Annotated in this window: 46 protein-coding genes, 1 tRNA gene and 1 riboswitch (1 of these 48 running past the window's edge); of the genes, 8 read left to right on the plus strand and 39 right to left on the minus strand. The window is 47.3% G+C overall.

What is annotated here, in order from left to right:
- The coding region (locus NE619_RS13795; RefSeq protein WP_256133019.1) for a hypothetical protein at positions 1 to 213 on the plus strand (213 nt) is incomplete at its 5' end.
- 44 nt (positions 214 to 257) lie between these two features.
- On the opposite strand, the gene NE619_RS13800 is transcribed toward NE619_RS13795, so the two are convergent.
- The 7 genes from NE619_RS13800 to NE619_RS13830 all read right to left on the minus strand — a co-directional run bounded on the left by NE619_RS13800 (position 258) and on the right by NE619_RS13830 (position 8079).
- A complete protein-coding gene (locus NE619_RS13800) occupies positions 258 to 1184 on the minus strand; it encodes an ABC transporter permease (protein ID WP_256133020.1) in 927 nt (308 codons plus the stop codon).
- A 2-nt stretch (positions 1185 to 1186) separates the two neighbouring features.
- On the minus strand, positions 1187 to 2260 hold the full coding sequence (locus NE619_RS13805) for an ABC transporter permease (RefSeq protein WP_256133021.1): 1074 nt from the start codon (positions 2258 to 2260) through the stop codon (positions 1187 to 1189).
- The gene (locus tag NE619_RS13810; RefSeq protein ID WP_330640773.1) at positions 2260 to 3780 is read right to left on the minus strand and encodes an ABC transporter ATP-binding protein; all 1521 of its coding nucleotides are present in this window, start codon (positions 3778 to 3780) and stop codon (positions 2260 to 2262) included. The genes NE619_RS13805 and NE619_RS13810 overlap by 1 nt, the downstream gene beginning before the upstream one ends.
- 117 nt (positions 3781 to 3897) lie before the next feature.
- Entirely contained in the window at positions 3898 to 5013 is a 1116-nt protein-coding gene (locus tag NE619_RS13815; protein WP_256133022.1) for a BMP family ABC transporter substrate-binding protein, read from the minus strand.
- Between the two features lie 214 nt (positions 5014 to 5227).
- Positions 5228 to 5800, minus strand: a complete 573-nt coding sequence (locus NE619_RS13820; protein ID WP_256133023.1) for a xanthine phosphoribosyltransferase — start codon at positions 5798 to 5800, stop codon at positions 5228 to 5230.
- Between the two features lie 10 nt (positions 5801 to 5810).
- Positions 5811 to 6461: a signal peptidase I gene (lepB, locus tag NE619_RS13825; protein WP_256133024.1), complete on the minus strand. Its 651-nt coding sequence runs from the start codon at positions 6459 to 6461 to the stop codon at positions 5811 to 5813.
- Entirely contained in the window at positions 6454 to 8079 is a 1626-nt protein-coding gene (locus NE619_RS13830; RefSeq protein WP_256133025.1) for a hypothetical protein, read from the minus strand. Before NE619_RS13830 ends, lepB begins: the two co-directional genes overlap by 8 nt.
- A 238-nt stretch (positions 8080 to 8317) precedes the next feature.
- Here NE619_RS13830 and NE619_RS13835 point away from each other — a divergent pair, with 238 nt between their 5' ends.
- Together NE619_RS13835 and NE619_RS13840 are read left to right on the plus strand one after the other, a co-directional pair.
- The gene (locus NE619_RS13835) at positions 8318 to 8809 is read left to right on the plus strand and encodes a hypothetical protein (protein ID WP_256133026.1); all 492 of its coding nucleotides are present in this window, start codon (positions 8318 to 8320) and stop codon (positions 8807 to 8809) included.
- 220 nt (positions 8810 to 9029) lie between these two features.
- A tRNA-Ala gene (locus NE619_RS13840) sits at positions 9030 to 9105 on the plus strand.
- Between the two features lie 586 nt (positions 9106 to 9691).
- Here NE619_RS13840 and NE619_RS13845 read toward each other — a convergent pair.
- The 8 genes from NE619_RS13845 to NE619_RS13880 all read right to left on the minus strand — a co-directional run bounded on the left by NE619_RS13845 (position 9692) and on the right by NE619_RS13880 (position 20300).
- Positions 9692 to 9958: a type II toxin-antitoxin system RelE family toxin gene (locus tag NE619_RS13845; RefSeq protein WP_305146643.1), complete on the minus strand. Its 267-nt coding sequence runs from the start codon at positions 9956 to 9958 to the stop codon at positions 9692 to 9694.
- On the minus strand, positions 9958 to 10179 hold the full coding sequence (gene relB / locus NE619_RS13850; protein ID WP_256133027.1) for a type II toxin-antitoxin system RelB family antitoxin: 222 nt from the start codon (positions 10177 to 10179) through the stop codon (positions 9958 to 9960). The genes NE619_RS13845 and relB overlap by 1 nt, the downstream gene beginning before the upstream one ends.
- 42 nt (positions 10180 to 10221) lie before the next feature.
- A complete protein-coding gene (locus NE619_RS13855; RefSeq protein WP_256133028.1) occupies positions 10222 to 10494 on the minus strand; it encodes a DUF2321 domain-containing protein in 273 nt (90 codons plus the stop codon).
- On the minus strand, positions 10494 to 10688 hold the full coding sequence (locus NE619_RS13860; protein WP_256133029.1) for a DVU_1557 family redox protein: 195 nt from the start codon (positions 10686 to 10688) through the stop codon (positions 10494 to 10496). The genes NE619_RS13855 and NE619_RS13860 overlap by 1 nt, the downstream gene beginning before the upstream one ends.
- Entirely contained in the window at positions 10660 to 12996 is a 2337-nt protein-coding gene (locus NE619_RS13865) for a pyridine nucleotide-disulfide oxidoreductase/dicluster-binding protein (protein ID WP_256133030.1), read from the minus strand. The genes NE619_RS13860 and NE619_RS13865 overlap by 29 nt, the downstream gene beginning before the upstream one ends.
- Before the next feature lie 102 nt (positions 12997 to 13098).
- Positions 13099 to 16038, minus strand: coding sequence for a molybdopterin-dependent oxidoreductase (locus tag NE619_RS13870; protein ID WP_256133031.1), 2940 nt, complete (start codon positions 16036 to 16038; stop codon positions 13099 to 13101).
- Between the two features lie 216 nt (positions 16039 to 16254).
- A riboswitch (molybdenum cofactor riboswitch) is annotated at positions 16255 to 16377 on the minus strand.
- Positions 16378 to 17328: 951 nt separating this feature from the next.
- Positions 17329 to 18549: a saccharopine dehydrogenase family protein gene (locus NE619_RS13875; RefSeq protein ID WP_256133032.1), complete on the minus strand. Its 1221-nt coding sequence runs from the start codon at positions 18547 to 18549 to the stop codon at positions 17329 to 17331.
- A 53-nt stretch (positions 18550 to 18602) separates the two neighbouring features.
- Positions 18603 to 20300, minus strand: coding sequence for an amidohydrolase (locus NE619_RS13880; RefSeq protein WP_256133033.1), 1698 nt, complete (start codon positions 20298 to 20300; stop codon positions 18603 to 18605).
- A 144-nt stretch (positions 20301 to 20444) separates the two neighbouring features.
- Here NE619_RS13880 and NE619_RS13885 point away from each other — a divergent pair, with 144 nt between their 5' ends.
- Positions 20445 to 21419, plus strand: a complete 975-nt coding sequence (locus NE619_RS13885; RefSeq protein ID WP_256133034.1) for an AraC family transcriptional regulator — start codon at positions 20445 to 20447, stop codon at positions 21417 to 21419.
- Positions 21420 to 21430: 11 nt separating this feature from the next.
- Here the strand turns inward: NE619_RS13885 and NE619_RS13890 are convergent, their stop codons facing one another.
- The 7 genes from NE619_RS13890 to NE619_RS13920 all read right to left on the minus strand — a co-directional run bounded on the left by NE619_RS13890 (position 21431) and on the right by NE619_RS13920 (position 31312).
- Positions 21431 to 22606 (minus strand): NAD(P)-dependent malic enzyme, encoded by a 1176-nt coding sequence (locus NE619_RS13890; RefSeq protein ID WP_256133035.1) that lies wholly within the window; start codon positions 22604 to 22606, stop codon positions 21431 to 21433.
- Between the two features lie 66 nt (positions 22607 to 22672).
- On the minus strand, positions 22673 to 23923 hold the full coding sequence (gene larA, locus NE619_RS13895) for a nickel-dependent lactate racemase (RefSeq protein WP_256133036.1): 1251 nt from the start codon (positions 23921 to 23923) through the stop codon (positions 22673 to 22675).
- Between the two features lie 37 nt (positions 23924 to 23960).
- Entirely contained in the window at positions 23961 to 25193 is a 1233-nt protein-coding gene (locus tag NE619_RS13900) for a phosphoglycerate kinase (RefSeq protein WP_256133037.1), read from the minus strand.
- Entirely contained in the window at positions 25190 to 26221 is a 1032-nt protein-coding gene (locus NE619_RS13905) for a type II glyceraldehyde-3-phosphate dehydrogenase (RefSeq protein WP_256133038.1), read from the minus strand. The genes NE619_RS13900 and NE619_RS13905 overlap by 4 nt, the downstream gene beginning before the upstream one ends.
- 10 nt (positions 26222 to 26231) lie before the next feature.
- Positions 26232 to 27539 (minus strand): aspartate aminotransferase family protein, encoded by a 1308-nt coding sequence (locus tag NE619_RS13910; protein WP_256133039.1) that lies wholly within the window; start codon positions 27537 to 27539, stop codon positions 26232 to 26234.
- Between the two features lie 17 nt (positions 27540 to 27556).
- Complete coding sequence (locus tag NE619_RS13915) at positions 27557 to 29527, minus strand: hydantoinase/oxoprolinase family protein (RefSeq protein WP_256133040.1); 1971 nt, start codon at positions 29525 to 29527, stop codon at positions 27557 to 27559.
- Positions 29528 to 29548: 21 nt separating this feature from the next.
- On the minus strand, positions 29549 to 31312 hold the full coding sequence (locus NE619_RS13920) for a cobalamin B12-binding domain-containing protein (RefSeq protein WP_256133041.1): 1764 nt from the start codon (positions 31310 to 31312) through the stop codon (positions 29549 to 29551).
- A 297-nt stretch (positions 31313 to 31609) separates the two neighbouring features.
- Between NE619_RS13920 and NE619_RS13925 the strand changes: the two genes are divergently transcribed.
- On the plus strand, positions 31610 to 33736 hold the full coding sequence (locus tag NE619_RS13925; protein ID WP_256133042.1) for a sigma 54-interacting transcriptional regulator: 2127 nt from the start codon (positions 31610 to 31612) through the stop codon (positions 33734 to 33736).
- 29 nt (positions 33737 to 33765) lie between these two features.
- Here the strand turns inward: NE619_RS13925 and NE619_RS13930 are convergent, their stop codons facing one another.
- From NE619_RS13930 to NE619_RS13965, 8 genes are all read right to left on the minus strand, one after another.
- Entirely contained in the window at positions 33766 to 35094 is a 1329-nt protein-coding gene (locus NE619_RS13930; protein WP_256133043.1) for an aspartate aminotransferase family protein, read from the minus strand.
- Between the two features lie 115 nt (positions 35095 to 35209).
- Positions 35210 to 36805 (minus strand): sodium:solute symporter family protein, encoded by a 1596-nt coding sequence (locus NE619_RS13935; protein ID WP_256133044.1) that lies wholly within the window; start codon positions 36803 to 36805, stop codon positions 35210 to 35212.
- 173 nt (positions 36806 to 36978) lie between these two features.
- Positions 36979 to 38733 (minus strand): cobalamin B12-binding domain-containing protein, encoded by a 1755-nt coding sequence (locus tag NE619_RS13940; RefSeq protein ID WP_256133045.1) that lies wholly within the window; start codon positions 38731 to 38733, stop codon positions 36979 to 36981.
- Between the two features lie 27 nt (positions 38734 to 38760).
- Positions 38761 to 40158, minus strand: a complete 1398-nt coding sequence (locus tag NE619_RS13945) for an aldehyde dehydrogenase family protein (protein ID WP_256133046.1) — start codon at positions 40156 to 40158, stop codon at positions 38761 to 38763.
- Positions 40159 to 40209: 51 nt separating this feature from the next.
- The gene (locus NE619_RS13950; RefSeq protein ID WP_256133047.1) at positions 40210 to 41931 is read right to left on the minus strand and encodes an acetolactate synthase catalytic subunit; all 1722 of its coding nucleotides are present in this window, start codon (positions 41929 to 41931) and stop codon (positions 40210 to 40212) included.
- A 353-nt stretch (positions 41932 to 42284) separates the two neighbouring features.
- Positions 42285 to 42833, minus strand: a complete 549-nt coding sequence (locus NE619_RS13955) for a flavodoxin family protein (protein ID WP_256133048.1) — start codon at positions 42831 to 42833, stop codon at positions 42285 to 42287.
- Positions 42834 to 42849: 16 nt separating this feature from the next.
- On the minus strand, positions 42850 to 44235 hold the full coding sequence (locus tag NE619_RS13960) for an MATE family efflux transporter (protein WP_330640776.1): 1386 nt from the start codon (positions 44233 to 44235) through the stop codon (positions 42850 to 42852).
- A 67-nt stretch (positions 44236 to 44302) separates the two neighbouring features.
- Positions 44303 to 45568 (minus strand): metallophosphoesterase, encoded by a 1266-nt coding sequence (locus tag NE619_RS13965; protein ID WP_256133049.1) that lies wholly within the window; start codon positions 45566 to 45568, stop codon positions 44303 to 44305.
- Between the two features lie 650 nt (positions 45569 to 46218).
- Between NE619_RS13965 and NE619_RS13970 the strand changes: the two genes are divergently transcribed.
- Positions 46219 to 47400, plus strand: a complete 1182-nt coding sequence (locus tag NE619_RS13970) for a DUF1002 domain-containing protein (protein ID WP_256133050.1) — start codon at positions 46219 to 46221, stop codon at positions 47398 to 47400.
- 174 nt (positions 47401 to 47574) lie between these two features.
- Here the strand turns inward: NE619_RS13970 and NE619_RS13975 are convergent, their stop codons facing one another.
- On the minus strand, positions 47575 to 48936 hold the full coding sequence (locus NE619_RS13975) for a YjiH family protein (protein ID WP_256133051.1): 1362 nt from the start codon (positions 48934 to 48936) through the stop codon (positions 47575 to 47577).
- Between the two features lie 393 nt (positions 48937 to 49329).
- Positions 49330 to 49653 carry a hypothetical protein gene (locus NE619_RS13980; protein WP_256133052.1) on the minus strand — a complete coding sequence of 108 codons (324 nt, stop codon included), beginning with the start codon at positions 49651 to 49653 and terminating at the stop codon, positions 49330 to 49332.
- Between the two features lie 109 nt (positions 49654 to 49762).
- Here NE619_RS13980 and NE619_RS13985 point away from each other — a divergent pair, with 109 nt between their 5' ends.
- Positions 49763 to 49999, plus strand: a complete 237-nt coding sequence (locus tag NE619_RS13985) for a helix-turn-helix domain-containing protein (RefSeq protein ID WP_256133053.1) — start codon at positions 49763 to 49765, stop codon at positions 49997 to 49999.
- A gap of 91 nt (positions 50000 to 50090) precedes the next feature.
- Here the strand turns inward: NE619_RS13985 and NE619_RS13990 are convergent, their stop codons facing one another.
- The 7 genes from NE619_RS13990 to NE619_RS14020 form a co-directional block, all read right to left on the minus strand.
- A complete protein-coding gene (locus tag NE619_RS13990; RefSeq protein WP_256133054.1) occupies positions 50091 to 51206 on the minus strand; it encodes an aldo/keto reductase in 1116 nt (371 codons plus the stop codon).
- 236 nt (positions 51207 to 51442) lie between these two features.
- Complete coding sequence (locus NE619_RS13995) at positions 51443 to 51799, minus strand: hypothetical protein (protein WP_256133055.1); 357 nt, start codon at positions 51797 to 51799, stop codon at positions 51443 to 51445.
- Positions 51800 to 51830: 31 nt separating this feature from the next.
- Entirely contained in the window at positions 51831 to 53522 is a 1692-nt protein-coding gene (locus NE619_RS14000) for an AAA family ATPase (RefSeq protein ID WP_256133056.1), read from the minus strand.
- A gap of 193 nt (positions 53523 to 53715) precedes the next feature.
- The gene (locus NE619_RS14005; protein WP_256133057.1) at positions 53716 to 54687 is read right to left on the minus strand and encodes an aldo/keto reductase family protein; all 972 of its coding nucleotides are present in this window, start codon (positions 54685 to 54687) and stop codon (positions 53716 to 53718) included.
- A gap of 20 nt (positions 54688 to 54707) precedes the next feature.
- Positions 54708 to 55238: a flavodoxin family protein gene (locus NE619_RS14010; protein WP_256133058.1), complete on the minus strand. Its 531-nt coding sequence runs from the start codon at positions 55236 to 55238 to the stop codon at positions 54708 to 54710.
- Positions 55239 to 55258: 20 nt separating this feature from the next.
- Positions 55259 to 56215 carry an alpha/beta hydrolase gene (locus NE619_RS14015; protein WP_256133059.1) on the minus strand — a complete coding sequence of 319 codons (957 nt, stop codon included), beginning with the start codon at positions 56213 to 56215 and terminating at the stop codon, positions 55259 to 55261.
- Positions 56216 to 56233: 18 nt separating this feature from the next.
- A complete protein-coding gene (locus tag NE619_RS14020; protein WP_256133060.1) occupies positions 56234 to 56674 on the minus strand; it encodes a hypothetical protein in 441 nt (146 codons plus the stop codon).
- 377 nt (positions 56675 to 57051) lie between these two features.
- Here NE619_RS14020 and NE619_RS14025 point away from each other — a divergent pair, with 377 nt between their 5' ends.
- Positions 57052 to 57671: the 5' portion of a LysR family transcriptional regulator gene (locus tag NE619_RS14025; RefSeq protein ID WP_256133061.1), read on the plus strand. 265 nt of this gene lie beyond the right edge of the window; only the first 620 of its 885 coding nucleotides appear in the window; it begins with the start codon at positions 57052 to 57054; its stop codon lies beyond the right edge, outside the window.

Raw genomic sequence — 57671 nt, forward strand, 5'->3', positions numbered from 1 at the left:
CAAAAAAACGTTTCGCGCAGGCAAACTCCGCAGGATGCGTATCGCGCAAGCGATAAAACGCACTCCGAGGACCTTACCGTAGCGAAACCACCTCTTCCCCTCACACCAATCCGCGTGCCCGCACTGGGCACGCCACCTCTTTCCTTCTTCCCACAAGCAAAAAAACGTTTCGCGCAGGCAAACTCCACAGGATGCGTATCGCGCAAGCGATAAAACGCACTCCGAGGACCTTGCCGTAGCGAAACGTTTTTTTGCCCCTACCGCTCCTCTCGGAAATAATTGTTTCCCAAATCTCCGGGAGGCTGGCTCTCTTTTCTCTTTTTATGTGTACTGATAATAACGATCAGAATTGTAGCGATATACGGAATCATATCCACCAGGTACTGAGATATCCCCAGGCCCATAGCCTGGAATTTCAGGCCCAGTATGGAAAGTCCTCCGAACAGCAGTCCGCCGAAAAATCCTTTAATCGGGTTCCAGGCGACAAAAATTACCAATGCCACGGCGATCCATCCTCTGCCGTTGACCACGTCTTCCTGCCAGATGGGGATGCGCACCAGGGAAAGATAAGCGCCACCCAAACCGCAGAGCGCACCGCCGATCAGAATATGCACGTACTTATAAAGGGTGATGTTGATACCGGAAGCATCTGCAGCAGCCGTATTCTCCCCCAGGGCTTTCAGATTCATACCCATACGGGTTTTGTACATATATACGGCAGCGACCGCGCACACCACGTAGCTCAGATATACGAACGCGTCCTGCTGGAAAAAGATCGGCCCGATGAAAGGAATCTGTCCCAGAACCGGAATCGTCACTTTGCTGAAAAAGGCTGTAATCGTCGATGGGGCCATGGAGCCCAGCAGCGGTTCACCTACAAATTGGGCAAAGCCGGTGCCGAAAATGGTCAGTGTCAGGCCTGTAACAACTTGGTTGGCTTTCAGGGTTACCGTTACAAAAGCGTAAATCAACGCGCCGCCGGCGCCGGCCAGAGCTGCCGAAAGAATCGCCGCTCCGGGATTTCCCGTATTCAGCCCGGTGTAAAAGCCCATTACCGCTCCCATGAGCATCATACCTTCCACACCAAGATTCATATTTCCCGTCTTTTCTGTAATCAGTTCTCCCACTGTCGCAAATATCAGAGGTGTTCCTGCCACTACACAGGCAGCCAGAAATTCGATCATGATTAAGCCACCTCCTTCGACTGTTTTCCAAACTGAACTCTATAGCGCATGAAGAATTCACTTCCCAGAACAAAGAACAGCACCAGGCCCTGTACGATATCCGATACGGCGCTGGGGATGCCTAAAGCGATCTGAATATATTCTCCGCCCTGAATCAGCATGGCAAACACCACGCATACTATCAGAGCATATCCCGCATGGAGCTTGGAAAGCCAGGCAGTGATAATAGCTGTAAATCCGTAATTGTTGGCGATTGCCGCAACCAGCGTTTTTTCGATTGCAGAGGCCTGCACCATGCCGACGATTCCGCAGAGGCCGCCGGACACCAGCATAGCGACTACAATGACCTTGCTGATGTTCATACCCGCATAACGGGCCGTTTCCACGCTTTCTCCCACGACTGTGATCTCATATCCCACCTTTGTATGATTGATAAAGAAGTATACAAAAGCAGTCGCAATCAGCGCGAAGATCCAGCCAATGTGCACGCCGCCCAAGGACGGCAGCACTGCGTTTTCGGAGAAAGTGGCGATCTTGGGGAATCCGTTGGCCGCCGGGTCCATCCAGGGACCGTACTGCAGATATGTAACAAATTTGATCGCTACATAGTTCATCATCAGGGTAAAGATCGTTTCATTGGTCCCAAGCTTTGCCTTGAAAATGGCCGGAATGAAAGCCCATATTCCGCCGCAGAGAGCAGCGGCTATGACCATAAGCAGGATCATCAGCGGCTGAGGCACGCCGTCTCCCAGATTCAGAGCCACCCAGCTGGCGCCCAGCGCGCCCATGGTGATTTGCCCTTCTCCTCCAATGTTCCAGAATTTCATTTTAAAGGCAACGATAATTCCCATGGAAGCGATAATCAGCGGAATCGCCTTAATGATCGTCTGCTTGATTCTCAGCGAAGTTCCCACCGAACCCAATATAATTTCTTTAAAAATATTCAGCGGATTGAGTCCGAAAATAATTAAAATGATGCCCGCAAAGACAATCGACAATACGACCGCCAGGGCAGTGATGACGATCTCCTTCTTTCTTGGCAGGTCATCACGTTTTGTCACTCTTATAAAATCCATTACGCCAAAGCCTCCCCTTCTTGTTTCCCGGTCATCAAAAGTCCGATATCTTCTTTCGTCACTTCCGACGGTCTGACGATGCCCGTAATTTCTCCGTGGCACAGAACGATTACCCTGTCGCACAGATCCATGAGCACATCCAGGTCTTCGCCGACAAAGAGAACACCTACGCCCCGTTCCTTCTGTTCGTTGAGCAAGTCATAGATTTTATAGGACGCTCCGATATCCAGCCCTCTTACCGCATATGCTGTAATAAGAACCTTCGGCGCCGAGTCGATCTCCCGTCCAAGCAAAACCTTCTGCACGTTTCCGCCGGAAAGTTTTTTAACCGGTGTATAAATGTTAGGAGTCTGAATATCCAGTTCTTTAACGATTTTTTTCGCTTTTTTTACGCAAGGTCCCCGCTGCAGAAGAATGCCCGGCTGATTCTGGTAGTCCTTGAGGATCATATTGTGGACGATATCCATGGAACCTACAAGCCCCATTCCCAGGCGGTCTTCCGGGATAAAGCCCATGCGGATTCCCAGGCGGATGATGTCTCTGGGTGTCTTGCCTACCAGATTATCGCCCTCAAAATAAATCCTGCCCTTTTCTGCTCTGGCAAGTCCTGCGATCACCTCGCACAATTCCTTTTGTCCGCTGTTGGCTACGCCTGCCACTCCCACGATCTCATGGGAGTTCAGGGTAAAGCTGACGTCGGAAAGGGCGTTTTTCCCTTCGCTGTCTAAAACGGTAACCTCGTCCATTTTCAGCAGAGGACGTTTTTTGTCAAAGGTCTTCTTCTCAATGGACAGGTCAACTTTTTTGCCTACCATCATTTCGATGAGATTGGCAATTTCAACCTCTTTGGTTATTACCGTCTCAATAGACTGTCCCTTTCGCAGCACCGTAACCCGGTCTGAAATTTCCATTACCTCGTTGAGCTTATGGGTGATGATGACAATGGAACACCCCTGCTCTTTCATGTTGCGGATTACGCGGAAAAGTTTTTTGATCTCCTGAGGCGTCAGGACAGCAGTAGGCTCGTCCATAATGAGGATCTTCGCGCCCCTGTATAAGACCTTAATGATCTCCAATGTCTGTTTTTCTCCTACGGACATGTCATATACTTTCTTATCCGGATCGATATCCAGTCCGTATTGGTCGGAAAGCTCCTTTACTTTTTTGGACAGGGCTTTTCCATGGAGAAAGAAATTGGTCGGCTGTCCGATGATAATGTTTTCTTTAGCAGTCATAACATCGACCAGTTTAAAATGCTGATGGATCATGCCGATTCCCATGCGGATGGACTCTTTGGGCGAGGCGAAATGCACTTCCTGTCCATTGATCCTGATTGTTCCCGTATCCGGAGTATAGATACCCGACAGCATATTCATCAGGGTCGACTTACCTGCGCCGTTTTCTCCCAGCAAAGCGTGGACCTCCCCTGCGCGCACTGACAGATTGATATTGTCGTTGGCTTTGAGAGCTCCGAAGGATTTGCTGATGTTTTTCATTTCGATTGCCAATTCTTGCTGCACTGTATTCCTCCAAAAGAATAGTATAAATAGTGAATTTTTTCGTTATGGTGAAAAAATTATAAGGGGGACCTGACGGTTCCCCTCAATAATAATCGTTTCTTTTACGTTACTTATATTTTATTTTTTGTTAGAAGTAGCTTTTACGCCTTCAATCTCTCCCTGGATTCCCCAAACTTCTTCATCTGTCAAAGTCTGGCCCTTCTTGCACAAAGTCTTTCCGTTGTTGTATTTGATCTCGCCGGAGAACACTTTGAATTCGCCTTTTGCCATCTTATCTTTTACTTCATTGATCTTCTTCTGCGCGTCTTCCGGTACCGCAGGACCCAGATCGTCCAGACAAATCAGTCCGCTCTGGATGGAGCCATAGCTGCTGAACGGTTTTGTTCCGGTCGGCTTGAAGGTTCCTTCTTTGATCGCTTTGAAGGTCGGTGTGAAGTATGCTGCCATATCCCAGTAAGGAGCTGTCAGATATTTGTCCCCTGCCTGATTGTTGTTATAGTTCCAGCCAGTGGTGTAGATGCCAGCCTCTTTTGCCGCTAACTGAGTGGCTGTGGAGTCCGCATGATAGGTCAGCACGTCGCAGCCTGCGCTGATCAGCTGTTCTGCCGCTGCCTTTTCGATCTCTGCGTCGCCCCAGGTGTTGATGTAAACAACTTTTACTTCAACATCCGGATTTACTGCCTGTGCGCCCAGTGTAAAGGCGTTGATGCCGATCTGTACTTCTGTGTAAGGATGAGCCGCTACATAGCCCAGAACGTTCTTTTTGCTGGCTGACGCCGCTGCCATACCGGACAGGTATCTGGCTTCTTCCATGGAACCGAAGAAGTTTTCCATGTTCTTATCATTCTGGTGAGGGCCTGAGAAGTGGAGGAATGTCACGTCATCATAGTCTCCGGAGTTTGCCAGCTCATTGAGCGCGTCTCCGTATCCGAAGGAACATCCTACGATGATCTTACATCCCTGGTCGATCAGGTTAGTTGCAGTGTCTTTTGCTCCCTGTGTATCACTGTCGCTTACGTTTTCTTTTTTAACCAGCGTCATGCCGTTTTCCTTGGCTGATTTTTCCAGCCCCTCGTTCATGCACTGGGTAAAGCCGCCATCATTGATGGATCCGATAAAGATACATCCGACTTTTACTGCGTCTTTGTCCGCTTCATCGCTGCTGCCGCCGCCGCATGCCGCGAAGCTGAAGACCATAACAAGCGCCAGTAATACTGCTAGTACTTTTTTCATGTTCTCTTTCTCTCCTTTGCGTAAATATAAGTAAATAAAATAAGATACACTCCATTATAGCCATTTAGCAATTCGCTTGTAAAGTTCTTTTGTTCAGAAAATCACAATTTTTTATAATATAGGAAATATCGGATGCGTGGCATTTCCTATATTTCAAAAAATCTACAATATGAAAGTGAGCGCCTCGCGCGAATCGCTCACCGAAGGTGATTTTTTAGGCGAAAGTAATTTCTCCGTCATTTATCGCTTCGATAACTGCCAGAGATTCCAGCCGGAATCCTGCGTCCCGCAATTTCTGACCGCCGCCCTGAAAGCCCTTTTCGATAACCGCGCCGATTCCCATAACCTGCGCCTCCGCTTGTTTTACCAGCTCCGTCATAGCCATGGCAGCCTCTCCGTGGGCGAGAAAATCGTCCAGAATCAGCACCCGGTCCCCTTTGCTCAGATATTTCCTGGCTACCCGGATGATGGAAACCGTTCCCTTTGTAAAGGACTTGGCTTCCGCGCCGAAAAATTCTTCCGTCATGGTGCTGGGAGTAGTTTTTTTTGCGAAAACCACCGGAGGATAGTCAAAATACGGAGCTGTCATACATGCGATGCCGATACCGCTGGCCTCTACAGTGAGGATTTTGTCCACTTCGATGTCGGAAAACCGCCTGCGAAACTCTCTGCCAATCTCATTCATGAATTTTACGTCGATTTGATGGTTGAGAAACCCGTCTACTTTTACAATCCCTGTACCGACAGTCTGCCCTTCTCTGATAATTTTTTGCTTTAATGCTTCCATGTTAAATCTTTTAAACTCCTTTGATATCAAGTACAACTCGTCCCACTATATCTTTTTTCTCCACCAGTCCGATCTCTTTGCTTCTGGAATCTTTGGAATTGGTTCGATTGTCTCCAAGCACGAAGTAACAGTCATCTCTGACTGTTACCGGATACTGCATCGCTTCATCGGTGATGCCCGTAGAGGTATAGATATAGTCCTCTTCCACCTTTTCACCATTGATGTAAAGTCCATCCTCTTTGCCGATATCTACCGTTTCGCCCCCCGTAGCCACCACTCGCTTAATGAGTTTTTCGCCCTTTGCCGTTTTGAAAACAATGATATCGCCCTTTTCAAAGGTTCTGGCCAGACGAAATACCACGATGCGGTCGCCGCTGCAGAAATTGGGTTTCATGGAATCGCCCGATATTTTGGGGACCCCTATGACAAAATTAAAAACAAGCAAAACTGCGAGGAGCGCTGCGCCTGCTTCAATGGCCAGCCACTTCCAGTTTCGCTTGAAAATGTTTTCTTTGGACTCTTTTTTTTCCGGTTCTTGGGGACTTTCATCTTTGAAAGCTGCGTCGAGAGCTTCCTTGAGCCATTTGGCCGAGGCAGCTCTCTCCTCCATTTCCCTGTCGATGTCGTTGTTTTGCTGTAAATCTTTTTTCAGATCAATCATCCGACTCTACCAAATCCCGTATGTCCTCATTGCGATTCGTATCGGCATAGCTTTTGGTAATTTCATCCTTATCCTGGAAGTACAGCTTGCTTCTGATTCCCTCCAGCGCTTCCGTTACGCTGCCGATATCGGATTTGACTTTGCCGAATTCACCTTCGATTGTTTCAATATATGTACTGTATTTATATTTCTGCTGCTGCAGTTTCTTTTCTTCCAGTTCCAGATTTCTCCGTTCCTGTTCCATTCTGTTTTCCAGCGTTTTCTTCTGTTCTTCCATTTCAGCCTTCATGCGGTTGATTTCAGCACGGGCCATGGATTTTTCATTCTGCATCTCGATTTCCAGATTAGCACGCATGCTCTGCACTTCTGAATTGAAGTTTTCTCTTGCCTGCTGTACGTTTTTCGCCAGACTTTCCTGAACGGCTTTGACCTCCGCCTGGCTCTTGGCGCGGGCTTCCTGCACTTCCTTGCGGACGGCTTGCTGCTCCGCTTCCAGTTCTGCCTTGACTCTCTGCTGTTTTCTTTCCAGTTCGTGGTTGACGCGCTCCTGCTTTGCCTTCAGTTCGGCATTGGCCTTATTCTGTTCGGCAGCGATCTCTTCGCGAACCCGGTTCTTTTCTTCCGCCAGTTCTTCGCGGGTCTTTTTCTTTTCAGCTTCCAGCTCTTCGCGAACTCTCTTCTGGTCTGCTTCCAGCTGGGCATTGACCTTGTTCTGCTTTGTTTCCAGATCTTCGTTGATCTTCTTTTCCTTTGCCTCCAGCTCAGCCTGAACCTTCTGCTGTCTGGCCTCCAGCTGTTCGGTAATGCGCTTCTGTTCGGATTCCAGCTGAACGCGGATGCGCTTTTGTTCGGATTCCAGCTCTGCGTTGACCTGCGCCCGCTTTTCGTTAATCTGCTTTTCCGCCTCTGCCCACGCAGCCTCAATCTGCATCTGCGACTTGGCTTTCGCCAGCTGAATATCTTCTTCAGCCTGTTCTCTCTGGGCTTTAATCAGAATTTCGCTCTCGGCTTTGTCAGCCTCTATTTTTTCACGGAGCGCCTTCATTTCCATTTCGAAACGGCTTCTGGACGCCTGTGTCTCTTTTTCAAATTCTTCCCGTTCCTGCTGCAGCTCTGTCTGAGTCCGTACCTTTTCCGCCTGCAGCTGCAAACGTTCTTCTTCCTGTTTTTTCTCTTCTTCGGCCAGCTGCTGTCTGCCTTCTTCCAGCATCTGAGTCACTTCGGCTCTTGCTCTGGAAACGATTTCGTTGCTGTTCTTTTTCGCTTCCATCATCATATTGATATAAACGTCATTGTTGGCTTCGTATTTCTGAAGTCTCTGTTGAATTTCTTTCGTCTTGATTTCGGCTTCCTGCGCCGCCTCGCGTTTGACTTCGGCGATCCGCTGCTCCATCACGGTTTTCTCAGCCTGCAGCTGCTTTTGCAGCACCTGTATCTCAGAATTAAAGTTCTGTTCCAGCTGAGCGATGTTCGCTTCATATAAGTTGCAGAGGTCCTGCATGTTGGCATAGACCGCATCCTTCTCGAATCCGCCGCCCGCATCTTTTTTTATGTTCATATTCTGAAGTAACTTGATGACTTCTTCTTTTCTCTTACTTGCAATTTCGTTTCTATCCATACCTAGCCTCTTTCTGATTTTCAGTTATAGATTTCCTCTTTGGTTTCCACTCAGGCCCAGCCTGTCCTGAAAATGGTTCAGTCGCATTTATTATAACATTATATTTTCTATTTGTCTCTATATAATTTTTATCAGCTTTAATTCGCCCGTCCGCACAAATAAATTTCCGCTATCTGCGGGCTGTTTTTGTTACAATAGAGAAAACCCGCTATATCTTTATACAGGAGGTGAGATATACGTGGAAACATTTAAAGTATTGTGTGATGAAAATTATATCGGAAGTGATGGAAAAGCTGAGCAATTCCCGGGTCGAGGTTTCCTATACACAAAAGAGGACCTTCCCCTGGAACGGGAAACTCCTGAAAAAGCCGATAAGGCCTATGAAAACAAGTGCGCCGCAGTGGACAAAGAGTATGGGGAGAAGGCAAGAAGCGAGCTGAATATCAGCCTGGACGAATTGCAGGATCGGGTTGTCTCCCAATGGACTGAGACGGCATGGGAGAAAGATTATAAGAACATGGAAAAAGCTTGTCTGGCCACAACCGACCCCAAAGAGGCAGATCAGCTTTATGCGAAACTGGAAGCCCGGTACAGCACAGCCACTGCCAGGGAGAAGCAGCTGTACAGGGAATGGCAGGACGGTCTGGAAGCCTGCTGGAACAGCATCGACTGGAATTCGCCGGTAAACCGCGACGATCTGGCTTCTGTACTTAGGACGTTTAACCTGTAACAGTCCAGAATTTACCGCTGTCAATTGAAAGAAACCCATGTTATAATCACATCGTAAAAAGGATTTGATGAAGGTCCATCCTTTTAGAATATTAACGGTGAAAAGACGCCCTTTGCGGCGTCTTTTTGCTGTTAAAAAGAGGGATAACTTTTTTCTGTTTTATCCGTATTTTTCTATTGACTTTCAAAATTCTCCATAGTAAAATAATTCTTGACAGTTTGGGGGATTAGCGCAGCTGGGAGCGCGTTTGACTGGCAGTCAAGAGGTCACGGGTTCGAGCCCCGTATTCTCCACCAAAAACTATCCAAAAGCCACTGAAATCTCAGTGGCTTTTAGCATTTTCAGCCCTTTTTGAGGCGCAAAACAGATTACGTCGACCGCAAATAAAAAGAGATTTGCCCTTTAGGAAACACCGCCCAAAGGGCAAATTGCTATTTTCATCAACATGCAGCGAAAAAGCAGGTACTTGTTGACCTTTTTTCAAGGCTACAGAGTACGAGAGCACAGAAATTCGATCAATATGTGACTTTAAACAGTCCTAGAGGCCGCAAACCTTGGAAATACCTCAACAACAAAGCCGAAATGAATCCGGTGTTGAACCAATCTATATATTGCTTAAAAAGCCGCGGCTCCCCGCTCTTCAAAAGCAAATTCGGTAACTTTCTCTAATTTTTTCAGAAAGTTACGCGTTTTTCAACGATCCCGCGGCCTCCGAAACCCCCGATAGCACGAGTTTTCATTTCTTGCGGTTTCGAGCACCCGAAAACCCAGAACTTTGCGTAACTTTGCATCAATTTTGAGAAAAGTTACCGCAATCCTCACAGGGCAAAGCTCAAAGCTCTTAATATATAATAGAGACAGGCGCAGGGCTTGTCTCTAAAATTATTTTTTATAAATTTCTTTTCGATGACCAACATTCAACACAAGGATTGTTATTTCTCCATCTGAGATTTCAGCTATAATCCTGTAAGTTCCGGCCTTATATCTCCATTGGCCCTGGTGATTTCCTGTCAGAGATTTCCCATGCTGCCTTGGATCTGTACAGCCTTCTAAGTTTTTTCTTATCCATGCGAGAATAAAACGTACATTGCTTTTATCTAATTTCTTCAAGCTTTTTATTGCTTTGTCCGTTAATATGACTCTGAACATTATTTAAGCCCCAGCTCTTTCTCTGCCTCATCCAACGTGTAAGTTTTTGGATTTCTCTCAAAGTCCTCCTTCGCTTCCTGGTATAATCTTAAGTCAATTTCATCTTCAATCTTTTCCAGCACGGATTGACGTATCAGTTCGGAAACGGATATTCCATGAGCTTCCGCATAACTTTTGATTAACTCGGTTTCCATCTCATTTAATCTTATAGATATTGCCATTCCCATCACCTCTTCTCGTAATACATTGTATTACGTTTATGGCTATTTGTCAATAACAGCGCCTTCCTCTGCTTCCTGAGCCCAGGAAAATTTCGCTCCGCAAGCTCCGCAGGAGTCCGGCCGCTCAAACTTTAAATTTTTCGGGGTCAAATACACCATGCCGTAATAGTGCCACTGCTTGATGAGGTTGCCGCACTGCGGGCAGGAATCGATCAAGGGTGCGCCGCACTGCGGACAACGCTCATCTCCCTTGACTCTGCGATAGGTTATATTCACATGGCCGTTATCACATATTCTCGCATAAAAATTACTCATTACTTATCCTCCATCATGGATTCCACTTCGCTCATTCTTCCGGCAACCAGATCTTCGGAAAGGCATACCTGTCCGCACTGAGGGCATCTGCTGACTTTATGGCGAAAGCTTTTTCCCAGATATGAAAACTGGACTTCCAATTCCTCCAGCGCTACTTTGCATTTATCACAGATGAGTTTCTGTTTTTCTTCCATTCCAGACAGCCTCCAATTCTATTTTCATTCTATGGGTATACAGATTGTGGATCTCATAGCCCTGCTCCAAAGGCGCGTATTCCACCCAGCAGGTAATATGGCCGATCTCTTTATATGCCTTGTAGTGCCCTGTATTGGGATCAAAAGTTTTCCTGCCTGTCCTTTCGGCATTGTCAATGACTGCGCAGATATCTTCTTCAAGAATTTTTTGTTTGTTTACCTTTTCCCTCACTCCATCCGCCATAGTGAGCGGATATTTATTTTCATATGCTTTCATTTGCGGTTCTTCTTTCCAGATTTCTTTGAGCAGCTGCTCTTTTAACGCCACACGGTTGCGTCTCCGGCGAGTCGGATCCGGCTGGGATTTTACTCCGTCAGGATCAATGCCAAAGAGGATGTCCAGTACATGAACGGCCTTTTTTCCCCTGTCACAGAAAATATCTTTACAATTTGAACAGTATACGATATATGGGTTCTCGCTGAGCTCCATTCTCTGCCGGGCGACATATTCCGCGAATTCAGGCGCGGCAACACTTCCCATACCGCCAAATCCGCAGCAGCCGTGCTGATCGCCCTTGGGCAGTTCACCGGCGCTGACGCCTGAGCCGGAAATCAGTTTTCTTACTGCAGACTGCACGCCTTCTTCATTGCGGGCGGAACACGGGTCAAAGATAGCATACATCATTTCTTGGTCCGCTTCCGTTGTTTCGCCAGGTTCAAAGCCCCACTGGTCCAGTACCTCATATAAGGATACCGTTTGGATCTCCGGAAGATATTCCCGAATATGCTTCTGGCAGGACATACAGGCCATAATTAACGTAGGCTTTCCCAGGTCCACCCAGTCCTGTCTGAGAGCTTCAATTTCTTCCTGGTGTTTCCCGCTGTTTCCGTCCCAGTCCACAGGCACACTGCAGCACCTGAGCAAAATAGAGGTATCCGGCTGTTTGGAAAGCAGCCATTTGTACGGCTTTAAAACATACTGGGGATCCAACGCGCCCAGATTACACCCCGGGAAAAACGCGTATTTGCCTTTGTTTCCCATGGTTCTTTTAAGGGCTGCGTATTCTCCATTTGCAAAAGCCATATCCCGCACAAAATACTGCCTGTAGGCTGCCGGAACTTTGTCAGCGTCGTGCATTTTATGTCTTGCATATTTGACCATTCCGCACAGGTCGATATGTTCGGGGCATCCTTCTGTCATCAAGCCGCACATCGTACAGGCAGCCACATATTTTCGCGCCGGGGATTTATGGACAAGAGAGCCCGCCGGTTTGCAGGAGAGGAAAATCTCATCCCGCATTTTGACCGGCATCTTGTCAAAATAAGCCACAAGGTCGCACTGAGCGGCACAGGCGTCACATTGACAGCGGATACAGCGTTCCGCTTCCGCGACACATTCCTCTTCGCTGAAAACCTTCCCATCCTTTGGAGCTACTGGCGGAATGTGTGTCAGCTTGTCTTCATCGGGTACACAGCCTGTCGGCTCTGACTGCTTTGGATAATCCAGCTTTTTTGCTTTCAAAAACCCTTCCGCAGATGAGGCAATATTGATTCCCTCGGCCAGGGCATGCATCAAATCTCTGCCGCATAGTTCGCCGCCGACAAACACAGCCGTGTCGCCCACCGTCATATAACCGCCGGTCTCGCCTGTCTCTGTCTTTTGGTCCGGCAGAGGCACGCCAAAGGTATCTCCACCCTTTCCCGTGGCTATATAAATCACGTCGAAGGTTTCCTTATCGTCCGAAGCATCATCCGGGGTTTTACACAGCCTGCGCAGATCCTGAATTTCTGTATTGAACTTGAGTTCGTACTTTTCATTGGCAAATTGCAGATCGAACTCCGCCAGGTATGCCGATTCCTCCATCAGCTCTATGAGACGCCCGCCGATCCTGTCGTTTTTTTCAAAAATGGTCACCGGATATTTTTTCGAAGCCATACGACAAGCAAAGCCCATGCCGGAAAGCCCCGCACCAATGACCGCCACCGTTTTTTTCTTTGCCGGAAGGTTGTACTTATTGGACGTTTTGCGCGTTGCGCTTGCAACCACTGATTTTTCCATGCGCCTTATCTGCACCGGCGCGTCAATGCTTTTCCGTACACATACATTTTCACAATAGGCAGGACAGAGTTCCGATACGATCCCCGGAAAAACAACACAATCCCGTATTGTTTTATAGGCTGCGTTGAAACGTCCCTTTGCGATTCTCTCCTGGACGGTAAGAATATCCATTTTAAAGGGACACGCATCGGCACACGCAGGAATATCCCGCTCTCTGCACGTATCAAATTGTTTATAATAATTCTGCATTTTCTCTCCTCAAAGGCTGTCGGGGTTTCATAAACGATAGAACGGAGCGTGCAAGTTCCCGCACGCTCCGCAGCTATATATTCTTTCCCATTTACCGTAATTTTATTTCCACTGAACGCCTTCCTTACCCAGGGAACCGAATTCCAGATTTTCAGGTTTTGAAGGAGTAAGCGGATTGTTTTTGATTTCCTCGATGGCATCGTAGAGATCCGATCCCAGGAAGTAGGGCTCCGGTGCGTTGGGGTTAGTTTCTCCCTTGGCAAGAGCATCCATGCCTGCTTTGATCTTTTCCGGTGTTGCCGGGATCTCGTGAATCCTTACGCCTACCGCATTGTTGATGGCATTGATAACTGCCATGTGGTCGGATGACTGGAATGCTTCCGATGCTCCGGACGAACCGAACGGACCTCTTGGGTCAGCGCCGCCCACATCAACGGATACCAGCTTATCCGGAACATCCTTAATATAAGGCACGCCTGCGCCGAACATGTTGGAATGTTTCTTGAGATCATCATAATTTTCGCTGAGAGCGAATCCAATAGCGTGGGAAATACCGCCGTTAATCTGGCCTTCAACAGCCTGAATGTTGCCAGGTTTACCGATCCAGTAAACGCAAGTCATGCCGGTACAGGTTGTCTTTCCTGTCGCAGCTTCTACATCAACCTCTGCCAGGAACAGCGCATAGGTGTATGTGTAAGTCGGGTTACCGCTTCCATCATTCGGGTCAAGATCGTAGAAATAGTCGTATTCGTCAACGGTAGCCCAGTCCCCGTTGTACCTGGTCGGAATTCCTTCGGCAACCATTTCATCGTAAGTTCTGTAGGTGCCGTCCGGCTTTCTCATTGCGTCCGCGATATTCTTTGCGGCTACGATACTTGCTTTACCGTTGGCATAGTGCGATCTGGAACCTGCTGATTCACCGGTGTTAGGACAGTATTTGCTGTCGGTCTGGATCAGCTTGATATCATCCGGCGTAACGTCCGGGAAGTAAGGCTTGAGTGCTTCCAGCGTACAGATGAGGGAACCCTGGTCGCCGCCCTGGCCCTGATCCTGCCATGTATCATATTTTCTGAACTTCGGTCTGTCTCCAGGCATCAGTTCAATGGCAACGTGAGCTTCGTCAACCGCGCCCAGGCCTACGTTATATCCACCCCAGGCGATACCTACGCCCTTCTTGATTTCGTCTGTTGATTCCGCTTTGGCTTTGGCAACAGCTTCGTCATAATGCGGCTTCAATTTGTTCATCATTTCTTCCATCGGATAATGGAGGAACGGATACTGGTTCAGGTTGTCCTGTCCCGGCCTTGCAATATTCTTATAGCGGATTTCAAACGGATCGATTCCCGCTTTTTCCGCCAGCATGTCTACCAGCGCTTCGGAGCATGTGAAGGCCTGCGGAGCACCATATCCTCTGTAAGCTGTACCAAAGGAATGGTTTGTAGCGGCTACTCTGGAGAGACCTACCACATTTGGCATGTAATACGGGTAGAACATGAATCTTGAAATCTTCGTCAGTTTGTCGTCACCCAGTTCTAAGAAGGGACCGTGGTCAAGTCCCGCGTCGAATTCGCCGGCAACGAACATACCGTCCTTATCGCAGGCAAGCTTAGCGTTGAAGTAAGCAGGGGAGCGTTTGCCGGATACGGCCATGAACTGTCCATAATCCATTGACAGTGAGCAAGGCATGCCGGTAACCTTAGTAGCCATGCCGACCATGGAGTAAGTATGTGCGCTCATCGCCCATCCGAAAGAACCGCCCGTCGGGTTTTCAATGACTCTCAGTTTTTCAACCGGAACGCCGATGGCTTCTGCGATTTCGTCTCTGTCAAAGTATAAGGTCATGGTCTTGCAGTGGATGCAGAGGTTGTCATCCTCGTCATAATATGCCTGCATAACATCGCCTTCAATGGACATGTGCGGCTCTCTGGAGGAATAGAAGGAGCCTTCTACAGAATATGCCGCATCCTCGATGATTTCCGGAACCTTCTCATGGTCTCCCTTGAGTACAGGAAGCTCGGAGTAGATGTTGGCGCCGTATGTATCCGGCATCCAGTCGTGGATCTTCTCAGCATCGGGAGTAACGGCTTCCAGGTAATTCATATATTCAGGCAGCGGTTCCAGCTCAACCTTTACTGCGTCTGCCGCAGCTTTTGCGTGGGCTCTGGTGTCCGCGCATACCAGTGCGACTACATCGCCGTAGTAAAGGATTCTGTCTTCTGCCAGAACGTGGTGCGCCTGCTGCATTTCAACTGTTCTTTCTGAGAAAGCATAGGTCATCAGTCTGTTTGCGCCTTCTACGTCTTTGGCTGTAACAATCTTCACTACGCCAGGCATCTTTTCCGCTTCGCTGCAGTCGATGTTGATGATCTTCGCATGACTGTATTTTCTTGGCTGAACCAGCTCTACTTTGAGGGTTTCTTCCGGCATGTGCAGTTCTACATCATCACCGTAGTCGCATACACCGCAGGCCTTAGGCATAGCATTGGGTCTGATAAGCGGTTTGCCGTAGAAATCGCCCACATCCTTTGACCAGTCATATGTAATGTCTTCAAAGGTCTTTTCTCCGCGCATAATTGCCGCCGCTTCCATAACAGCGTCTACAATCTGCTTGTAACCGGTACATCTGCAGACGTTTCTGTGCTTCTGGAACCAGTCGCGGACTTCTTCTCTTGTCGGGTCCGGGTTTTCCAGCAGCAGCTGATAAGCGGATACGATAAAGCCAGGTACGCAGAATCCGCACTGTACGGCTCCCAGGTGTACCCACGCATACTGCAATGGATGAGGGTTCAGTACGGTACCGATTCCTTCGATCGTCATAACGGAACTGTATTCTTTAACGTTCTTGATCTTTCTGGTGCAGGAACGGATTACTTTTCCGTCCAGAATAACAGAACATGCACCGCACACGCCGGTGCCGCAGCCCACTTTCGTTCCGGTCAGGCCCAGACGACGCAGTACGGATGCCAGCGTGTCCTTTTCCGGATCGCAGATGAACATACGGTCCGCACCGTTAATGTTCAGGGTCATTTTCTTCAAATTCATAATAGCTTGCCTCCGATTTTTCACTAAAACTTGCTTTAACTTTGGGTAACAATCCAAAAAACAATAAAGACCCTTCCGCGTATCGTGCGGAAAGGTCTGAGTGTGATCTGCTCCTCAAAACATGTATACTGGACAGCAAAAGATCCCAAAACCCACGCTTAACACAGCAATTGCGTTATTTTTGCGCATCGCTGATTAAAGCCGGTCATACGGGCTGGCTGCCAGGTCATTCATCCTTTCCAAACACGGGAGGCTTACGCGTTTCCGCAGTAAACCCATTGGTCTCAGTTCCATGCCCTGTGCGGCGAAGGACTCCGAGACTCGGATCTCTATTTATTTAGCTGTTACATTGTCAACATTTTATCAGGTGATTCCTCTGCCTGTCAACAAAAGAAAGTGCATTTTTTGTACTATTTTGCGATTTTGTTGCAAATCAATTTGCTAATTTTGAAATATTTGAGATTTTATCTCATTTTCTGTAAATAAAATATATGGTTTGAGAAAGTCGCAACTTAGGAGCGGGCCGGCAAGAAGATGGCCGCTGCCAGGCTTGGTCTGCTCTGCTCTGGTCTGGCCCGGTTTGTTCTGGTCTAGCCTGGTCTGGTCTGGCCTCTGGCGCTTTTTGCTTTGAAATGGGGTCAGAGCGGACAAAACATATGGGTTTGCGGGTTTTATAGCTTTATTTTTTTGAAATTTTCGCTTAGGATTGACCGGCAAGGGCAAGAAACGTTGAAAAAAGATCCGCTTTTACCTCTCTTTTTTGATGAAAGATCCGGAAACAGTTTAGTGCATTACAATGCGAAATTAGATAAACGTTTCTTCTCTGACCGAAAGCGGTTCCGATGCGGCAGAGAGCACAGCATGGCTTTGGGTTTGGATTTGCGACCAAATTCCAATTTTGCCGGCAAATCCCGCGACCATTGCCCGCAAAAAAGCTTCGTGGTCGCAGCTTCCCATTCTCCTCCAAAAACGATCCCGGTAACTTTTTCTAATTTTTACGAAAAGTTACGCATTTTGTAGTGATCCTGCGGTCTCCGAAACGGCCGGCAGCACAAATTTTCACTTCTTACGATTTCGAGCACCTGCAAACCCACAACTTTGCGTAACTTTGCATCATTTTTTTACGAAAAGTTACCGCAGCTCACAAACCATACCATTCTCACCACAAAAACCGCTAAAAAAAGAAGCCCTAAAACAGGCTGAAGTGACCTCCAATTATTAGATTCTTTTATCTAACTTTTGGAGGTCGATTCAGATATCCGGGCTTCTTCTTTCTATATAAATTATGTTTTAAAGAGGTTTCACTTCTGTTTCCAGATTGATATCCAGTTTGGCCGCGTACTCCAGATACTTGTCGCACTCTTCATAGGTCAGCATATCGGAAGAGATCAGGCCGGTCTGGGTGTATTCGTCGTTTACGAACATCTTCGTAAAGAGGGAGCCGCACTGCCCGGTCAGATACATTTCTCCGGTGATCCCTGCCCGCTCAAAGGATTCCACACATCCCGGCGCGTAAAGATACGTCTCTACCAGCACCTTCTTGCCGTCCTTGGTTCCGGTGGCTTCCACAACGAAGGCGCCCTCGTCTTTTACCAGGCCTTCATCCAGAATTTCCTTGATCTCATCGCGGTACTTTGGAGCCGGCGGCAGGTGGGACACGATCACATCGAAAGGTACGAAGGTATGGCCCTTGTAAGTCTCCTCATCTCTGGAAAGGAGTCCCGCCCGGTAAAGAGGCGTGGAAAAGTCGATACCGACGCCGCCATATTTGAAGTTGATGTTTTTAGCGCCCTTGAAATGGGTGTCTTTATTAAGTCCCATATATACCGTTTCGTCGTGGGCGTGCTCCACCAGAGTCACAGGACGCTCGCAGCCTTTGAAATGACGCGTTACCGGCAGGGAATGGGGTTCCGTTTCCACCAGTTCGCCATCCTTTAGGGCAAAGGTCGGATCTGTCATATCGGAAAGGGCCGTAAACGGGGACCACCAGAACGGCAGAAACCGTTTGGCTTCCACACCTTCGTAGACCATCATCAGGATATCGTCGCAGGTATCCAGATAGCGCATGGAGCTTTTGGTGGCAACGCACATCATACCCGGAGCCGAGCCGGTGCCGATCACGGCCGTTTTACCGATTTCTTTGAATCTCTTTCCATAATCCTCATACATGATTTCAACGCATTTCGGCCACCATGGATCCAGGACGTCCGTGGCAGCGAAGTCCTGGTAGTTGGCCTTTACAGCGATTGCTGCCTCAAGAACCTTTGGCGCGAAACGGATGGGCAGGGCGTTGACGATCAGGTCCACGCCTTTGGCCGCCTGGATGATGCTGTCCGTGTCGTTTGCGTCCACGTAAGCGCCTTTGGCTTTTTTCAGGATTTTCACCAGCTCGTCTACCGCTTTGTGGTCCGCGTCCGCACAGATGATTTCACTGACATTGGCTTCCTCATCCATTCTCTGGGCAACCGTTGAGCCCTGTGCGCCTGTTCCCAATACTAAAATTCTTTTCATTGATTTCCTCCTTGTAAATAATCATTTAATCTGCGGTTTTATTCCGCGTTTTTCTAAATTGTTTTTCTGATAAACGTCCCTTCAAACATTACCAAAACCGGTTTTATCGTATGGATCTGATCTGCGGATATTTCAAAAATGTTTTTATCCAGCACGACCAAATTGGCCGGTCTTCCTGTTCCTATCGTTCCGATTTTCTGCTCTAGGCGAAGTGGAATCGCGCCGAAACGGGTATAGCCTTTGATCATTTCCTCCACGCTCAGCTTGGCTGATTCGGGCGGCCGCATACTGCCGGGATAACGCATTGGATCAAGCGGGTCCTCCGGATCGATTCTGGTGGCGGAAATTTCCATTCCAAAAAACGGATTTCCCCTGTGTTCTTCACACATTCCGATCACATCGCTGCCATATGTTACGATTGCGCCGCTTTCAACAAACCTTGTCATGTCATACATGGTATTCCAGCGCTCCTGCCCCAGATATTCAATGGCAGCTTCGCCAAAATACCCGCCTGCCCAGTGGCAGGACCAATTGATGATAATTCCCAGCTCCGCAGGGCGTTTCATATCTTCGGGATGTACCAGCTCGCAGTGGGCCAATTCCATATAAATCCGCCATTCCTTCCCTTCTGCCGCAGCTATCTCCTTCGCTTTTTCATAGGCATTGCAGGCTGTCCTGAAGCCCCTGTCGCAAACGACATGGATATGCAGATCCAGGCCTTCTTCGTTTAACCGGAGCAATACCTTCGTCAGCTCCTCTTCCTCCATATTCATCACACCGAAGTTTTTCCCGCTGGGGTCGTTATAGTGCGGCTCCAGAGAGGCGCTGTTTCCCATTTCATTGGTTCCGTCCAAAAAGAATTTCACCGTATGTATGTGGACGTGACGGCTGGTGTAGGTTTTCTGCCAATGGCGCAGCGTGGCGATGCACTCGTCCAGCTTCTGGTACTCTTCCAGCAGACAGGTTCCTTCATAAAACATGTTCAGCTTTCCCGCCTGGTCCAGATCATAAAACAGCTTTATGGCATTTTCACCCTCGGTAATACCGTCCAGAATTGCCACTACGCCATAATCACTGAGAAAATCCAGGAAAGGCATGATCGTTTCTTCCGTTACCTCCGTCGGAGGATGCCAGCCGATCTTCTCGTACATGGCCTCCTCAAATTCTCCTCCTGGCATAGGCTCGAACACCCATCCTGTCGGCTCGTTATTTTCGTCTCTTCTGAAAAACGGCGCCAGCCCATCTTCCGGTATGGTTTTGTCAATGCCCATCAGCTCCAGCGCTTTTGAATTGTACCAGCAAGCGTGGTCGGTAAAATCCTGCAGCCGCACCGGACGATCGGACACATACTCGTCCAGCCACTCTTTTCTCGGCCCGTTTTCGTCAAACATGGTAGTCGGATACGCTTCACCGAAGAAGAACGGCACTTCCGAAACCGGATGCTCCTCGCAGTATTGCCTCACAAAGGAAAGCATCTCTCGCCAGTCTTCGAATTCCGGCATCTGTACCCGCCACCTGCTTTTGGCGATTGTCTCCGGATGGGTGTGCCCGTCGATCAGGCCCGGCAATACCAACCGCCCTCCCAGATCCATCACCTTCGTCGCAGGGCCTTTGAAGGCTTCACATTCCTTTTGCGTTCCCACACAGAGGAACTGATCTCCCCGGATGGCCACGGCTTCCGCGCAGCCTTGTTTTTCATCACTTTTGTAAAACACTCCGTTTAACAGAATCAGGTCTGCTGTCTGTTTCATAACTTCTATCCTTTCTCCCTCCCGTTTTTAATGTTAAGAATATTATGTCATATCAACCATTTCCAATCGATAGTCATTTTTTAGCCATATTTGCTGTATTTAAATAATATTTGACTAGAAACTCTACGCTGTTATAATAAAAATATGAATATGCATACATACGCACAGGAAGAAACAATTACATATGAAAGAAACACTCCCTTTGAAATAAAGCTCTGCAATTTGAAGCACATCAACCCCCACTACCATACGAAGGAGCTGGAGCTGGTTTTTTGCCTGAAAGGGTCGGTCGATTTGTCTACGGGGCATCAGCATGTCACGCTGCAGGCGGGTCAGCTCTTTTCCGTCGATTGCAGGGATATTCACCTTTTGTCGTCCGCTGCGGATAACCTGACCCTGATCTTCCACCTCAATCTGACAGAGCTGGAAGTTGCGTGGGACTATTTACAGTATGTCTACTTTGCCTGCGAAAGCTGCCATTGCTTTCCCTATCAGCGGCAGGCCGCAGCGTGGATTGAAGGAGCGTTGTTTACTCTCGCCTATACGCATTATTCGCAAACCGCCGTTTCCGAGGAGGAGCACTTCAGGCTGGCAAACAAAATGGTGCAGATCCTCTTAAAATACTTTAACTGGTACAATTATGAAAACCGGGACAGCTATATCAATGCCGATCTCTACGATCGTTTTCACCGGATTATGATCTATTGTCAAAAAAACTATCAAAAAAAGATTACCATTTCGCAGCTGGCGGAAGCGGAGCATATCGACCGCAACTATTTTTCGCAGTTCCTGAGCAAAACCAACTTCCAGAGTTTCAGCAGAATGGTTCAGTATATCCGCTGTTTTGAGGCGGAGCGTCTCCTGCTGACCACCTCCTTATCCGTGTCGGAAATTTCCTTTGCCTGCGGTTTTTCCGATCCCAAATATTTTTATGCGGCCTTCAAGCTGTTTTGGAGCTGCACGCCTACGGAGCACCGGCTTCGCTGCGCGCAGTTCATGAAAAAACCTGCGGCCGTTGAGTTTATTCAAGGACCGCAGGTGCCTGCCGTTATTATGGAATATTTAACTAAGTGGCATGTGGGGAAGACGTTTTCTGAGAGAGCTGTTGAAGAGGATTGATCGACTTTGATTTATTCTGCGACTACCCCCGAATCTCTGGCCGCCTTTGCCACTGCTGCCGCCACCGCAGGGCCCACCCTCGGATCAAAAGCCTTTGGGATTATGTAGTCCGGGCTCAATTCATCCTCAGGGATCAGATTTGCCAGTGCCCGGGCTGCCGCCATCTTCATTTCTTCGTTTATCTCTTTTGCGCGGGCATCGAACGTTCCTCTGAATATTCCCGGGAATGCCAATACATTATTGATCTGATTGGGGAAATCCGATCGTCCCGTTGCAATTACCGCTGCTCCGGCTTTTCTCGCATCCTCCGGAAAGATCTCCGGCGTAGGATTTGCACATGCGAAAATTATGGCATCCTGATTCATGGACCTAACCATTTCCTCTGTTACAAGTCCCGGCGCCGATACTCCTATGAATACATCTGCCCCTTTTATTACTTCCGCAAGGGTTCCGGTCCTTTTTTCCAGGTTGGTGACCCGGGCCATCTCTTCCTTGATCCAGCTCATGCCTTCTTTTCTGCCTTTGTAAATAGCCCCCTTCCTGTCTGTCATAATAATATCCTGATAGCCTGCCGACAGCAAAAGCCTTGTTATGGAAATGGCCGCGGCCCCCGCCCCCGATGTGACGATTTTTATTTTTTCTTTTTCCTTTCCCACTATCTTCAGCGCATTGGTAAGTCCCGCTAAGGTAATTACTGCCGTACCGTGCTGATCGTCATGAAAAATAGGGATATCGCATTTTTCTTTCAGCTTGCTCTCGATTTCAAAGCACCGGGGAGCTGATATGTCCTCCAGATTTATTCCCCCGAAGGAACCGGAGATCATATAGATCGTTTCTACAATCGTATCCACATCCTTTGATTTTATGCACAGCGGAAACGCATCCACATCAGCAAACGATTTGAAAAGCACGCATTTTCCTTCCATAACCGGCATACCTGCTTCCGGCCCGATATCCCCCAGTCCTAAAACTGCCGAACCATCGGTTACTACTGCGCACAGGTTCCATCTTCTCGTGAGCTCATAACTTTTTTCCGGACATTTTTGTATTTCCAGACAGGGCCTGGCCACTCCGGGCGTATAGGCCAGAGACAGGTCCTCCTTTGTCTCCACAGGTACGGTTGCCGCTACCTCCAGCTTTCCTTTCCACTTTTCATGCATCTTTAACGATTCTTTTGCATAGTCCATATCTTTTTTCTCCGCCTTTCTGCTTTTGCTATCTTCACAGTTTTACTGTGTGGATGCCTGCTCTTGTTATTTCTCTACCTTTGGCAGCGTTGAGCCTCCGTAGGGCATTACGATTACCTCTGCGTTTTTCCCGTGTCTTTTGACAGCTGCGTCAAAGGCGGACTGAAGATCTTTATACGGTTCCATAAAAATTGTTTTTACAAACTCGCCTTCCATGTCCGACACCAGAGATATCTGCGCTTTTTTAAGCACCATGGCGATTGCCGCGGCTTTATGGCCTCCCAGCCTGAACTGCTTTTTTATCCGCGTTATTAAATCCTCAGGCCGCTTTGCCTCTGTCATCCATTGACTGAAGGTTTCCTGTCCAAGACCTTCTCTGCACGAACCTGTGAGGATGATCGTTCCGCCTTCCCTGACTGCGTGTTTTGCGTTGTCCAGCGCCTTTTGCGTTTGATAAAGGTTCAGATCCTTTGGCGCTCCTCCCTGAGACGCGATTACAATATCCGCTCTTTTGGGTATCTTTACCTGATAAAGGCTGTCCAGAAATCGGCAGCCTTTTCGGTGTGCCCGGATAAAATCTCCGGCCACTGAATAGACGATATTTTTATGCTCATCCAGAATCACATTGATTATGTAATCCACCCTGCACATTGCCGCAGCCTCTTCAAGATCCTTTCTAATGGGATTGTCTTCCAGATTTCCCGCGCACGCTTTTTCCTGTATCATCATGGAGTGATTGGCCTGTATTGCCGCAGGGGTGGATACTCCCGGCATGATCGCCTTGGCCCCTCCCGAATATCCCGCGAAGTAGTGATATTCTATGTTTCCCAGACAGATCCTTCTGTCCGCTTCGGCTACTATCCTCGTTATGTCAACAGGGGTCCCCGCTTCGGTTATGCCCATATGGACAAAATCCTCCGGGTCGCTGTCTACACATCGTATTTCGCAATATGCCCGTTCTCCCGCAAGATGTCTTTTTTCTTTTTCTGAATGGGGCCGATGACTTCCCAGTGCAAATACCAATGTGATATCTTCTTTCCTTATTCCTGCGCCATAGAGTTCGTCCAGCAGCGCGGGCATTATTTCCCAGGTAGGAAGCGGTCTGGTTATATCGCTTGTTATGATTGCGATCTTTTCCCCCGGCTTTACCACTTCCCTGAGCCGCGGCGCGCCTATAGGTTCCGCAAGGGATTTTTTTACCGCTGCCTCTCCCTTTGGACCATTTTTTACGGGGTTCGCTTTCAGGATCTTTATGATTGCTTTTTCAGGTACTTCTGCCGCCTGTATCCCCTCACCGAAACCCACTTCTATTTTCATCAATACTCCTCCGTTCCTTTGAAATTCCGCCGTTTTATCATTCGGCTCTGGCAGATTTCATGGCTTTTATCAGGGGCAGCTCTCTCCCGGAAAGATACCTTACCATAGCGCCTCCTGCCGTGCATACATAATCTACGTCCTGCAGGGCTATGTACTTCTGGGCTGCGCTTACGGTATCCCCGCCTCCTATGACCGAATACCCTTTTGCTGAGGCGATGGCTTTCCATATTCGCCTTGTTCCCTCTTCAAAAGGAAGCTTTTCATATACTCCGGCAGGCCCGTTTACAAATATCGTATTGGCCCTGGCGATTTCTTTCTCATAAAGCTTTATGCTTTCATCCCCAAGGTCCATGAACATCTCAGGCTGCGGAAGTTTTTCAACAGGAAGGCTGTGCCTTTTTCCGTTTTTTTCATAGGCCAGATCCACAGGAACTCTGATTTTTTCAGGATATTGCTCTAAATACTCTTTTGCGGCATCAAGGAAAACATCCAATCCCCGGTCCTTAATAAACGTTTCTTTCTTTTCTCCGAGGCTATAGCCTTTGGCCATCAGCATAATCTCCCCTGTGATGCCGCTTGTCAAAATCAAATCCGCCCTTTTCGTCTGCAATACCTGCCGCATCATTCCAAAGGCGTCGGATATTTTCGCTCCTCCCAACAGAAACACACACGGCGCCTTTGGATGCTCCATGATTCTGTCCAGAGCCGTAATTTCCTTTTCCATGAGCGGCCCGGCGGCTGTCGGCAGCAGCCGCTGGAATGCCACCATCGAGGGAGCATTCCTGTGGGCTGCCGCGAAAGCGTCGTTGACATAATAGTCACAAAGAGGCAGCAGTGATCTTACAAGGTATGTATGTTCCATTTCCTCCGGTTTCAGCTTTATAGCATTTTCAAAGGTCGACACCTCTTCTGTCAGATAGCGGAGATTTCCCAGCAGGATTCCCTCGCCTGCTCTTAATTCCGCAATTGCTGCCTGCGCAGCAGGTCCGCATGGGTCATCAATATAGGTGATCGGCTTTTCAAGACAGGCATTTATTTTCTCAGCGTGTTCTTTCAGCGGAATCAGGTTATCGTAATCCAGAGTATCTCCCTGATGGGCAATCATTACCAGTTTCGCGCCCTTTTCAAGGAGCGCCTTGATCGTCGGTATACTCTTTTTGATTCTGCTTTCGCTGACAATTTTCTTTGTCAACGGATCAAGCGGTAAGTTAATGTCTATTCTTAAAAGTACCGTTTTGTTTTTATAATTGTATTCGTCTATTCCTTTCATCGCTGTTCCTTCCATGCCCCCAATCCCAGGTTTTTATTTGTCCTGGCAACAGCCTCTTCTCCATTTTTATCCATGTGCAGGGCAGCCCGTACCGCATCGATCGTTTCCGGAATCGTTACGCTTTCCTGCGGTATATGGATGCCGAACATCAAATCCCGGCCCGACTTTACGATGGTGTTTTCCCATATGCAGATTTCGTACAAGTCGCCTCTTGGTCTTCCCAGGTCTCTGGCATATTTAAAGATAGAAGCATTGCCTTTGAATCCGTCCTCAAGGCGAACCATTCGGATTCTGTCATGCTCCCTAAAAGCTTCTATGGCTTCCTCCACCGTAATATCTTTCTTCGGCGTTGCTACTACTGTAATAAAATGTCCATGGGTCACGGGCGCATGGACCAATATCCCGGTAGCCTCGATTTCAGGCATAATTGTCATCAAATCCACCGCCTGATGGCTGGGCGCCTGATCGACCTGCAGGGCATTTGTCAAGCCTCTGTGATAATCTCCCGGATCCGCTACTCGCCGCACGATCGTTATGGCAACCTTTTCAATTCCGCATTTCCTGTTTAAACAGTCTACGGCCCGAATCAGTCCCGTAGTGTTGCAGCTTGTCAGTTTCAGAAAGTCCGCCCCTACTCCCTTTTCGTAATTGGCATAACCATGGAAGAACACATCCGCAACGTCATTCTTCTCTCCTCCCTGGAAAACTGCCTTTAGTCCTTTCTCTTGGTAGATTTTTTTGTTTTGGGCTCCTATTCCTGCTGATGTGGCATCCAGCACAATATCGGCCTTTTCCAGCGCATCCTCCATCAGTCCTGCTGCGGGCACGCCGATTTCCGCAAAGGCTTTTCTCGCCTCTTCGTTTGCCGCATATAATTGATAGGGCATTCCTTTTTCCTTTAGCGCTCTTATTCCAAGGCTTACTGCTGCGTCTACAACTCCCACCAGCTCCATGTCATCCTGCTGCGCCACCCCGTCCGCCAGCCTCTGTCCGATTGTTCCATAGCCCACGACTAATACTTTTTTCATTTCTGTCCTCCTATTTTTCCACAACCGCTGCCGCCATGACTTCGTCAATCACCCGTAAAGTATAGTCAATGTCATCATCCGTACTCTGAGCGCACATATAATTGCGGCCTCTCCATGGATTCAGGCGGATTCCCCTTTCCATGCATCCCTGTACCAGTCGGGTATAAAGCTTACTGTCTACCTTTGAATAATGATCTCTGTAATCAGTAAGCTCTTCATCCGTACCCAAAATCATGGTCCACATGCCGCCGATGGCTTTTGTGTTTACCTTTACGCCGTGCTTGGCACAGATTTCTTCTATTCCGTCTATCATCTTTTTTGACATTCTTTCCAGGTTCTCATAGAAGTCCGGCTGCTGGCAGGTTTCTATGGTAGCCAGCGCCGCCGCGACACATAAGGCGTTTGCGGCAAAGGTTCCTGATGCCACTGTGGCGGCCGTTACCACTTCTTCCCTGCCGACAACGCAAGAAATGGGATAGCCGCCGCCAATGGCTTTTCCAAAGGTTGCCAGATCAGGCGTAACGCCAAAGCAGCCCTGTGCTCCCTGCAGGCCTAGCCGGAATCCTGTGATAACTTCATCGAATATAAGAACGACTTTGTATTCATCGCAGAGTTTTCTCAAACCTTCCAAAAACCCGGGCTTTGGATAAATGGGATCCGCGTTCGCCATGATCGTTTCAAGAATCATACAGGCGATGTCATCTCCCTGGGTCTTGAAAATATGCTCAATATTATCCAAATCATTGAACATCGCAATGATAATGTCATCCGGGTCCTTCTGCCCTTTTATGTGTTTTATCTTGTTCGGGTGCTCCCTGGACCCAAGGGCTTCCAGCTTTTCCGCGTCACAGCTCACCTTTTCCTCATCCATGGAGCCATGATAACAGCCTTCAATTTTTACGATTTTCTTTTTGCCTGTATATGCTCTTGCGACCCGTATCGCATGCATATTGGCCTCCGAACCTGAGGACATAAACGCGCTCACTTTATCGGCACAGGGAATGATGTCTACCAGTTTGTTGGCCAGTTTAACCAGGTCCGCATTGGGCGCAGCCATTAAAGTAGCTTTTTTTAACTGTTTTTCCACTGCTTCTGTCAGTGCGGGATGTACATATCCTAAAATGTTCGGTCCGAAGGCATTGAGATAGTCGATATAGGAATTTCCGTCAACATCAAACACTCTTGCTCCCTCGCCGTGATCCATGTAGATGGGATAGTCGTTCCAGGGTGCTTTGTGAAAGGAGCTTGAAATCCCTCCAACTAAGCATCTCTGCGCTTGCTGAAATAGTTCTTTTGATTTGTCTGTTTTGTAAGTCATCGTTTTCCTCCCTTGTACTAATGACAAATATATTTTGCATTTGCTGAAATAGCCATCTTTAGTCTCAGCTCCACAAAGTTGCTTTCCGAATTACAATAACCTTCAGAAACAATTTGCTCTTTCGAAAGATCGGAGCTATATTTTTTCACGCCCATTTTATCCGCGAAAGCTTTGCCATAGAGAATCAGCTCCCGTTCAACAAATCCGATAGCCTCATCCAGGCTGTCAAATGTCACTCGCCGGTTGGGCAAATGGGCGATATATTTTTTGGTGTGGCAGTCAAACCTTATCAGTGCTTCCAAGGTTTCCCTTATGTTTCCCGATACCGTTCCAATCGCATTGGCCACCTCACTGTTTTGCGGAACGATTACTTCGCACTTTAATTTCCTGCCGGCTTTTGTGAGCCATGTCTTTGCCGGAGCACCGATCCCTACGATGGGAGCATGGAAGCGGCAGTCAAAATCAATCAGCCTGCACCTTTCATCATCATCACTGAATACGGTTCTGATTAATTCCTCCGATAGCTTTTCTTCTGTGATTCCCTTTTCGATCAGCAGGCTTTCTATAAGTGAAACGCAGATCCGATCGGTAAAGGCATTTTCCGCATACGCTTCAAATTCATCAACGGCCATCTTTTTCCTGGCCGCAAGCCTCTCCATTGCCAGCTGTGAAATTTTTCTGTCATACTGCACGTATTCTCCGGTCGCATGAAGCAAGTCCGTGGGAGTAGCAGAAATTAAATATATGATTTCCATTTGCAGCAGTCTCGCAATGTCAATGCCGTCCACATCCTTACTCAGCTGACCCGCCAAATAGAGCATGGAATGCGCCCCATCTGTTAAAAGCTCTATAATCTGATTTTCCTCTGCGGTCAAAACTTTACGGTCAATGTTGTGACGCTTAAATAAAGCAACGCAATCGGCCTCCTGCCGTCCGATGATATGATAATCCTCCGGTAAATGTAAACTCTCTATCTCCCAAATCAAATTTTTGTACTTTTCAGCCGCCGCACAGAGAGGGACTACTCTCTGGGGGCCGAAATCAATTGCGCCTAAATTGTTCATGCGCATATAGCTGTCGCCGCCCAAACCGAAGGATCTGGTATGCATGGCTTTTACTCTTGTCCTCCATCCCCCTACGGTAGCGCCGCATTCATCCAGGGGAATGTTTCCGTTTCGTATCGGTACGATATCCAATGTCGTTCCTCCCATATCCGCGACAATCAAATCCTGCTTCCCCGAGAGCAGAATTCCTCCAAGGGCACTTGCCGCCGGTCCCGACAGCACGGTTTCTATCGGTCTTTCTTCCGCAAATGAACCTGCCATACAGTTTCCGTCACCTTTTATGATTACCAGAGTAGCTTTGATTCCCTTTACCGACAGCACCTCTTTTGTGGCCAAAATCAGTTCTTTTATTACCGGGATCAGCTTTGCGTTTAAAACGGCTGTTATGGTTCTTTCATAATACCCAAGCACATTAGTCAGCTCATGGGCGCATATGACCGGAACACCTAAGATACCATTGGAAAGCTCTTTGGTCTTTAGCTCGTAGGCCGGATTTCGAACACTCGCGTATCCTGAAATCACCAGAGTGTCTATTTCATCTTTCATAGTTTCAAGAGCCGCAGCCGCTTCACTCACGTTCAAAGGAAAGACCTCGCACCCTTTGACATCGATCTTCCCTTTAATGTTTGATTTACACGATACCGGATAGTTGTATTCTTTCGGCTCATCAATGGTTATCAGTCCCACTTTGGCACCTTTGCCCTCCACAATCGCATTGGTAGCCAGTGTGGTGGACAAACATACAAGAACGATGCCGGCCGTATTGTTAATGCCCAGTTTGTCGATGGCCTCTTCAATGCCAATCGTTAAATTTTCCTTAGTCGTACGGGCTTTTGCTTTGCTTACGACTTCTCCTGTATCGCAATCTACTAAAACGGCATCTGTATAGGAACCGCCCGTATCAATGCCTAATTTTAATTTCATAAGCGATCCTTTCAAAATTTTCTAGCTTTCACTAATTGTACGGATTGTTTTCACCAGGTTATTTTCCGCTAAAATCCCTTTACGGTTAATCATCTCGGTTACATCGGACGGTTCTGAATGTCCCGGCAGTATCGTATTCAGCCTGCCGCCCATGAAAATCAGATAGTTCCTGTCGCTGTCCCTCTTCTGCATCTCATGGAGAAGCTGATCCGCGATGCCCAGCGCCTGCCCGTTATGGGTGCTGACTCCGATATAGCGGATTCCTTCTTCGTCTGCCGTGTCAAATATGTATTGCACGGAGGCGTCCACTCCTGCATCGACGACCTTAGCTCCTGCCGTTTCCAATATATTTCTTACGTATTGAAGGCCGTAAACATGGGCGTCGGTAGAGGCGATTAAAATCGTCTTTCCTTTTAGCTTTCCTTCCAAGCGGGCGCTGCCCACTGTCTTATTTCCTTCATCTATCATGTTCTGGGTCAGTCTGCCCATATCGGTATAATAATGAACCTCTACTTTCCCCTTCTCCTTCATCGACGGGTGGAAGGTCTCCTCAAATAAACCGGCATTAAAGTTTTTAACGAACATGAGCATCTGCATGGGGTCTTCGATGTCGAGCCCGGAATCATCCAGTATGTCGAGCATATTGCGAAAGAACTTTATGCCCTCCGTTTTTAAAACTTCCGCCATTTCATCAATATAGGAAAAGTCTATGACATCTTCCCACTGTTCAATGTTTTCTTCCAGTCTGGAACATACGCCCAGCATCCCTTTAATGGCCTCTATGGTAGGCACGTGGACTTTTTCTGTAATGGGGACCGGCAAAATAACGGCACCAGTGTTATATCTGCGCTCCGCAAGGATCGCCATCAGCATTTCCTGGGACAGCATTCCGTAGTTTGCTTCAATATCGTGATCCCAGAATCTCGTTGTATTGGCTTGGATTTTGGCTACGGGCAGAGGCTGCTTTTCACGCCAAAGCGAATCATAAAGGGCTTTCAGCAGGGCGGCCCTTATACGAATATCGCTGATAAGTCCTCCGTAGTTCACCTGGTAAATGACATCGCACAAATCATCGGCTATATACTGTTCAAATAAGGCGTATCCCACCCAGGCAATGGCATCCTTGCAGTAGCTGGGGTATGTATCATCCAAGTAACCGCTTACCCCAAAGCCTTCACTGCGCTTTGATGAAAGAACGCCCATGACTCTCAGCATATCGGCAACATATTTTACATGGTCTTCACATCCGGGATAGTTCCACAATAATTGGGAAAAACAGCCCACTTGATAGGAACCCGCTTTTAAGGCGTTAATTCCGTTAAACCAGGCGTTGGGCACGGCAAGTACCTGATCGGACTGTATGACCTCCATCCCTTCAATATCTCCCAGCGCCATAAAGTCTTCCGGATTTTCCAATACATAGCTGGTATTTTTTGAGTCGTATTGTCTCAATTCTTTCGGTATCGCGCTCAACGTGCTGGGTATGGCCAGTGTGGAGTGATACTTGATGTTCAGCTTTTTGCACCATTTCTGAAGCTCTTTTATGCCTTCGACCTCTTCCTCTATTGTCGCCAGTCCGACATTGGAAAACCATGCGATTTCCTTTCGCTCCTTATGGTCCCTGAAATATTCCAGATAATTGTCAAATTCACTGTCCCGGACCAGACGGCTCCGGCCGGCCTTTATAGTCGGTCCTATTTTTCTGCCGTGCTCGAGGATCTCTCTGCCGTCCGGCAGTCCCGGGGGGATTAAGTTTTTTATATACTCTTTGCTAGCTCTTGCCATAAAAGTCCTCCTTGCGTTATGCTGTGCATTCCCGATTGATATAGTATATTTAACGCAAACGCTATACCAATTCACTCTATGTTTTAAAATAATTTCGAAAATTTTAATATTGCCAGACACGTTGAAAAATACACGGTTGTGAAATTCAGCGTGTATTCCCGTGATTCTGTCTGACCGTTGCTTCGACAAATATAGTCTTTTTTGGGATGTTATAGTCTCTTTTTTGCCAAATTCGTTGATTATGACGAATCGTTGTTATATAATTAAAAGCAAATTACACGGAATGGAGATTTTACGATGGAAGGTTATGAACGAGAAAACAGAAAATTATTAATATGCATCAGCGATCCAACGATTCTCGAATTTTTAACAGATGCGATCCGGACCTATTTTGAGGATGTTTTAGATATCATATCCATACGTCCATCAAAGCTCTTTGATCTCGACTTCGAGCCGACCGCCGCCATCGTATCTCACCGGACGGTCAGTATTGTTAAAGAACGTTTTCCTGATACGACGCTGATCCTTCAAAAAAGAGATCTCTCGGGTCAGGCTTTGGAAAAGGTCGTTTCTCTTCCTGACCGTTCCAATGTACTGGTTGTGAATCAGCATATGGACGCTGCCAATGAAACAATCAATTCTTTCATTGAACTGGGGATCAATCATATAAATATGACCGCCTATGCTCCCGGCAATAACATTGATACCTCTCACATAAACGCCGTCATATATACGGGAGTGTTTGAAGATTGTCCAAAACTGGATTGCCCTTATATTGATATTGGCCTCAGGAAAATATCTTTATACACTATTATTGATATCATACGGGCCTTCGATCTTCCTTCGGAATATACAAAAGCTTACTACAACAACAGTATCCAGCTGTTTACCGCATCCTGCTATCAGATACATAACACTCTCGAACAGGCCAACACCCTGAAAAACAACTTTGAGAAAATATGCGATATCAACAACAACATCACATTCGTAATAAACGAAAATAATGAAATTGTATTATTTAACGAAACCGCAAAAAAATATTTTGAAATAAAAAATTCGCAGGACATCATCGGTGCTGATTATAAGGAAGTTTTCAGCAGCCTGCCTGAACTTCTTTCCTGCATATCCGCCGATATCCCCCTTACCGACGCTCTGATCACCATTGAAAACCAAAAGCTTCTGCTTTCTTCTTTTGAAATGGATGTGGACAAAAGCCAAAATAAGGCCTTCACCCTGCTGCCTCTGTCCACCTTAAAAAAAAGAGAAGGTATGGTCCGCAAAAAGCTCAGGGCGACCGGATTTACCGCGAAATACACCTTTGACGATATCCTTGGTTCAAGTACCTTAATAAAGCAAAACAAAAAGCTTGCCAACGTATACGCAAAAACGGAGTTTCCTGTCCTGATAACTGGGGAGTCAGGAACAGGAAAGGAATTGTTCGCACAGGCAATTCACAATATTTCTTCCCGCCGGGAATCTAATTTTGTAGCTATCAATTTTGCGGCACTTCCCGAAACATTAGCGGAAAGTGAGCTGTTCGGATATATGGAAGGGGCCTTTACCGGCGCATCCAAAAGCGGCAAGGCCGGAATGTTCGAATTGGCCCACCAGGGCACGATCTTTCTCGATGAAATCGGCGACGCGTCCCTTCCCGTGCAAGCCAAGCTGCTGCGCGTTCTGGAGGAAAAAGAAGTAGTCCGGGTAGGCGGTACCGATGTGATACCCGTCGATGTGCGGATCATCTGCGCCACCAATAAAAATTTAAAAGCTGCCATCAGCGAGGGATCTTTCAGAGAAGACCTCTACTACAGAATTAAGGTGCTCCATTTAAGGCTGCAGCCCCTCAGAGAGCGTCCCGAGGATATTATGGAAACCATATCCCATCTGCTGGTAGGGGAACAGGCGCATGCCTTAGCCAACCTGCCCAATATAAGAAATACTCTCATCCACTACGACTGGCCCGGCAATGCGAGGGAACTGCGAACAGTTGCCGAATATATCAACATGCTTTCGTCACTCTCAGACAGAGAAGAAGCGCTGGATATGCTCAATGTTTATATTGAAAACAACTTATGCGCGGACAGCTGCGCAACAGCCGAATCCTTCCGCAGGGAATTAAAACCAGAAAACAATCTTTCCCCGGAGCCAGCCGATCAAAGCACTGCTGATTATATAAGTCCTGATCTCATTGTAGTTTTGGAAGCGATTTTCGATCTACAAAACCAGGGAGTTACGGCAGGGCGGAACTCCATATGTAAAACGCCGGGCGCAAAGAAAATGCAGCTTACGGAATCAAAGATAAAAAACAGATTAAAGAAATTAGAAGCGATGGGATGCATCACGGTAGGAAAAACAAAACAAGGCGCCCTTCTTACGGATAAAGGATATCATCTAATCAGGCAGCATGGACTGAACATAAAATAAACGGCGCTTCGAAAATTGCGCGCGTCTCGTCAGCGCTGTGCCAGCCTGGAGAATATCTTGTCAATCTTAGTGATGGTCAGAGCAATATCATCCTCCGTATGAGCGGTCGTGAACCCGTTATGCTGTGGAAACGGCTTGCCGCCGCCATCAAACATGTAAAGGTTTTCGGCTAAACACGCTCTGGTAAAATTCCGGTACTGCTTGGGGCTGTAGTATTTGACTGTTTCGGAAAGCGTATAATCAAGCCGGGGATCGTCATACCCAAAATAAAAAGCAAATTGCGCGCCCTGGCTTCGTATATGGCCCGGAATACCATGCTTACGGAATAAATGATCGATTTCGCCGCAAAGATTTTTTTCAATTTCTTCAATTTTATCGTAAAACCCGGGTTCCAGGGCCATTTTTATACACGCGATCCCAGCCATGACAGACATCAGATTGCCTGAGCTTGTCCCGCTGCACACAACAGGGCCCGCAGGGTTGAACATATCCATTATTTCGGCCTTTCCTCCCACCAGTGCCAAAGAAAACCCATTGGCGATAGCTTTGGCGAAGGTAGATAAATCCGGTTTTACGCCATAGAACCCCTGCGCGCTGCCAGGCCTGAACCTTAATCCGGATATCACCTCGTCAAAGATCAGCAGGATTCCTTCTTTCGTGCAAAGCTCCCTGACCTGTTTCATGTATTCCGCAGTCGAAGGAACGCAGCCGCAGTCATAATTAACAGGTTCCAGGATTATTGCGGCTATATCGCCTCTGTACTTTTCGAATACATGCCTGACCGCATTGATGTTATTGAATTCGATCAGCCTGACATTCTTCTCCGAATCCTGCGGAAAACCGGCAGCAGCGGGAGTTACCGTCCTCGTTTCACCAAATTCATCCAAATTCGTGCCGCAGCCGCCGTTAAACCAAATCATTTCGTGCATCCCATGAAAGTGTCCGTCCATCTTAATGATCAGATTTTTCTTCGTATAGGCCCTTGCTGCCCGGATGGCTGCTAAAGTAGCTTCCGTACCGGAATTGGTCAACCTTATTTTTTCAACGGTCGGTACAAGCTTTGTAAACAGTTCGGCAAACTCAAGCGTATATTGGGAATCAAAATTCATATAAAAGCCCTTGTCCATGCATTTCATGACGGCTTCCCGAATCCCTGGATGATTCCACCCAAAGAGCAAGGCCCCTGCCCCACAGTGGTAATCGATAAAATCCCCGCCGTCAACATGAAACACATGGCTCCCATCGGCATGGTCAATATAAAACGGCGCTCCCAAAGCTTTATGTATTCTTCCGCCGGCACTGCCGCCACCTGTCATTCGCTTACTTGCTTCATGAAACATTTCTGTGTTTTTGCGCATCGCAGCCTCCCTTTCAATTTGACCTCTTTTCCAATAACATGCAGATGCACACAGGGAAATCCCCGGTGCATCCACAAAGAGTCTATGTCACTTACAATCGCTGATATCACTGTACTTACGCGTTCAGTCCCATATAGTATGGAATGATCCACGTCACCAGACAGAAGGCGAATATGCCAACGCCAATCCAAATGCTTGATTTGAGAGCTTTTCTCGTCTTCTCAATTTCAACGGGATCTTTTTCTGACTCAGGGACAATAAACAGAGCTTCTCTCTGCGCCTTTTCTTCCGGAGTCACCTTGGTCAGACGATTGGCGATCATCATAGCCAGGAGATTGGCAAGGGTGCCTACAAAGTACACATCCAAATAAATCGGTACTGTAATGCCCTGCGAAGTTGTGATAACCTTCATCAGAAAGCTTACCGTAAATCCGGCGCACATGCCGGCAAAGGCGCCTGCCTTGGTAATTTTCTTGCTCCAGACACTTGCGATCGCAACCGGGAGCATCGCGCAAATTACCACTGTGGCGCCGATCTGCATAATCCACCAAATATTCGGCGGATTAGTTATAGCGACCACCAGTACAATGGCTGCGATGACCAGCATGGAAATTCTGGAAACCAGTACGTTCTTCTTGCTGTCTTTAATCCTGAAGATATCATTGGAGATGGATGCTCCGATCAGTGACAGGAACGTGGTGGCGGACGAAATAGCCGCAGCGATAATGCCAGTCACCAGTACAACACCGATTACGGTAGGCAGCACGTTTCCGGCAGCCCAGAGCCACACCTGTGTCGCTTCCGTATCACCGATATCAAAAGCGTGCATAAATACTGCGCCCAGCTCTACAAGATAGTTAACGCCGAAACATCCGATCACAACCCATACGGCCGATCTGATGACAGTATGTTCGCTCTTTGCCATGATGTTGCGCGAGCACTGCCACGGTCCGCAGAAAGCCACCCCTGCCCAGCAAACGCCGTAGGATAGGAACCAGATAACATTTTCAAGTCCCGTGTCATACAGATAGCCCAGTTTGCCCGACCATGACAGCAGATAGCTTGTTTCCGGATTGGCTGCGATGTCCTCGATGATATTCCACCAGCCGCCGCCTTTAACCGATACGATGATTACGGAAATCACACCAATTGTAGTAAATAATCCGAACATGATTGTGTCTGTAATCAGCACGCCTTTTGAACCGGCTGAAATAACCATGATGGTAAACAGCAGTACGGCTAATAAGACACAAATATTGTAATCGAGCCCGGTTACGTTTGACATCAGCGTCGCGCCGCCCTGTGTAACGGACAAGAGGTATACCGCCATTGCCACTACTACTGCGATAACCGTCATAATCCCAACTGCGTGAGAGCAGAAACGTTTTTCAAAGAAAGAGGGAACGGTATAGACATCGGCTCTTCTTAAAAACCGGCTGAAAAACATGGCTCCCACTATGTAACCGCCCGCACTGATTGCCGCGCAGCCCGCCACTGCGATCCATATGCCGTTGTATGCCTCTCCCGAATCTCCTAAAAATACGCCTGTACTTAAAAGTGATGCGACCATTGAGCCAACGATGAGTCCTGTAGGCGCGTTTCTTCCTGCTACGAAATAGTCATCTGCGCCTTTTACAAATTTGTTTACAACAAATGCAACGATTAAATATACGACAAAACTGGTCAATACACCAATAAGATATACATTCATGTTGACGATCTCCTTTCTCTGTTTTTACTTATCCTTCTTCGGCGGATATTCTTTATTATACTGATGTAATGCCACTAATCCGCATACGATTACCGAACCACCCCAAAATACTGCCATTAAAATTTCCATAAACGCTACTCCTTCCTCTTATTCATTTCGATAGCTCAAAACAACTAATGATCCCGAATTAACTTTATTGTTTCCATCAAATCGTTGTCGGCGAAGACGCCTTTTTGATTAATCATATCCTTCACGTCCGAAGGCTCGGAATGTCCCGGCAGTATAGTGTTCAGCACACCGCCTAAAAATGGAATGTATCCGCCGCTCCGTTTTTGCGTCTCGGCAAGCACTTGGCCGGCAATTCCCAGAGCCTGTCCGTTATGAGTGCTGATACCGATGTATCGGATACCCTCTTCATCTGCCGTATCAAAGATATACTCCACAGACGAATCGGCGCCGGCCTCCACGACTTCCGCCCCGGCATATTCCAAAACAGCTTTCATATAATGCACGCCGTATATATGGGTGTCCGTCGACGCCAGCAGGATTCTTTTACCCTTCAGTACATGTTCAAGATTGGCTTCTTTCACCTCCTTTTTCGTTTCGTCCACCATCTTCTTTGTCAGCAGGCCCATATCGGTATAAAATTGGATGTCCGCTTTTCCCTTTTCCGAAATATCAGGGTGGAAAGTCTCTTCAAACAGACTGGCATCAAATTTTTTAATAAACATCAGCATATGCAGCGGATCTTCAATATCGAAACCAACCGAATCCAGACCGTCCAAAAGGTTATGAAACATCTTGGCACCCCGCTCCTTTAAAGTCTCTGCGATTTCATCAATCCTTGCAAAATCGACCACATCTTCCCACTGTTCAATGTTTTCTTCCAGTCTGGAAGCCATGCCGAGAACGTTCTTAATTGCCTCTACCGTTGGAACATGAACCTTTTCCGTTATAGGAACCGGCAGGATCATCGCACCGGTACGGTACCTTCTTTCCGCCAGTACAGACATGAGAATTTCCTGAGCCAGCATGCCATAATTGGCTTCAATATCGTGGTCCCAATATCTGGTAGTATTGGCATGCAGGAAGAGGACCGGCGGCTGGTCTTCTCTGTACAGCGAATCATACAGCGCTTTCAATAGCGCGGACTTAACGCGGATATCGCTGAGCAGGCCGCCGTATCCCACGGTATACCGCACACCGCATAGCTGTGTTGCCACATACTGTTCAAACAGCGCCCAGGCGACATAGGCGACGGCATCCTTGCAGTAGCTGGGGAATCCGTCGTCCATGTACCCGCTTACGCCAAAACCTTCCTCCCATTTAGCAGACAAAACCCCCATGACCTTCAGCATTTCTGTGACATACTTTTCATGCTCGCCGCAGTCCGGGTAATTCCACATCAGTTGTGAAATACAGCCCACCTGATAGCTTCCTGCCTTCAAAGCGCTGATTCCCGTTTCCCAGGAGTTGGGTACGCCTAACACCTGATCTCCCTGCATGACCTCCATGCCTTTGATGTTTCCAAGACTCATAAAGTCTTCCAGGGTCTCGTGCACATAGCTGGTGCTTTTCATATCATATTTCCGCGCCTCTTTTGGCACTGCCTGCAAGGTGCTGGGAATAGCAAGCGTATAGTTGTAATTCAGGCTCAGTTTTTCAGCCCAGTCACGCAGCTCTTTAATCCCCGCTGCCGTTTCTTCTGCTGTCGGCAGTCCGATCTGGGAAACCCAGAAAATGTTCTCCTGTGCCGCTTGCTTTTTAAATAATTCCAGATAGTTGCCGCAGTTGCTTTCTCTGACAAGTCCGCTCCTTCCTGCTTCAATGAAAGGCGCGATTTTTCTGCCTTCTTCTAAAAGCTCTTTTCCGGCAGGTAATCCTTTGGGGATTAAGCTTCTTAAATACTCTTTGCTGGCATGGGCCATGGGATCACCTCCAAAAGCAGGACTCTGCTATTTTACAAATGCGCCTTTTAGTATAAAGGTCTTGAGTCTGCTGTATTCCTCGGGCGAATAGCCGACACCTTCATTTCCAAGTCCGCTGGCTTTGCATCCGCCGAAAGGCTGCTCGTTCATTCTGTAACAGCTGCATCCGTTTACGATCACTGCCGAGGATTCCATCTGATCCGCTATTCTGAATGCTCTTACGGTATCGCCGGCCAGCACGCCGCCGCTGAGGCCATAGCTTGACTGATTTGCGATTTCAATGGCTTCTTCTTCCGTTTCATAGGTGATGATTGGCCATACCTGGGCAAAAATTTCCATGTCTTTTGCGACGTCCGCGTCTTTTGGAACATTATCAATGATGGTAGGTTCAATAAACGCGCCTTCCCGTTTGCCGCCGCATACGATTGTTCCACCCTGGTCAACAGTATGGTTAATCTGTGCTTCTACTTTTACAGCAGCCTTTTCCGTAACCAGGCAGATGGCCTTGGCGTCAGGGTCAAACTGACTTCCGCGGGGAATTGCCAGTACCTTTTCCTTTAATTTTGCGACAAATTCATCATGCATGCTCTTTGGAACCAAATATCTCTTCGTTGCGCAGCAGATCTGTCCGTTATTATAGAGTCTTCCTTCCAGCGCCTCCTGCACAGCCGTATCCATATCAGCGTCATCGCAGATGATAAGCGCGTCGTTTCCGCCTAATTCCATAAAGGTTTTTTTCATGGAGTCAGCGGCCAGCTTAATCATTTCTACGCCTGTTTCCGTACTTCCGGTGAGGGCGATCGCCGCCACGTCCGGGTGTGTAAGAAGCCCTTGCGTTGACACGGCTCTCTCACAGGCTGTAAACTGAATGACGTCTTCAGGGATTCCAACCTCATGGGCGCAGTCTACCAGCATTCTTACGGTTAATGGGTTGGAGGACGGTGCCTTTACGATTACCGTATTGCCCATCGCCAGCGCAGGCGTTGTTTTCTGGAAAAACATTTCAATTGGATAATTGAATGGAATAATGGCAGCTACGACGCCCAACGCCTCTCTTCTTGAGAAACCGAGATCGTATTCTCTTCCGGCCGTGGTACCTGTAAATACGTCTCCGTACAAGTGCTTGGCTCTTTCTACGTTTCCTCTGCCGATTTCGCCGCCGTCAAAGCATTCTCCCTTTGCCGAGTTGATGGGCTTAGCCATTTCTGTTGCGCAGATCTGTCCAATCTCTTCGTTCTTTTCTTCAATTTTATCGATCATAGCCATAATCAGCTTGGCTCTCTGTACGATGGGTGTTTTCTCCCATGCCGGCTGCGCGGCTTTGGCTTTGGCAACCTTTTCTTTCAGTTCTTCAACGGTGTCAAGTTTAATCGATTCAACCAGTTCTCCTGTATAAGGATTTGTTACATCTAACATTTTGCTCATAATTTTATTTCCTTTCTTTTTTATTGTTAATACGTTACGTATTAATCGCTATTAAACCAGCTCCGCCAGTTTCAAAGTATCGATCATAGGCAGAGGCGGCTGACAGAAGGTTTCTGTCTTGATGTCAATTACAACAGTCTGTGTTTTCACTGCTTCAAAAGCCTCTTCAAGCACCGGCCCGATATCTTCGACTGTCTTGATGGTCAGCCCCAACAGTCCGCACGATTCCGCGATTTTCGCATAGTCAACCGTATCAATCCAAACTGCGTTGGTAACTTCTCCGAATTTGAATTTTTCCGCATAGTATTGATAGCCCAGAATTTTGTTGTTGATAACAGCTGCGATTACGTTGATCCCTTCACGTTTGCAGGTTTCAAGTTCGCTCCAGGTATGCGCGAAGCCCCCGTCGCCTGATAAGCTGAATACCGGCTTTTCCGGGCTTGCCAGCTTGCACCCCATGGCCATTGGAAAGCCCCAGCCTAATCCCGCAAGGCCCCTTGGAAAATAAAATTCTCTGTCCGCCTTGGCTGTAATATAATTTGCGTTCCAAATGGAGGAGAAGCTTGCGTCCGCCACGACCATGCAGTTATCAGCCACCTGCTTTTCAAGCTCGGCCATGAATCGCTCAATCCTGATCGGTGAGATCGTTGAATTCATCACATCCCTAATTTCTTTCTGATGTTTGTCCCTTCCCTCTGCGATCTCAGCTGCGACCTCGTCCTTTTTCTCCAGTCTCTTTGTGCAGTCGCCCTCCTTCATCTCATCTATCAGCGCCCGCAGCGTAAGTTTTGCATCGCCTAACAGTCTTATGGCTTCGTAATTTCTGCCAATTTCCATAGGATCGATGTCGATATGAATGTAGGTAGCGTCCTCAGGAAGAAGTGTCCATGCATCCGTGCCGTTCTGATTGGTTCTGTTTCCCACCAGCAAAATGACATCTGACTTTTGGACCAACGGTTTCATGAATTTCGTTGCGCTCCTGTGCCCCATGTAGTATCCGATTACCCCTACGGAAAGAGGATTTGTTTCGTCAACAGCGCCTTTGCCCATTGTGGTGGTGGCCACCGGAAGAGAAAATGCTGACTGCAGCTCTCTGATTTCATCCACAGCCCTCGAAGAAAAAATTCCGCCGCCCGCGTAGACCAGAGGGTTTTCCGCATTGAGCAGTAATTCCGCCGCTTTTTTAACCATATCCTGACCCGGAAGTATTCTGTCCAGCGGATAATGGCCTAATGATGCCTTTCTTGTTCCAGGCACCGGTCTGGTCGTCTTGTCATTGAAGATATCCTGAGGGCAGAGGAGCACCGCGGGTCCCGGCTTTCCTGATGCTGCCGCCGTAAACGCCATATCTACATAGTCTTCAATACGGTCTGCCGAATAAATTTTCTTTATCCACTTGGCGGATCCCTCAAACAATTTTTCATGATCCAATTCCTGGAAGGCATTTTTTTCCGCGTCATGAAGGGGAACTTCCTGCACGATAGCCACTACCGGATGCCCGGCTTTATAATCCTCGCAAAGCCCGGGAACTAAAAGGGTAGCCGCCGGACCGTTCTGCGCCGCCACACAGGGGATCTTTCCCGATGCCATCGCATAAGCCTGAGCCATGTATGTCCCGGTATTTTCCTGTCTGAATCCAATTTGCCTGATTCCCAGCTCCATGGCGGCAAGCATGATCTTAGTCGGGTTGCTTTGCCCAAAGATAAATTCAACGCCGTTCCGTTTTAAAGCGCTTGCGAATCGCTCCGCATTTGTCAATTCTTTTAATTGCATTTTCCGCATCACTCCTTGTATAAAAGTTGTTTTAATGATGAAAACTTTTTTGAAAGCTTTTACACCTTCTATTTGAGCAACTGCTGTGCCAATTCCCAAAAAATATTTTCAAAACAGTTTGAAAATACTGTAAGACGTTGAAATCAAGCCGATATAAATATTTTTTTATTTATCCGGCTTGGTTTTTAAATTTATGTTTTTTCCTTGTTTTTATGGTTTTAGGGTTGTTTTCAGTCCATTAGGCTTTTTTAGGCATTTTGAATCCTGAAACATGAAAAAGCCCCTAAGCAAACGGTTATGCTGCTCAGAGGCTTCTATTACTGCCGGATTTTATTTAGCTGTCTGCGTAGAGGTTAAAAGGCTTCCCCAATTTTTTTAAGCTCCTCCAGGTGCTTTTCTCCTATATCGCCTTTATGGAATACACCCTTTACGTGATAGCACCCCGCATTCTTCCAGTTTCGATCTCTTGCAATCAATTCGTGAGTATTAATAATCGCGTCGTATTTGAAGTCATCCTTTCCCGCGCCGCATGTAATCAGATAAACTTCTTTGATCGGCTGGGGCCTTTTGGCTACCATCAGAGCGTAATATTTATCCAGTGCCGCCTTAATTTGAGCCGTATACGTATACCAATACAAAGGGGTGACGATTACAAGGGAATCGGCCCACTCATAATAAGGCGCCAATTCGTTAAACACATCGTCATGGGTACATGCTTTATCCTCACTCAGGGTATAACAAGTCTCACAAAAGACGCAGCCTTTTATGTTTTTAAAGCCTGCGTCATACCGAACAACCTCATGCCCGGCTTTTTCCGCCCCTTCCACAAAAGCATCCGCCATCAGCTGGCTGTTCCCGCCGTGTCTGGCACCACCTGTCAGAACTAAAATTTTTTTGCTCATTTTCTTTACTTCCTTTCTATTCATGAAAAAATAAATTTTTTGATACCTTCTTTTTATGCAGATTCTTATAGCAAATATGGAATGCGATAAAATGCGCCATAAACGTCAGACCCCATGTTACAGGGTAGGACACATATAGAATTACAAGAGTATGATGCGCCTTGAAAACAGTAAGTATCCATACAATTCTCAGTACGCAGGCTCCCATTAGGGAAATAACCAGCGGAACGGTGGAATAGCCCATTCCCCGCATCGCGCCCGATAACACATCATTCAGACCGCATAAAAAATATAGCGGAAAAACTGCCAGAATTCTTATGGCCCCTGCAGCGACTACCGCCTCCTGACCCGAATAGATTCCTAGAATTCCCTCTCTGAAAACAATTGAAATTATAGAAAGCCCAAACCCTGCTGCAAATGCCCACAGCAGGCAGACACGCAGGACTTTTTTGATTCGGCCGTATTTCCGCGCGCCGCAGTTCTGGCTTATAAACGTACCCGAAGCCTGGTAAAAACCGTACATGGCCTGGTATAAAAAGCCTTCAATATTGATAACTGCCGTGTTCCCCGCTATCACAATTGACCCGAAGGAATTCACCGCATCCTGCACGATTACGTTTGATATGGAAAACGCGATCCCCTGCAGCCCTGCCGGCAGACCAATCCTTATTATGTCTGTCGCTTTGCTTTTCACAAGCCGTATTCTCCGAATTCGCAGCTTTACAGCAGTGGTTCCGCGGCATAAGCGGACAGTCATCAGCACCGCCGACAATCCGTTTGAAAAAACGGTTGCCAAAGCAACGCCAAAAACGTCAAGATGAAAAATTAAGACAAAGATTAAATTGAGGATTACATTCGCCGTGCCTGCAAGGATCAGGCAATAAAGAGGAAATTTCGTATCTCCCTCTGCGTTGACAATCGCTCGTGTAAAATTGAAAATTAAAGTAAATGGAAAACCCAGAGCACATACTCTTAGATAGGTAACCGCAGCATCCATAATGTTTTCCGGAGTATCTAGCAGTTCCAGAAAAAATCTCGCGGCAGCGATCCCCAATATTGCCAAAAAGACTCCCGAAAGCAGGCAGATGGCCATGGAACAGTGAACCGTTTCTTCTACGTCCTGTTCACTTTGCGCACCGCAATACCGGGCAGTTACAATATTTGCTCCGATTGACAGCCCTACGAATAGATTGAATATTAAATAGATTAAGGAGATATTCGCACCAACAGCCGCAAGCGCGTCCTCTCCCACAAATTTCCCCACAACCGCCATATCCACAGCGCTGAGCAGTATCTGCATAAAATTGCCTATTATAATAGGTATAGCAAATACCAGCACATTTTGAACAATGGGGCCGTTACACATATCGATTGTTGCTACATTTGTCTTTTTCAATGTCATTACCTTTTGCTGCAAATGTTAGCACAAATCGCTTATACAGTTTTGAATCGATTAAACTTTTTTTAGCTTAACAGGATCTTGATATTTTGTCAAATGAGCTTCCGGTTAGAATGCTGTTCAAATAAGTATACCAATATGTCCCCCGCCCATATTTCTGCCACAGCTTCCAGCCTTCTTCATACCTATACGCATCAGTATTGTCAACGGTTCCGGCAAAATAAGCCTTATTCACGTCCGCCGCGAACTCTGCCATTTTTCTTTTCCGCTCCTTTTCAATTGAAAGCGGGTCCAGTTCCCTGAAAATCTGTCTTTCCGTGCATTCTTTAAAACGCATTGCCGCTTTCTCCTGCATAATATCTACCTTTTTTGCGGAATAGGTCATATTCCGTTTTTCATCAATATTTACCACAACGTACTGCAATGGGGAAACGGTCAGACTGCTGACAGCAAGATCCCTCAGCCCTTCAGCCTTCGCTTCATGCAAAATGTGCGAATGACCGCTGAAATTATTTTTTATGCCGCCGGTTTTCAGCAGCGACTGTACTTCCCGGTCGTTTTTCAAAACAAACCCTTCTGACAGCAAAGGGTTTTGCGGCAGCACATTTTGATGTGTCACAGAAAAAGTCAGGGCGTGGGAAGTCTCCTTGCTTTCCAGCGCTTCCTGCGCCCAGTTTAACGTTTCTTCGCGAATTACGCCAGCATGGTTTTCCGTATTGGCATCCAGCAGCAGGACGCTGACATCCTCAGCCAGACTATAGATATAGCTGAAAGACGCACTGTCGGATGCCTGCCCATATTTGAAACCAAATTCTCCGCATATGTCTTTAAATTGTTTCTGCGAAATATTCTCGGCTTCCGTAACCTCATCACCCTTATATTCCGCCGCATAGGGATATGCGATATCGTGATTCCCCGGTATCACCAGCACAGGTATACCTGCATCCTGTACACGTTTCAGCTTCCCCGCCAGCTCCTGCAGGCTTTTCAGTTCCCCGTTAAAAGTCAAATCTCCGGCTAAAATCAGCGCATCCGGTTTTTGATGGACCGCTTTTTCTAAAAAGGCATCCGTAATCTGTGACGAATACTCCGTCAGCTTTCCGTCCGATTCCTTCATCATTTCAGCAAAGTAGGCGCTACCTTTCTCCAGATCAGGAGAAAGGTAGTGCAAGTCAGCCGCAATCCAGATCGTCAGCGGCTCACCGGCAGCATGTATTTTGTTTTTCCACAAATTCGCCTGTTCCTCTTCCTTATGCTGATTGAATTTCTCTCCGGCCATACAGGCGCCTATTGCGATTATACAGGCAATTATTATAAACAGGATTTCTTTTTTCATATTACGGCCTCGATTCGTCTGGCACTTCCCGGCGACTTTATCTTATATATCAGCAATTATATCATAACAAGGGAGCCACGTCGCATCAGATTATGGTGGATATTATGGGGCACCTTTATCTGACCTGCGACCATGAAGCTTCTTTGTAGGCAATGGTCGCGGGATTTGCCGGCAAGATTGGAATTTGGTCGCAAGCCCACAACCATGCTGTGCTCTCTGCCGCATCGGAAGTCATGGGGACCGCTTTTGGTCAGAGAAGAAACGTTTATTCAGTTTCGCATTGTAATGCGCTAAATCATTTCCGGATCTTTCATCAAAAAAGAGAGGTAAAAGCGGATACTTTTTCAACGTTTCTTGCCCTCGTTGGTCAATCCCAAGTGGAAATTTCCCCAAAATAAAGCTATAAAACCCGCAAACCCACAGTTTTTGTCTGCTCCGGTTCTATTTCGAAGCAAAAAGCGCCAGAGGTCAGACCAGGTCAGGCGGCAGACATCGTCTTGCCCGACCGTTCGTAACTTATGCTCCCAGCCAATGCTTCCATCCAAAAATCATAGAATCTTCATAAATTGTTAAGCAGATTTTCCTTTGTCCATGCAGGCTTATATGTTATCATAACGAAGGAATCATTAAGAACACAAATAAAAGGAGGGATGGTGTTTTTTACACCTATTATTATGAAAAGGTCTAAAAAAGCAATAGCATTTATTTTAATTTTCACGGTGGTTTTTCAGCTCCTTGCGGTAACCGCCTCAGCTGACAGTTCCAACGTAGTTACCTTAGGGGCCAACATTTCCGAGCAGCAGAAAGCGGATATGTATGAGTATTTTGGTACCACACCGGAAAAAGTTGAAACTATCGTAGTCAACAACAGCGACGAACGCAAATATATGGAAGGGATCGCAACCGATGCGCAGATTGGCCGCAAGACCTTCAGCTGCTCTTACATAGAGCCTACGGAAAGCGGAGGCATTCAGGTAAAGACGGCAAATCTTACCTTTGTCACCAGCTCCATGATCGCCAGCACTCTGGCCACTTCCGGAATCGAAAACTGCAACGTAGTAGCCGCTGCGCCCATCGCCGTATCGGGAACCGGCGCCCTTACCGGCATTATGATGGCCTACGAAACTGCCAGCGGTAAGGAATTGAACGAGGATCAAAAGGAAGCCGCCGTGGAAGAACTGGTAACTACCGGGGAGATTGCCGATTCCGTGGGTCAGGAGCAGGCCTCGGCGCTGATGAACGATGTCAAGCAGCAGGTCATTGAAGATGATCTGACAGATGCTTCTAAAATTGAAGATGCTGTAAAGGATGCAGCCGATAAGCAGGGTGTCTCCCTCACGGATGAGCAGATAGAGAAAATCGTTGCCCTGATGAAAACCATATCTCAATACGACTATGATGTCAAAGCGTTAAAAAAGACGCTGGATAATTTAGAAGGAAAGGGCGAGGGCTTCTTCGCCGGCATCTGGAATTCCATTAAAGGTTTCTTTGGCGGTGACAGCGACGGCGGTATCATCAATGATACGAAGGATTCTGTTCTCGGCAGCGACGCTGTAGTCAACAGCACCCTGGACGATATCAAAGACTCGGCGGAAGAATCAGGCCTGTGGGACAAAATCACCGCTTTCTTTAAAGGACTGTTCGGCTCGGATGATGAAAGCGGATCCCCGTCGGATAGTTCCACGGAAAGTTCCCAGCCAAAGTCTGACAGCACCTCCAATGACAGCAAGAAAAATGCGGTTGATGATAATAGCTCTGACAGCAAGAGCAGCAATAATACCGAGGAATCCAGCGACAGTTCTGTTCCTACTGAGGACGGGCAGGCCCAATAGCCCGATGGGAACCGGATTTCAAGTTATACGTTTTTAAAACTGGGATGTCACATTAAATTTTACCAAATGTGACATCCCTTTTTCTTTGTCTGAGAAAAAGAAAAGACGGTTCGTTTCCAAACCGTCTCATCTGTTGTATGGTATACTTTTTCGTATCTTATTTGAAATAGCTGCTTAAAAGATTAAGTGCGCAATCGGACAAACGATAATTAAGCTGATAATCGTTCTTTCCAGGAAGATCAGGAATAACTCCCACAGCTTTACAGGAAGTTTGGAAGCCAGAATCAGGCCGCCCACTTCAGATAGATAAATCAATTGGGTTACTGATACAACTGCGACAATAAACTTTGTCATAGCGTTGGTAACGCTTTCTGCGATGATAATCGAAGGCGTGAACATGTCAATAAAGCCTACGATCATGGTTTTCGATGCTTCTACAGCCTCTGGAACCTGCAGTACCTGCAACAGAGGTAAAAATGCTTTGCCCAGGAATTCAAAAATTGGCGTGTTATTTGCCAGCACCAGGGCGATCGTTCCGATAGCCATAACGGTTGGCAGTACCCCGAACCACATTCCAACAGCATTTTTCATACCGTTTTGGAAAAACTGGCCAATGCCCTTCTGTTCCTGAACTCTCTGCATAGCCAAATCCACCCCATATTCTCTGGTGGAATTGTACTTGGAAGGAATTTTCTCCGGCATAGCCTTGCCTTCAACCAGGTATGTATCCTTTTTCAGGGAAAGCGGCGGGATTCTCGGTACGATAATCGCACAAATTACGCCGATCAGGCAAATAAGCAGATAGTACAGACCAAAATACTGCATCAGGTCCACCTGCGCCAGGACAACAATACTAAAGGTGATCGATACCGCTGAGAAGGTCGTTGAAATAACGGAAGCCTCTCTTGTGGAATAGTAGCCGCTTTCATACTGATTGCAGGTCAGCATAACGCCTAACGTACCGTCACCGATCCAGGATGTAATACAGTCAACTGCGGCACGCCCCGGAATCTTGAATAATGGCCGCATAACTCTTGTCAGCATGGCGCCGACAAATTCCAGCAGGCCAAAGTCCAAGAGCAGCGGCAGCAGCAATGCTGCGATCAGGAATATGATAACCAGTACGGTCAGCAGATCTCCCAGCACAAAACCGCCGGCTCCGCCGTCTGTAATCATATGAAGAAGCCCTGTCCCACTTGCGCCGATTTCCAGGAAAGTCAGCCAGATGAATACTGCTCCCAGAATTCTCACAATCACCCAGACAATGCTCACTGAAAAAGTGTCCTTCAAAACTACATGCTCTGTGATAAACTTTGGTTTTCCTAAAGAAATCAACGACATAACTGCCGAAACAGTTACGATGATAACACATAAAACGGGTAAAACACCGCCCAATGCGCTGCCAATCATATCTGCTATGATTTTTACAAAGATCGTCCAGCTGCCATCGTATTTAATAGGAATCATGAATAAAATAATACCGATAATTGAAGGGATTAGAAACTTGGCCATCTGATTCTTCTTTTTGTTTTCCATTAGATACCTCCTTTCGTATATCCATACAACTACATTATAGCATACATTTCATGTATAAAATTTAAAATTGTTAAAAAACTTAAATTTTATGCGCATAAAAAAATTTCAAATCTGTTTTCCTGTAATCACTTGAAATCATCGGTTTTCAGTGATCTCTCCCATGCTATTTCCCGCCTCCAAAAATGCATAAAATGGAAATAATTTCAATTATGTAAAGAAGGATTTTATGCATAATTGCGTTTTATATCTGACTTGTCTCTTAAATCACACGCCCCGCCTCAGGCCTTCTGCCACAATCCGGGGGGCAGCTTAATCAAGCTCCTGCTTGATGCACGCCATACGCTCCGTGCCACGAAAAAACCGACGGGTACGCAACCTCGCCGGCTATGTCTTTTATAAAATTCGTATCCTTGCCGCCAGCCGCCAGCAGTGTTCGTATCCTCTGTAATAGAGTTCTCTGCGTTCGATTTCCTGTCGGTCCTCCTCCAGTTCCCATATCCTGGCCAGCGCCTCGATCTCCTCCTCTGACAATGTCACCGGCTGTGTCGGTTTACCGTCAATGAGCCGGGCAACTTTCCTGTGCTTCTCCAGAAGAAGTTTCTTTTCCTCCAGGATCGCATGATATTCCCCGCAGTCCTCTAAATAATCCCACAACTGCCGGTTAATCGTATCCCATACGGCCTCTTCCAATTCTCCTAAAAGCTCTTTTTTATCCATATTTTCCTCCTGTTTCAAATAAAATTCCCTATTACGAAACATTATAGAATAGGAAGCGGCTACAATCAATTATATAATTCGTTATTGCGAAATCGAAGGCAGGGAAGCTATGCAAAAAATCCGACCGGACCTGAATATAGGAGAAAATATACAAGCCCTGCGGTACGCAAGCGGCCTTACGCAGGAAGAGGTTGTCGCCAAGATGCACCTGATGGAGCTTTCCATCAGCAAAAGCACCTATGCCAAAATCGAAACCAACCGGATGAATATTAAGGTTTCGGAGCTTCTCGCTTTAGCTAAAATTTTCAAAGTCGATATCAGCGAATTCTTTCGCGGGCTTGCCTAACCAATTACGAAAAACCCCTGATACACTTAGATTCCAGTGTTTCAGGGGTTTTATACAATATTCGCCAATTTGTACGGCGTTGCTGAGAGGTTTAATCCTCTTCTCCCTTGAGGAAAGCCATCGTTTCCATAACCTCCGGAATATTTATTTTCTGCGGGCAGTGCGTAAGACACGCCCCGCAGCCCAGACATTGATCCGCTCCTTTAGCGCTTGCAAGCTCTGCGATCCGCCAGGTTTCACCGCTGATGCGCTGCTCGTTATACCCTTTAATCAGCAGGGGAATATCCAGCTCTTTTGGGCAGGAGGCGCAGCAGTATCGGCATCCTGAGCATGGCACGCCCAGATCCTCCATGAAAATATCCCTGGCCCGCTCCAGCGCTTTCTTTTCCTTTTCGTTTAATGGTTCCGGCTTTGCAAAAGTCTTAATATTATCAAGGAGCTGTTCTACCGAGGACATACCGCTTAATACCGTTTGCACATTGGGCAGGCCCATTAAAAAGCGAAAGGCCCAGGAGGAAAGGGAACGCTCCGGAGCCGCCTCCCTTAGGATGGCCGCCGCCTCTTCATTCAGCGTTGCCAGCCGCCCGCCTTTCACCGGCTCCATGACCCAGACAGGTATCCCATGCTCCGTAAGCAGCTCATACTGCTCCTTTGCTTCCAGCATCACATAATCCAAATAATTCAACTGAATCAGCGCCATGTCAAAACCATCGAACCACTCTAAAAACCGTGCCAGTGTCTCCGGCGCCGCATGGGAAGAAAAGCCCAGGTAACGGATGCACCCCGCCTCTTTCTGCCGCTGCAGAAAACCCAGATAGTCTTTTGCAGGATCCATGTAATCCGAGATATAGGTTTCGTCCATTCCGTGCAAAAGATAGAAGTCAAAATAATCCGTCCTGCACCGCCGCAGCTGCTCCTCAAATACGCCTTCTATATCGGAGCTTGCCGCCGCATAAAACTTGGTGGCCAAATAATAACTGTTCCTCGGATAGCCTGCCAGCGTCTCACCCAAAGCCCGCTCCGAGTCTCCATCTTGATAGGTATAGGCCGTGTCAAAAAGATTAATCCCTGCCTCCATTGCCAGGTCTACGAGCTTCTGCGCTTCCGCCCGGTCGATCCGGTCAGGGACTCCCTTTTCTGTGGGAAATCGCAGACAACCCATGCCCAATGCGGAAATGCTTAAATCTTTAAATGGCTTGAAATACATAGCTCTCCTCCAGCGCTCAATGCCGTTTGTTTTCTTCTGATTTTATTTTATTATCTTAATGGAAAAGAGTCCAATAGTTATATTTTATATCTTGATATTACTTTTCCGTATTTCCATATCCTCCTTCGGCTGAGTACCCAAAGGTTTATGGCAATCTCAAAATAAAAAGCATCTTCCCAGGCGACATGCCATTGGAAACGATGCTTTATCTAATAATACAAAAGGACCAGCAAAATCTACAGTTTGCTTTTTAAATAGCTGACAATTTCTTCAACATTAGCTTTGTTATTTCCGGGCTTGGCGACTATATCGGTTGGCAAAAAAGATTTTGACGATATCTTGATTCCTGTTCCGTCTACTGAAGGCTTCAAATGAATGCCAACCGTCTCGCCTTCCGGCCCTGCTCCTGAGATTTGAAATATATAGTTGACGGGAACGCCTTTTCTCATTTTGAAATCATATTCGCCATGCAAAACTTTTAGTTCCTCGATCCTCAATTGCAGTTCACAAACATTTTGCAAATCCCAGATAAGATTGGCCACTTCCAGTATTGTCTTATCCGTTGTTAATTTCATAGCGCTTTTTAATCCCATTGGCACACCTCCTAAAAAGGTTCCCTTCGCTCTACAGCGGCTTTCTCACCAGACATTCCTTCCTGTAAAAGCAGATGCCGTATTTCTGAATGCGGCTGTAGCCTTCCTCCCGCAGACCGGCCTCGTAATCCTTCTCCTCGATCTGTGCCAGGGCCTGTTGGCAGCATTGCTCCATCTTTTGGAACTTATCCGTCACTTTCAGCTCCAGTATCACCGCCCCGCCCCGGACAGAGGGCGCCTTTAAGATCAGATCCGACCTGCCAAGGCCGCTCTCCCGGTTGGAATAGACCTGGTACTTCTGCCAGGTCTTCAATAGACCCGCCAGGAATCCATGATAATAGTTCTCCGCGTAATCATAAAAGCTGATGGTGTCCAGCAGCTGATCGGATAGGAAATTTCCAACCCCTTCGCAGTCGCCGTCCTCAATGGCGGTAAAGAGCGGGGTCAAATCCGCTTTTTCAATTTTCTTGTCAAACCAGGTGAGGATAGTATTACGGTAAATGGAACGGATTTCCACATTGGGAATAGCAAGCTCCAGATAGCTGACATCGCCCTCCTGTCTTTCTCCCACCTTTTTCAGATACCCAGTAAAATACAGGAAGTTCCACAGGTTGTCCCTGGATTCATGGATATCCCCGTAGGTGATGTCCTCATGTACCGGCTTCTCAATCGTTTCCCCGGCTATGAGCCGTTCGATCTCCTGTCTCGTGGCCGGGTCCGCCTCTTCCACCAGTTCCCGGATGATACTGTTTGAGGAGGTGTTGGACCAGTACGGCTTTGGAAACGCATCGTAATCCGCCGTCGCTGTCTTGACGTAGTTGATGATGCTCCAGGGATTGTAAATCTCAAGATCCCCGAACCGGTATCCGTCATACCATTCCTTTAATTCTTCGTACTTGTCCCCCAGCTCGTAGTAGGAAAGCATCTCCCTTACTTCTTCCTCCGTAAACCCAAAGCTGGACGCATGCCTCGGACCCAGAATTGAATAAATTTCCAGGTTGTTCAGTCCGGTGAAAATGCTCTCCCTGCTGATCCGCAGGCATCCCGTGATCACCGCGAACTCCAGGCTGCCATTGGTCTTTAGGGCGGACTCAAACAGGGAACGGATGAAGTCGATCATTTCATCGTAAAATCCCTTAAAGTAGGCGTTTTCCAAGGGCACATCGTATTCATCGATCAGAATAATCACCTGTTTTTCGTGGTACCTGGCTAAGCATTTGGATAAAAACTCCAAGGCCTTTGCATATTCAATTCTGTCCGCTCTGCGCTCCATAACTGCCCGGAACCGTTCTTTCTCATCCTCAGCCAGGCTGTCTCCGTCAAGGATCAATGCATGCCTCCGGTACTCCTTGGCAATCTCATCCTTCAGGCTTTCATAGGCCATCTCAAAATCCGGCTGCTTGGCGGACTTGAGGGACAGGTCGATTACCGGATACTGCCCCTGCCGGGACATATAGCGCTCCCCGCTGGCCTGTATCTTCATGCCTTCAAAGAGATATCCATTGTCAATGGGGTTTCCTTTGCTGTCAAGTTCCAGTTCAAAGAACCGCCGGATCATACTCAAATTCAGTGTCTTTCCGAACCTCCTGGGCCGGGTGAAAAGGCTCACTTTTGAGGCCTCGTCCAACAAGCTTTTTATCATATGTGTTTTGTCGATATAATAAAAATTCCCATCAACTACTTCCTTAAAATCCTCATACCCGATGGGGAGCGGCTTGTTCATGCGATCACCTTCCTTTGTCTCCGTTTGTTTTCTCTTAGTATACGCCAAAACGCCTTTTGTCACAACAGGAAAACACGGGATTCTCAGGGCTTGCGCACGAAAGACTCAGTTCTCCACAGGAAAAGTGGGCCAAATTGCCCAAGGCAGCCCGGCCCGCTTTCACACAAACATTTCTCTCCACAGTTTGATCCATCTAGTACCAATCGTGCTTCTCGTTTCGATCAAGCGCGTTTATACGCTCCATCTCACCCTTGGTCAGCGCAAAATCAAACAGCTCCGTGTTTTCCTGAATATGATCCGGATTGCTCGATCCGGGAATTACCACTACGCCCTTTTGCAGATTCCAGCGGAGGATTACTTGCGCCGATGACTTGCCATGAGCCTCTGCTATTTGAGAAATCACTTCATTTCCGAGAAGCTCTGCCGTATGGCCCCTGCCGCCGAGGGGATACCAGCCCTGCACTACGATGCCCAGGCTGTGAATATACTCGATCACCTGGTTTTCCTGATAATAGGGATGAATCTCATTCTGTACCAAGGCAGGTATAATAGAAACCTGCGGTAAGAACTCCTTCAATTCTTTAATGTACCAGTTGGACAATCCGATAGAACGGATTTTTCCCTCTGTCACCGCCTTCTCCATTGCGTGGTACGCCTCTACATCCCCTTCGCCCGGATGATGCAGCAGCATCAGGTCAATATATTCAATATCCAGCTTTTCCAACGCTTCATCAATAGCGGCTTCCGGAGCATCGAACTGACTTGGGTAAATTTTTGTGGTAACAAAGATTTCTTCCCGGGGAATGCCAGAGGCTCTGACTGCCTCGCCGACACTTTTTTCGTTATGGTACATATATGCGGTATCAATCAAGCGGACACCGCTGTCCAGTGCCGCTGATACGGAATCCTTACACACCTCATCTTCAAGACTGTAAGTACCGATGCCGTAAATCGGCATTTCATAGCCGCTGTTTAACGTTACAGTTCGGGTTTTAAAATTAAAGGGGCGCTCCGTCGGGGCCGCTCCATTTGAGGCGGCATTCTCCACTGCTTGCGGCTTAGTTGTTTCAGATGGAGCGGCGTCATTTCCGGATGTGCCTGCACCACATCCACACAGGCTGAATATTAAAACCAAAGAAAATATTATCGCAATTCTTCTTTTCATTTGTGTACCTCTTTGTAGCGCTATTTCAAAGAAGCTCCGAAAACTCTAAGTTCTCCCAGCTTTTCCGGCGAACCGTTTTCTGCTCCATGGGCCGTGAAGACTCCCATGTTCTCCAACCCCAGGTAATCTAAAAAATCGCCCTGGAACGAGAACAGCGCCCCGTCGTACATATCCGCATCTCCTGAGCTTAAAATCATGGCTGCTTTCTTTAGGCGGGCGGGTTTCACGGGATAGGCCGCAGAATAAAAGCGGTCGATCGCGCATTTTAACTGCCCGGATATTCCATGATAGTAAATGGGCGATGCAATCACCAACATATCGGCCTCACCCAGCAGCTTGTAAACTTCCTGCATATCATCCTTTTGAATGCAGGCGCCGCCGCCTTTTGTATGACAGTACTCGCATCCCCGGCAGCCTCCGATCCGCTTTTGGCAAATATCCACAACATCCACCTGATGCCCGGAGGATACCGCGCCTTCAGAAAAAGCGTTCACCATTTGCTTTGTGTTTCCGTTTGTTCGAGGACTGCCGTTCAATACCAAAATTCGCATAAATCGCTCTCCCTTTCTTTTTATTTCAGCTTTTCCGCAAAGAAGTTTTCCATCTTATCAAAGGGGATCTTGTCTTTCCGATCATACAAGTCTGTGTGGACCGTGTCCGCAAGAATCAGAAGTTCCTTATTATCGCCTTTCAGTTTCTTAAACGCGTCCCGGCTGAAATAGCAGGAATGAGCATCCTCTCCGTGGATCATAAGAACCGCGCTGCGGACCTCATCGCTGTAGCCCAAAATCGGCATATTGATAAAGGACAGCGCGGAGGTGGTATTCCAGCCTTCATTTGAATTTAAGGAACGCTCACTATAGCCCCTTTCCGTCTTATAGTAATCGTGATAGTCCCTTAGATAAAATGGTGCGTCTTCGGGAAGCGGATCCACTACGCCGCCCGCTCTGGCAAATGCACCGCTTTTATAATCTTCGGTGCGCTGGGCGTTCAACGTTTTTTTCAATTCATATCTGGCCTCCGCATCCATCGCGTCGAAATAGCCATTGGCATTGACCCGGCTCATATCGTACATGGTGGAAGTAACCGTAGCCTTGATCCGGGTGTCCATGGCCGCCGCATTGAGGCCCATGCCGCCAAATCCGCAAATTCCGATGATTCCAATGCTTTCAGGATCAACATCTTCTAAAGTGGAAAGAAAGTCTACGGCCGCCGAAAAATCCTCTGTGTTGATATCCGGTGAAGCAACGTTCCGAACATCCCCGCCGCTTTCACCGATAAAAGACGGATCAAAGGCCATGGCGATGAACCCTCTGGATGCCATTTCATCCGCATAAAGCCCGGACGCCTGTTCTTTTACCGCACCAAAGGGCCCGCATACTGCGATTGCCGCAATCTTTCCTTCCGCATGCTTGGGCGTATAAAGGTCGCCTGCCAGATCAATGCCGTAACGATTGCGGAACCGCACTGATCTCCTGTTTACATTTTCACTGAGTTTAAACGTATATCCATCATAAGCTGCTTTCATATCAAATCCTCCTTGTTTTCAAATGATAGCTCCATGTTCAATCTGATAGATCAGAAAGTCCAGACAATCGATTCGATCCTGGTTTTTGTGAACCCTTTCCAGTAAGGTACGCTTTTGATTTGCCAGCAAAGAAAGTAACTGCTCTTGCTGTTTTTCCTCTGCCAGAGAAACACATTGGCCGATTGTCTGAGTGTCGCACCCGGCATCTTGCAGGTTTTGAAGCAAAATACCTTTTTTATCCGATGCTTCCGCCATACTCTCACCTCCGATGATTTCATTATAAAGGCGCCTCGAGAAATTATCCAATACCCATTTCTTATTTCCTGTTATGCTTGTGTCGAATAACAGGATGTATCTCATAAACAGCATTATTTTCAAGCCAGGTTGAGTTTCCTGCGCCCTGCTGGTTTGTACAAGAATTATTTTCCAGACCTCTGCGGGAGTGCTTCCCTCTGCCATGTACCTCGGAAGTCCCGGTTCCTCTGCCGGCTCTGACCAATAATAAAAGCCTTTTTAAGTAATGTTCATAATTTGTTCAACACCGGATTTATTTTGGTGTCGTTGTTGATGTATTTTCAAGGTTTGCAGCCTCTGCTCCTGTTCAAGGCCGCATATTGATCCAGTTTTTGTGCTTGCATGCTCTGTTATCCTTGAAAAAAGGTCAACAAGCGTTTAATTTTTCGCTATATGTTGATAAAAATTGCAATTTGCCTTTTTGAGGGCCGTTTTTCATATGTCTCAATTCTTGCGGCGCAGCACACTATACTGGCCGCAAATAACATCTCATGATATAATAGGCCCGAACAAATAAACGAGCATAGTTGGGGGGGGATTTGATGGAAATTCGTGTGTTGCGCTACTTTTTGGAAATTGCAAGGGAAGAGAATATGACGCGGGCGGCCGAACGCCTTCATATCTCCCAGCCTTCCTTGTCCCGGCAGATGAAGGAATTGGAAGCGGAGCTGGGGAAAAAATTGTTTACCCGCAGCAGCTATAGCATCCACTTGACCGATGAGGGGATGCTGCTGCGCAAAAGAGCCGAGGATCTGCTGTCCATGGCGGATAAAATAACCAATGAGTTTCGGACCATGGATGATATTACAGGCGGAGATATTTATATCGGCTGCGCGGAATCCTATTTAATTAAATATCTTGCAGCGGCTGTACGGCAGTTGAATCAACGTTATCCGAGCATCCATTATCACATTATCAGCGGCGACACCGCAATTGTGGCTGAACGCCTCGATCGCGGGTTGTCCGACATGGCATTTATTGTCGAGCCCCCGGATCTGTCCAAATATAATTATCTGGAGATACCGGAGCGGGATACCTGGGGTGTTCTCATGCGCAAGGACTGTCCCCTGGCTCAGAAATCGGCCATCAAGCTGGAGGATTTAATCCCTTATCCGATTTTCTGCTCCGAACAATCCGCAAAAGCGGATTTGCCCCGATGGTG

Origin of the sequence: Anaerovorax odorimutans, from assembly GCF_024459955.1 — a bacterium.
Lineage (GTDB): Bacteria > Bacillota > Clostridia > Peptostreptococcales > Anaerovoracaceae > Hominibacterium > Hominibacterium odorimutans_A.

Bases quoted from the DNA above. Each gene is read 5' to 3' on its own strand.
- NE619_RS13860 (WP_256133029.1), bottom strand. From the start codon at position 10,688: ATGGAAGAAAAACAGAAACTCATCTGTGATAAATGCAAAGTAGCGCTG.
- NE619_RS13900 (WP_256133037.1), bottom strand. From the start codon at position 25,193: ATGAAAGGAATAGACGAATACAATTATAAAAACAAAACGGTACTTTTA.
- NE619_RS13905 (WP_256133038.1), bottom strand. From the start codon at position 26,221: ATGAAAAAAGTATTAGTCGTGGGCTATGGAACAATCGGACAGAGGCTG.
- NE619_RS13915 (WP_256133040.1), bottom strand. From the start codon at position 29,527: ATGAAATTAAAATTAGGCATTGATACGGGCGGTTCCTATACAGATGCC.
- NE619_RS13995 (WP_256133055.1), bottom strand. From the start codon at position 51,799: ATGGGATTAAAAAGCGCTATGAAATTAACAACGGATAAGACAATACTG.
- NE619_RS13980 (WP_256133052.1), bottom strand. From the start codon at position 49,653: ATGGATAAAAAAGAGCTTTTAGGAGAATTGGAAGAGGCCGTATGGGAT.
- NE619_RS13880 (WP_256133033.1), bottom strand. From the start codon at position 20,300: ATGAAACAGACAGCAGACCTGATTCTGTTAAACGGAGTGTTTTACAAA.
- NE619_RS13855 (WP_256133028.1), bottom strand. From the start codon at position 10,494: ATGAGTAATTTTTATGCGAGAATATGTGATAACGGCCATGTGAATATA.
- NE619_RS13865 (WP_256133030.1), bottom strand. From the start codon at position 12,996: ATGCAGAATTATTATAAACAATTTGATACGTGCAGAGAGCGGGATATT.
- NE619_RS13870 (WP_256133031.1), bottom strand. From the start codon at position 16,038: ATGAATTTGAAGAAAATGACCCTGAACATTAACGGTGCGGACCGTATG.
- NE619_RS13930 (WP_256133043.1), bottom strand. From the start codon at position 35,094: ATGCGCAAAAACACAGAAATGTTTCATGAAGCAAGTAAGCGAATGACA.
- relB (WP_256133027.1), bottom strand. From the start codon at position 10,179: ATGGCAATATCTATAAGATTAAATGAGATGGAAACCGAGTTAATCAAA.
- NE619_RS13920 (WP_256133041.1), bottom strand. From the start codon at position 31,312: ATGGCAAGAGCTAGCAAAGAGTATATAAAAAACTTAATCCCCCCGGGA.
- larA (WP_256133036.1), bottom strand. From the start codon at position 23,923: ATGAAAATAGAAGTGGGTTTCGGTGAGGGGATACAGGCGGCAGAAGTA.
- NE619_RS13820 (WP_256133023.1), bottom strand. From the start codon at position 5,800: ATGGAAGCATTAAAGCAAAAAATTATCAGAGAAGGGCAGACTGTCGGT.
- NE619_RS13950 (WP_256133047.1), bottom strand. From the start codon at position 41,931: ATGCAATTAAAAGAATTGACAAATGCGGAGCGATTCGCAAGCGCTTTA.
- NE619_RS13830 (WP_256133025.1), bottom strand. From the start codon at position 8,079: ATGGATAGAAACGAAATTGCAAGTAAGAGAAAAGAAGAAGTCATCAAG.
- NE619_RS13955 (WP_256133048.1), bottom strand. From the start codon at position 42,833: ATGAGCAAAAAAATTTTAGTTCTGACAGGTGGTGCCAGACACGGCGGG.
- NE619_RS14005 (WP_256133057.1), bottom strand. From the start codon at position 54,687: ATGAAAAGAAGAATTGCGATAATATTTTCTTTGGTTTTAATATTCAGC.
- NE619_RS13940 (WP_256133045.1), bottom strand. From the start codon at position 38,733: ATGGCCCATGCCAGCAAAGAGTATTTAAGAAGCTTAATCCCCAAAGGA.
- NE619_RS13990 (WP_256133054.1), bottom strand. From the start codon at position 51,206: ATGTATTTCAAGCCATTTAAAGATTTAAGCATTTCCGCATTGGGCATG.
- NE619_RS13815 (WP_256133022.1), bottom strand. From the start codon at position 5,013: ATGAAAAAAGTACTAGCAGTATTACTGGCGCTTGTTATGGTCTTCAGC.
- NE619_RS13885 (WP_256133034.1), top strand. From the start codon at position 20,445: ATGAATATGCATACATACGCACAGGAAGAAACAATTACATATGAAAGA.
- NE619_RS13975 (WP_256133051.1), bottom strand. From the start codon at position 48,936: ATGGAAAACAAAAAGAAGAATCAGATGGCCAAGTTTCTAATCCCTTCA.
- NE619_RS14020 (WP_256133060.1), bottom strand. From the start codon at position 56,674: ATGGCAGAGGGAAGCACTCCCGCAGAGGTCTGGAAAATAATTCTTGTA.
- NE619_RS13970 (WP_256133050.1), top strand. From the start codon at position 46,219: ATGGTGTTTTTTACACCTATTATTATGAAAAGGTCTAAAAAAGCAATA.
- NE619_RS14000 (WP_256133056.1), bottom strand. From the start codon at position 53,522: ATGAACAAGCCGCTCCCCATCGGGTATGAGGATTTTAAGGAAGTAGTT.
- NE619_RS13945 (WP_256133046.1), bottom strand. From the start codon at position 40,158: ATGAGCAAAATGTTAGATGTAACAAATCCTTATACAGGAGAACTGGTT.
- NE619_RS14010 (WP_256133058.1), bottom strand. From the start codon at position 55,238: ATGCGAATTTTGGTATTGAACGGCAGTCCTCGAACAAACGGAAACACA.
- NE619_RS13965 (WP_256133049.1), bottom strand. From the start codon at position 45,568: ATGAAAAAAGAAATCCTGTTTATAATAATTGCCTGTATAATCGCAATA.
- NE619_RS13925 (WP_256133042.1), top strand. From the start codon at position 31,610: ATGGAAGGTTATGAACGAGAAAACAGAAAATTATTAATATGCATCAGC.
- lepB (WP_256133024.1), bottom strand. From the start codon at position 6,461: ATGATTGATCTGAAAAAAGATTTACAGCAAAACAACGACATCGACAGG.
- NE619_RS13805 (WP_256133021.1), bottom strand. From the start codon at position 2,260: ATGGATTTTATAAGAGTGACAAAACGTGATGACCTGCCAAGAAAGAAG.
- NE619_RS14015 (WP_256133059.1), bottom strand. From the start codon at position 56,215: ATGAAAGCAGCTTATGATGGATATACGTTTAAACTCAGTGAAAATGTA.
- NE619_RS13800 (WP_256133020.1), bottom strand. From the start codon at position 1,184: ATGATCGAATTTCTGGCTGCCTGTGTAGTGGCAGGAACACCTCTGATA.
- NE619_RS13845 (WP_305146643.1), bottom strand. From the start codon at position 9,958: ATGTTCAGAGTCATATTAACGGACAAAGCAATAAAAAGCTTGAAGAAA.
- NE619_RS13875 (WP_256133032.1), bottom strand. From the start codon at position 18,549: ATGAAAAGAATTTTAGTATTGGGAACAGGCGCACAGGGCTCAACGGTT.
- NE619_RS13890 (WP_256133035.1), bottom strand. From the start codon at position 22,606: ATGGACTATGCAAAAGAATCGTTAAAGATGCATGAAAAGTGGAAAGGA.
- NE619_RS13960 (WP_330640776.1), bottom strand. From the start codon at position 44,235: ATGACATTGAAAAAGACAAATGTAGCAACAATCGATATGTGTAACGGC.
- NE619_RS13910 (WP_256133039.1), bottom strand. From the start codon at position 27,539: ATGACTTACAAAACAGACAAATCAAAAGAACTATTTCAGCAAGCGCAG.
- NE619_RS13985 (WP_256133053.1), top strand. From the start codon at position 49,763: ATGCAAAAAATCCGACCGGACCTGAATATAGGAGAAAATATACAAGCC.
- NE619_RS13935 (WP_256133044.1), bottom strand. From the start codon at position 36,805: ATGAATGTATATCTTATTGGTGTATTGACCAGTTTTGTCGTATATTTA.